At 68.4% G+C, this 47838-nt stretch carries 42 protein-coding genes and 1 pseudogene; 14 read left to right on the top strand and 29 right to left on the bottom strand.

Annotated elements, in window-relative coordinates:
* From G3I65_RS14895 to G3I65_RS14915, 5 genes are all read right to left on the bottom strand, one after another.
* On the bottom strand, positions 1-2158 hold a 2158-nt coding region (locus G3I65_RS14895; protein ID WP_160696636.1), incomplete at its 3' end, for a recombinase family protein.
* A 151-nt stretch (positions 2159-2309) separates the two neighbouring features.
* Positions 2310-2840 (bottom strand): XF1762 family protein, encoded by a 531-nt coding sequence (locus tag G3I65_RS14900; RefSeq protein ID WP_309235465.1) that lies wholly within the window; start codon positions 2838-2840, stop codon positions 2310-2312.
* Positions 2831-3412 (bottom strand): recombinase family protein, encoded by a 582-nt coding sequence (locus G3I65_RS14905; RefSeq protein WP_160696637.1) that lies wholly within the window; start codon positions 3410-3412, stop codon positions 2831-2833. The genes G3I65_RS14900 and G3I65_RS14905 overlap by 10 nt, the downstream gene beginning before the upstream one ends.
* A gap of 38 nt (positions 3413-3450) precedes the next feature.
* Positions 3451-4356 (bottom strand): DNA methyltransferase, encoded by a 906-nt coding sequence (locus G3I65_RS14910; RefSeq protein WP_160696638.1) that lies wholly within the window; start codon positions 4354-4356, stop codon positions 3451-3453.
* Positions 4349-5305, bottom strand: coding sequence for a hypothetical protein (locus G3I65_RS14915; RefSeq protein ID WP_160696639.1), 957 nt, complete (start codon positions 5303-5305; stop codon positions 4349-4351). The genes G3I65_RS14910 and G3I65_RS14915 overlap by 8 nt, the downstream gene beginning before the upstream one ends.
* A gap of 336 nt (positions 5306-5641) precedes the next feature.
* Between G3I65_RS14915 and G3I65_RS14920 the strand changes: the two genes are divergently transcribed.
* The 11 genes and pseudogenes from G3I65_RS14920 (at position 5642) to G3I65_RS14970 (ending at position 19888) form a co-directional block, all read left to right on the top strand.
* Positions 5642-6619 (top strand): hypothetical protein, encoded by a 978-nt coding sequence (locus G3I65_RS14920; protein ID WP_160696640.1) that lies wholly within the window; start codon positions 5642-5644, stop codon positions 6617-6619.
* 149 nt (positions 6620-6768) lie between these two features.
* Positions 6769-7086, top strand: a complete 318-nt coding sequence (locus G3I65_RS14925) for a pilin (RefSeq protein WP_309235467.1) — start codon at positions 6769-6771, stop codon at positions 7084-7086.
* Between the two features lie 87 nt (positions 7087-7173).
* Positions 7174-9033: a hypothetical protein gene (locus tag G3I65_RS14930; protein WP_203612390.1), complete on the top strand. Its 1860-nt coding sequence runs from the start codon at positions 7174-7176 to the stop codon at positions 9031-9033.
* Complete coding sequence (locus G3I65_RS14935) at positions 9030-10205, top strand: PrgI family protein (RefSeq protein ID WP_160696641.1); 1176 nt, start codon at positions 9030-9032, stop codon at positions 10203-10205. Before G3I65_RS14930 ends, G3I65_RS14935 begins: the two co-directional genes overlap by 4 nt.
* Complete coding sequence (locus tag G3I65_RS14940) at positions 10202-12028, top strand: VirB4 family type IV secretion system protein (RefSeq protein WP_160696642.1); 1827 nt, start codon at positions 10202-10204, stop codon at positions 12026-12028. The genes G3I65_RS14935 and G3I65_RS14940 overlap by 4 nt, the downstream gene beginning before the upstream one ends.
* 34 nt (positions 12029-12062) lie before the next feature.
* On the top strand, positions 12063-12866 hold the full coding sequence (locus tag G3I65_RS14945) for a hypothetical protein (RefSeq protein ID WP_160696643.1): 804 nt from the start codon (positions 12063-12065) through the stop codon (positions 12864-12866).
* A 32-nt stretch (positions 12867-12898) separates the two neighbouring features.
* A pseudogene (locus G3I65_RS14950) lies at positions 12899-15400 on the top strand (type IV secretory system conjugative DNA transfer family protein).
* A 15-nt stretch (positions 15401-15415) separates the two neighbouring features.
* On the top strand, positions 15416-16450 hold the full coding sequence (locus tag G3I65_RS14955) for a replication-relaxation family protein (RefSeq protein WP_160696644.1): 1035 nt from the start codon (positions 15416-15418) through the stop codon (positions 16448-16450).
* Positions 16447-17397: a bifunctional lytic transglycosylase/C40 family peptidase gene (locus G3I65_RS14960; protein WP_160696645.1), complete on the top strand. Its 951-nt coding sequence runs from the start codon at positions 16447-16449 to the stop codon at positions 17395-17397. The genes G3I65_RS14955 and G3I65_RS14960 overlap by 4 nt, the downstream gene beginning before the upstream one ends.
* Positions 17398-17474: 77 nt before the next feature.
* Positions 17475-18638, top strand: a complete 1164-nt coding sequence (locus tag G3I65_RS14965) for an ImmA/IrrE family metallo-endopeptidase (protein WP_203612391.1) — start codon at positions 17475-17477, stop codon at positions 18636-18638.
* Positions 18635-19888 carry a hypothetical protein gene (locus G3I65_RS14970; protein ID WP_160696646.1) on the top strand — a complete coding sequence of 418 codons (1254 nt, stop codon included), beginning with the start codon at positions 18635-18637 and terminating at the stop codon, positions 19886-19888. The genes G3I65_RS14965 and G3I65_RS14970 overlap by 4 nt, the downstream gene beginning before the upstream one ends.
* Here the strand turns inward: G3I65_RS14970 and G3I65_RS14975 are convergent.
* The 22 genes from G3I65_RS14975 to G3I65_RS15080 all read right to left on the bottom strand — a co-directional run bounded on the left by G3I65_RS14975 (position 19851) and on the right by G3I65_RS15080 (position 42812).
* Positions 19851-20285 carry a hypothetical protein gene (locus G3I65_RS14975; protein WP_160696647.1) on the bottom strand — a complete coding sequence of 145 codons (435 nt, stop codon included), beginning with the start codon at positions 20283-20285 and terminating at the stop codon, positions 19851-19853. The two genes, G3I65_RS14970 and G3I65_RS14975, sit on opposite strands and share 38 nt — an antisense overlap.
* Positions 20286-20848: 563 nt before the next feature.
* Entirely contained in the window at positions 20849-21565 is a 717-nt protein-coding gene (locus tag G3I65_RS58260) for an N-6 DNA methylase (RefSeq protein WP_160696648.1), read from the bottom strand.
* Positions 21566-21876: 311 nt separating this feature from the next.
* Positions 21877-22605: a hypothetical protein gene (locus G3I65_RS14985; protein ID WP_160696649.1), complete on the bottom strand. Its 729-nt coding sequence runs from the start codon at positions 22603-22605 to the stop codon at positions 21877-21879.
* 17 nt (positions 22606-22622) lie between these two features.
* Complete coding sequence (locus G3I65_RS14990; protein WP_203612392.1) at positions 22623-23480, bottom strand: hypothetical protein; 858 nt, start codon at positions 23478-23480, stop codon at positions 22623-22625.
* A gap of 223 nt (positions 23481-23703) precedes the next feature.
* Complete coding sequence (locus G3I65_RS14995) at positions 23704-24348, bottom strand: hypothetical protein (RefSeq protein WP_160696650.1); 645 nt, start codon at positions 24346-24348, stop codon at positions 23704-23706.
* A gap of 74 nt (positions 24349-24422) precedes the next feature.
* A complete protein-coding gene (locus G3I65_RS15000) occupies positions 24423-24932 on the bottom strand; it encodes a hypothetical protein (protein WP_203612393.1) in 510 nt (169 codons plus the stop codon).
* A 92-nt stretch (positions 24933-25024) separates the two neighbouring features.
* Entirely contained in the window at positions 25025-25816 is a 792-nt protein-coding gene (locus G3I65_RS15005) for a hypothetical protein (RefSeq protein WP_160696652.1), read from the bottom strand.
* A 725-nt stretch (positions 25817-26541) separates the two neighbouring features.
* On the bottom strand, positions 26542-28353 hold the full coding sequence (locus tag G3I65_RS15010; protein WP_160696653.1) for a hypothetical protein: 1812 nt from the start codon (positions 28351-28353) through the stop codon (positions 26542-26544).
* A 193-nt stretch (positions 28354-28546) separates the two neighbouring features.
* Complete coding sequence (locus G3I65_RS15015; RefSeq protein ID WP_160696654.1) at positions 28547-31705, bottom strand: hypothetical protein; 3159 nt, start codon at positions 31703-31705, stop codon at positions 28547-28549.
* A gap of 313 nt (positions 31706-32018) precedes the next feature.
* Positions 32019-34679, bottom strand: a complete 2661-nt coding sequence (locus G3I65_RS15020; protein WP_160696655.1) for a hypothetical protein — start codon at positions 34677-34679, stop codon at positions 32019-32021.
* On the bottom strand, positions 34676-35068 hold the full coding sequence (locus G3I65_RS15025; RefSeq protein ID WP_160696656.1) for a hypothetical protein: 393 nt from the start codon (positions 35066-35068) through the stop codon (positions 34676-34678). The genes G3I65_RS15020 and G3I65_RS15025 overlap by 4 nt, the downstream gene beginning before the upstream one ends.
* A gap of 12 nt (positions 35069-35080) precedes the next feature.
* Positions 35081-35521, bottom strand: a complete 441-nt coding sequence (locus tag G3I65_RS15030; RefSeq protein ID WP_160696657.1) for a pilus assembly protein TadG-related protein — start codon at positions 35519-35521, stop codon at positions 35081-35083.
* Complete coding sequence (locus G3I65_RS15035; protein ID WP_160696658.1) at positions 35518-35967, bottom strand: TadE/TadG family type IV pilus assembly protein; 450 nt, start codon at positions 35965-35967, stop codon at positions 35518-35520. The genes G3I65_RS15030 and G3I65_RS15035 overlap by 4 nt, the downstream gene beginning before the upstream one ends.
* Positions 35964-36386, bottom strand: coding sequence for a TadE/TadG family type IV pilus assembly protein (locus G3I65_RS15040; protein ID WP_160696674.1), 423 nt, complete (start codon positions 36384-36386; stop codon positions 35964-35966). The genes G3I65_RS15035 and G3I65_RS15040 overlap by 4 nt, the downstream gene beginning before the upstream one ends.
* Positions 36387-36399: 13 nt before the next feature.
* Positions 36400-36585: a hypothetical protein gene (locus G3I65_RS15045; protein WP_160696659.1), complete on the bottom strand. Its 186-nt coding sequence runs from the start codon at positions 36583-36585 to the stop codon at positions 36400-36402.
* A gap of 37 nt (positions 36586-36622) precedes the next feature.
* Positions 36623-37516 carry a type II secretion system F family protein gene (locus tag G3I65_RS15050; protein WP_160696660.1) on the bottom strand — a complete coding sequence of 298 codons (894 nt, stop codon included), beginning with the start codon at positions 37514-37516 and terminating at the stop codon, positions 36623-36625.
* Entirely contained in the window at positions 37513-38424 is a 912-nt protein-coding gene (locus tag G3I65_RS15055) for a type II secretion system F family protein (RefSeq protein WP_160696661.1), read from the bottom strand. The genes G3I65_RS15050 and G3I65_RS15055 overlap by 4 nt, the downstream gene beginning before the upstream one ends.
* The gene (locus tag G3I65_RS15060; RefSeq protein ID WP_160696662.1) at positions 38421-39836 is read right to left on the bottom strand and encodes a CpaF family protein; all 1416 of its coding nucleotides are present in this window, start codon (positions 39834-39836) and stop codon (positions 38421-38423) included. Before G3I65_RS15060 ends, G3I65_RS15055 begins: the two co-directional genes overlap by 4 nt.
* Positions 39833-40675, bottom strand: coding sequence for a ParA family protein (locus tag G3I65_RS15065; RefSeq protein WP_160696663.1), 843 nt, complete (start codon positions 40673-40675; stop codon positions 39833-39835). Before G3I65_RS15065 ends, G3I65_RS15060 begins: the two co-directional genes overlap by 4 nt.
* The gene (locus G3I65_RS15070; protein ID WP_309235470.1) at positions 40675-41373 is read right to left on the bottom strand and encodes a hypothetical protein; all 699 of its coding nucleotides are present in this window, start codon (positions 41371-41373) and stop codon (positions 40675-40677) included. Before G3I65_RS15070 ends, G3I65_RS15065 begins: the two co-directional genes overlap by 1 nt.
* A 96-nt stretch (positions 41374-41469) precedes the next feature.
* Positions 41470-42459 (bottom strand): hypothetical protein, encoded by a 990-nt coding sequence (locus G3I65_RS15075; RefSeq protein WP_160696665.1) that lies wholly within the window; start codon positions 42457-42459, stop codon positions 41470-41472.
* Positions 42453-42812: a hypothetical protein gene (locus tag G3I65_RS15080; RefSeq protein ID WP_239071185.1), complete on the bottom strand. Its 360-nt coding sequence runs from the start codon at positions 42810-42812 to the stop codon at positions 42453-42455. Before G3I65_RS15080 ends, G3I65_RS15075 begins: the two co-directional genes overlap by 7 nt.
* A gap of 142 nt (positions 42813-42954) precedes the next feature.
* Here G3I65_RS15080 and G3I65_RS15085 point away from each other — a divergent pair, with 142 nt between their 5' ends.
* Both G3I65_RS15085 and G3I65_RS15090 read left to right on the top strand, forming a co-directional pair.
* Positions 42955-43647: an A24 family peptidase gene (locus G3I65_RS15085; RefSeq protein ID WP_160696667.1), complete on the top strand. Its 693-nt coding sequence runs from the start codon at positions 42955-42957 to the stop codon at positions 43645-43647.
* A gap of 328 nt (positions 43648-43975) precedes the next feature.
* Complete coding sequence (locus G3I65_RS15090) at positions 43976-44347, top strand: helix-turn-helix domain-containing protein (protein ID WP_160696668.1); 372 nt, start codon at positions 43976-43978, stop codon at positions 44345-44347.
* Here G3I65_RS15090 and G3I65_RS15095 read toward each other — a convergent pair.
* Positions 44344-46965, bottom strand: a complete 2622-nt coding sequence (locus G3I65_RS15095; RefSeq protein ID WP_160696669.1) for an MFS transporter — start codon at positions 46963-46965, stop codon at positions 44344-44346. The genes G3I65_RS15090 and G3I65_RS15095 overlap by 4 nt on opposite strands.
* A gap of 116 nt (positions 46966-47081) precedes the next feature.
* Here G3I65_RS15095 and G3I65_RS15100 point away from each other — a divergent pair, with 116 nt between their 5' ends.
* Positions 47082-47312, top strand: coding sequence for a hypothetical protein (locus G3I65_RS15100; protein WP_160696670.1), 231 nt, complete (start codon positions 47082-47084; stop codon positions 47310-47312).
* Here G3I65_RS15100 and G3I65_RS15105 read toward each other — a convergent pair.
* On the bottom strand, positions 47288-47838 hold a 551-nt coding region (locus G3I65_RS15105; protein ID WP_160696671.1), incomplete at its 5' end, for an IS3 family transposase. The two genes, G3I65_RS15100 and G3I65_RS15105, sit on opposite strands and share 25 nt — an antisense overlap.

The raw sequence follows: 47838 nt of genomic DNA on the forward strand, positions 1-47838 counted from the left end.
GGCGCTGTGCGCCGGCCCCATCGCCGGAGCCGTGGCGACGAGCGCCTACCCGCTCCCGGAAGCCGCGAGCCCGCTGCTGGTAGCTGTCGCGGCAGGAGTTGTCGCGCGGGCCGCCCGGGTCAGTCTGCGCGTCGCGTTCCGGAGTCCGCGAGCACTGGTCTCCCCCGCGGCACCGGCGCTGGCCGCGGGCGCCGCGCTCACCGCGGCGGCGGTTCACCTGGCCGGCTGACCCCGGGACGCGTGGTGCCCCCGACGGGATGCCACGCAAACCATCATCGATGAAGACGTGCTTGGCGAGGTCCATCGTGTAGTTCTCCTCCATCGTGACGGAACTGCCGGTGGTCCGAGGGGCCAGCGGGACCACGTTCGAGCCGAGCACCTTCGAAGCCGCGGCCAGGCTCTCGCCGGCGAGCGTCACTCGGCAGGTCGCCTTCTGGACCGTGTGGTCGTAGCGGATCTCAAGCCGGAAGGCCTCGAATAGCTGACGCGTCAGCTCGTCGGGCAGGCCGTCCAGGCTCATAGAGCCGAGCGGCAAGGCCTGCAGGAGGTCGGCGTTCGGCGCATGACGAGCAACCTCCTCGGCCTCTTCGAGCTGAGCTTCGAGGTTCGACCGCTCGACCTTCAGCTCGGCGCGTCGCTCGTTGATATCGCGCACCATGTCCTTGCTGACGTCGTCGGCGACCTCGAGTGTCCGCAGGAGGTTCTTGCTCTTGGTCGCGTTGTCGGCGAGCGCCCGCTGTAGAGCACGGATGCGGTCCGCGCGACCGCGGCGGTCGGCGTCGTCCAAGTCCTTCAGGTTCCGGTCGAGGAGGTCTTGGCGGTACAGCCCGAACAACCGCGAGTTCAGGAACTCCTCCAGCGCTTCGAGCAGCGAGTCCTCCCGGACCCGGCAGATCGTCGGGTGCCCTTCCGGTCGCCACGCCTTCTTCGGGGCGCACGCGTAGTACCGAATGGCGGTCGGCTTGTTGCCGCACATCCGGCGGCCGCACAGCGTGCAGTAGACGTAGCTGCGCAGCGAGTACACCTGCTTGGCCTGAGGGTCCCGTTTCCGCCCCGGCGACGTCCGAGAACGCTCGCGCAGCTGCGCCACCTGCTGCGCTTGGACGAACGTCTCCAAGTCGACGAGTGCCTCGTGCTCCGGCTTCGGCGACCACACCCACTCGGACGGCGGATTCAGCCTGTTCCGGCCGTTCCCCTTCCGGGCGCGCCGGTTCCACACCATGTGCCCGGTGTGCTTCGGGTTGGACAGCACTTCACGCACGTTCGAGTACGTCCACACGCCGACGGCACGGGCCGGATCGACCGGGACCGGCGGCGGGTTCGTGGTCAGGTCCGCGTTGAGCAGGTCGGCAATCGCCTGGTAACCGAGTCGTTTCGACACCCGCCACCCGAACATCTTCTGCACGACCGGGCCCTCGACCTCGTGCACCTTCAGCTTGGTCTTCTTCAGCCCCTTGGCCCGCTTGGCGGGGACAGGGTGCTTGATGAACTCGGCTCGGTAGCCGTAGCACGGCTTGCCGACGTTGTAGCCCTGCTCGGTGTGGGTCGCGAAGCCGTCCCAGCTCTTCTCGAGCATCTCGGTGACGTACCACTCGGCGACGCCCTGCTTGACGCGCCGGGTGAGGACCTGCGTCGCGGTCTTCGTCTTCCGCCCGGGTTCGCCGAGCCGGACGCCTTCGTCGACCGCGACCAGCATGACGTCCTGCTGTTCGAGCTGGTGCTCGATTTGCGTGCCGATGTACGCCGTGCGTCCGACCCGGGAGATGTCTTCGCAGATGACGACGTCGAACCGCCGGTTCGGACGCGCGGCCTCGTCGAGGAGGTCTTGGATGCCGCCGTCCCGAGGGATGCCGATGTCGAACATTTCGTGGGCGCTGCCTTCGCTGCGCGCGTCGGCTTCCTTGCGGCCGGACTCGATGTCGTAGAAGTGCGCCGTGATGACGGCGTTCTCCGGAAGAGCGGAGACGCAGTTGCGGAACTGCCGCGGCAGCGAAAGCGTGGGGTCCTGCTGGTCGTAAGTCGACGTCCGGCCGATGAAGGCGACGCGGATGACCGTCGGCACGTTCCGGAACGCGGTCGCCTGGCCGGCGAGCGCGCCGACGCGATCTACACGGCGTGGCCCCGCCCATGCTCGGATTGCTTCCGGGCTGTGAGCCACGCCAACACCTCCTCGATCGCGCGCGTTTGCTCCCTCGCGATGCGCGTCCCTTCGGGACCGGTCACCACGTGGAGTTCGAAATGGACCTCAGTTCCGTCAGAACTCGCGAACGGCTGAACGTCGCCGGTGTGCACCTCGGCGTCGGTGCCGCTCACTGTCGAACCTGACCGTTTTGGCCAGCTGTATCAGCTGAAACAGCTGAGCCACAAGAGGAATCCCCAGACACGATCGTGCCCGAGCTGATTTCCCAGCGAGTCCGGCGGACGCCGTCGACCCCGCGAGGCTGACGTGGGCGGGACGTCGTCGTCCATCCCGACCGCGGCCGAAGGTCGGCCACGGGAACCAATCCGGCGGCGCGCAGGCTCGCGCCGCTTTCGCCTGCCTGCGTGTAGGTGACGAGACGCAGGTAACCCATGGCTCGCGCCGCGCGCCAGACCGCGCCGTAGAGCTTCGAGTTCGCGTTCGGCTCGCCGACAGTGCAGCTCCGCGTCACCTCCAGCGTGATGCCGTCGTCGAGACACCTGGCGACCGGACGACCGGCAGTCGCTACACCGACCAGTTCACCGCCGCGCGCGACGCCGATCGCGAATTTCATTCCGCGGGGTGGACGGTGGTGCCGGTGGTGGGCGTCGATGAACTCGCATGCCTGCCGGAAAGTCAGGGGAACGATCGTCAAGCGCACCGCTGCTCCTCCCGTGCCCCGTGCTGAGCACGCCGGAAGACGCGCTCGTCGACCAGCGGCTCGTGGACCATCGGCGCCGAGGTCACCCACTGCTCGACAGGAGCAGGACGGCCCGCTGCCGTACGAGCCCAGACCTGACGCCCCGTGTACTTGACGTTGGTGACGATCCGCCGGACGGCTTTTGCCGTCCACCGCTCGCTCGGCGCCGGGTGCTGGCGAAGGTCGGCGTTCAGGCGTGCCGCGACGGCGGCGAATGTCAGGCCGTCGTCGGCTCGCCACACGAAGATCTGCTTCACGACCGCGGCGGTCTGCCAGTCAGGGACCAGGACCGCCCGCAGCTTGCTGCATCCGCCGGGATCGGTGACGCGGATGCGCAGCGCGCGGTAGCCGTAGGGCGGAGGCCCGATCTGGTAACCGGCACGGACGATTTCGATCATCGCCTCGCGGGCGCGGCGGGTTGTTTCGGCGTGGTGCCGAGCGAGCGCGTCCCGGCCCTCCTCGGCGACGCCAGGTCGTTTTATCCACAGGTTTACCCACAGCCGGGACCACCGCTGTGGACGGGTCTCGGCCACCGGCGTGCCGGTGTGCTCGCAGCAGGAGAAGCGGATTGTCATGCCGCTCGCCCCCATCCCGCATGGACGGTGTCGTTGACTTCGGGCCGGGTCGGCAGGGGAACGCCGCTTGCCGCCGCGGCGGCAAGCTCGACGTCGTGGGCGAGTCCGAAGACGAGCACCTCGTGGTGCGCCGGGAGTGCGGTCGGCGCGCCGGCGGCACGGGCTCGGGCAGCAGCCCGACGGGCAGGGAGCGGGGCGCGGGTGACCAGCCGGCTGCCGCGCAGTCCGGCGGTCAGGGCCACGCACCGCTCGACCGGCGCCAGCCCGGCAGCGGTCGCGGCGGCGATGAGCGGGGTAGCCAGGTCGGTCAGCGTGCTGTCCGGACGCCGGCGCGGCCTTGCGACGATGACGAAGTGGCCGCCTGAACGCAGCAGCGATTCGCCGCAGAACATCGTCGCGGCGATGTCAGCGAGCGCGGACTCGACCGGGTCGCGGTCTGGACTGTTCGCTGACCCCGGCTCCGTTCGCAGAGCGGTCAGGACGAGCCCGACTCGCCCGATCAAGCCGGCGGCCCGGGCGGTTGCGAGGACCTTCGGACGGGCATCGAGGACCGAGCCGTCGCGCCACGCGCCCGCAGTCTTGGCGGCGGTGACGTTGGCGCGGGCAAGGGACCACCACCGGGTGCGGCCGGTCAAGCCGAACGCGTCCCGGCCGGCGCTCAGCGCCGCGGTCAGCACGGTCCCCGCGCCGCAGTCAGGATCGAGAACGAGGTCGCCGGGTTGGCTGTAGACGGCGATCGCGTGCGCGGCGACTGCAGGAGGAATCCGCTCGTCGTCGATCTCGGTGCCGGGCACACACCCGGCGTCGCGCAGCTGCTCGAGCGGGCTCCGCTGCCCGGTTGGCCAGACCGATAGAGGCAGCCCGTCGACCGACGATCCAAGTGATTTCAGCTGGTCATTCATCGGAGGTCTTCTCCCCTGTCACGGCGGCCTTGGAGACCCGCTTGCGGGCGAAGATCAAGAGGTCGTCGTGCACGCGGGCGTGCCGCGCAGGCGGCACAGCGGGTTGCACGGCCGGTGCCGCGGCAGCGAGCGCCCCGTTACGAACCGGCGCGCGCAGCAGGGCGATGCGATCGAGATAACGCAGGCCGGCGCCCTGCGCGGCGCGCACGAACGAGCCTGCGGGGTCGATGAGCCGACCCTCCACTCGATCACCGTGCGTGATCACGGAAAGCATGCCGGTCGGGTTGAGCACATCGGCCAAATCGGCCGGTCGGAACCAGTCGCCGGGCCGCGGTCCGGACGCGGTGATGATGAGGTCGTAGCGGTCCGGACCGACCACGGTCGCAGTCGTGTCCGGCTCGGACCGACCGCGCGCAGGCGGCGCACCGACCCCGACGTCGGTCGGACCGCCCAAGCGGAGTCGGGGTCCGGACCCGGACTCGGCCAACGCCTCGCCGTGGTGTTCGCCGATCGGGTCCTGGGGCGCGACGGCGGTCTGGGTTTGGACGCGACGGCCGAGTCGGACCACTGTCCAGCTGGCTTCGTGCAGCCCACCGTACGGACCGGGCCGGGATCGGTGTCGATCGCCGATTGGCGAGGACGAAGGGGAGGGCCCGAGGTAGGGCGCAGGCGCGAGCAGGAGCACCCGCTGGCCTGGCTGCGTGTAGCCGGTGACGATCTTCACGACCGCAGTCAGCAACCAGCTCGCGAGCAGCCCGGTGCCTCCGAGGAGCTCGTCTTGCGCGCACGTCCAGACGGTGCTCGGCGGGACCGTTCGCGAACGGCGCACGGTGCGCAGACGCCGCGCTCGCCGACGCTGCGGAAGCAGGATCGGGACGGTCGGCGGGTCGGCCGGAGCGTGCTGCGGCGAGCAATCCTCTGGACGTTCGTTGTCGTATGCCGGGGTCATCGTGGATCTCCTCCGACGGAAGGGTGCTGCGTGTTCTGACACCCCTTAACTCCGGCTGGAGGTCCGATTTTGGACACACTTTCGAGAAATCGCTGAACATCGCAACGAGGACACCGCACTGCCCACTAGAGAACTACTACAAACACAGGTCAGTCATCATTTTCAACTTCAACTAGTCGATCTTCAGTTCAGACGACCGCCGAGCCGAATAGTAGGCCTCTAGCAGCGCAAAGACAGCTACTAGTCGACATCAAGCAATAGCACGGTATTTCCGTGGTACCGGTCGTGGATTCATGGCGTCGTTGTTGTTCACATCGACGCCGCGGGAGTCACGACATGGCAACTCAATCCACTTTTCATCGCCGTCACGACGAGGCCACCCCGAACTCTCTGGACATCGCCCGGAGCACGTTCACCTGGCTGGTGACGGGACCGCATCCGGTGTCGCTGAACGGCCGGCTCTTCGCCGGTCTCCCGGACCGGCATGTCCCGCTCGACGAGGTCCGCGATCGCCTGCTGGCGCGCAGGTGCCCGCAAGCGACGCGCGACGCGGTGTGGGCGCATCTGGTGTTGCGCTCGCGAACTGAAGGAGCGACCTGGACGGTCGCCGCCGTGGGTGTGGCGCTGCCCGCGCTGACTTCGGCAGCGGCCACCTTGTCCCATCGGTTCGCCGGCGATCCGGCCGACGTTCACGCGGAGGTGCTGCGCGGCTTCCTGACCGCGTTGTCAACGATCGACCTCCGGCCGCCGCGGATCATGCTGCGGCTGCGGTGGGCCGCCTACCGGGCCGGCTACGACGCGCTGACCGAAGCGTTGGCCGGTCCGACTCCGGTCGCACCGGGCTTCCGATCCACCCCGCCGCACGCGCCGTGGGGACACCCGGATCTCGTCCTCGCTCGCGCCGTCGCGGACGGAGTCCTGACCCGGACCGAGGCCGCGCTCATCGGCGCGACCCGGCTGGAAAACATGCCGGTGACGGACTGGGCCGCGCAGCACCAGACCGGTGCGTGGGCCGCCTACAAGACGCGCAAACGCGCCGAACGCCGGCTTGCCGAATACCTGCGCGAGGGCGCTGCCACGGCCGATCCGGCCGACCCGCTGATCGACCAGGTGGCCGCCGCGGTGGCCCTGGCTCGCCCCGTCACACCCGCTCGCGAGACGCCACGGTTGTCACCTTCCGTGTCCGACACCAACGGCGAATCGGAGCGGAAAGTTCGGCGCCGCGTGTCCAAAACGGACGCGGATTCCGGAGTTCAGGGCTGCGGGACGAACCCGCGCTCAGCCCGAACTTCGGAGGTGACCCAATGCGCGTGATCGATGCCGAGAGCGGGCCGCGTAGTGCTCTTCTCGACGGCGACCTGCAGCCGCCAGACCAGAGCGCCGATGCGAGTTCGACGCCGTCCAGTGCTCCGACCATTAAGCCAGGCGACTCGACTCCGACTCGCCGCTGGCGGTGGTCGCACGTGGTGCTGGTGGTCGAGCTGGCGGCCATCGCGTTGCTGGCCTCGGCGTCGGCGGGACACGCCGACACGATGGTCGTCGCGCTGGCCAGCTCGGTGACCGACGTCCTGAACAACGTCCGCAACTGGATCATGGGCATCCTCGCCGGCCTCGCGACCGTGTTCCTGACCATCGGCGGCGTCCGCTACCTGATGGGCAGCGGCGACCCCGGCGAGATCGAGAAGGCGAAAACGGCCTTCAAGTCCGCGGGGTGGGGCTACGGCCTGGCGGCGCTCGCGCCGCTGGTCGTGGAGATCCTCAAAGGGATCGTGGGGGCCTGACCGATGGCCGTCAGCACCCTGCCCACGGTTCGCCCGTATCGCCGGTCCGGCAGCTCGCCCGAGACCGCTTCCGCGGTGGATCGACCGATGCTCGCCCCCATCCGCGACGCTGGCCAGCGGGTCTCCATCCAGCGGCGGCGGCGAGCGGGCTGGCTGTTGGTGCTGACCGTCGTGCTCCTGGCCGGCATCCTCGCCGTCAACGCGTGGGCCTCGCCGACCGCGCCACGGCGGCCGCCGGCGGACCCGCCGCTGCCTCCTCCGACCGCGCTGCCCACGCCCACGACGTGCAGCTTCCCCGGCCAGCTCGGCTGCACCTCGCCGACGCCGACCACAACGCCGAGCAAGCCGTGCACGGGCGAGGACTGCATTCCGCAGCCGACTCCGCCGGCGCCGAGCACGAACCCGCAGCAGCCGGGCACCGGCAACGGTGACAGCGACTCGGACTGCGGCATCACCGACGTCGGCGCGTGCATCACCGAGGCCATCAACTCGGCGTTCCGCAGTGTCGTCGACGACGCGCTGGATCCGATCCTCGAGCTGATCGGCCACACCGCGCTGTCCACCCCGACGATCAGCGACCTGCCCGGCATCGGCGAGCTCTGGAACAGCTCCTGGGAGATCGTGGTCGCCGCCTACGGGCTGCTCATCCTGCTCGGCGGCATCATGCTGATGGGCCACGAGACCCTCCAGACCCGGTACTCGATCAAGGAGATCGGGCCGCGCATCCCGATCGCGTTCATCGCCTCGGCGCTCTCGCTCTTCTTCGCTGACAAGCTCATCCGGCTGGCCAACGGCCTGACCCTGGCTGTCCTCGGAGACGGAGTCAACGCGCCCTCGCTGGGCAACACCTTGCAGGAGGCCGTCCAAGGCATCCAGACCGGCGGGCTGTTCATCGTCCTGGTCGCGCTCGTGCTGGTGGTCCTCGGCCTCGGCCTCCTGGTCGTCTACGTCGTCCGGATCGTCATCACCCTCGTCCTGATCATCAGCGCGCCGTTCTTCCTGATGTGCCACGGGCTGCCCCACACCGAGCCGCTGGCGCACTGGTGGTGGAAGGCGATCACCGTGACGACAGGCGTTCAGTTCGCCCAGGCGCTGGTGTTGATCACTGCGGTACGCACGTTCCTGTCCGGCGGCGTGCACCTGTTCGGCTCGACGCTGTCCGCGCTCGGGACGCTGATCGCCGCGATCGCCTTGTTCTTCGTCCTGTTCAAGATCCCGTTCTGGATGCTGAAGGCCGTCAAGGTCGGCTCCGGCCGTTCCTTCCTCGGCGGGTTGGCTCGCGCGTACATCGCGGCGAAAACCTTCGGCATGGTCGCCGGTAAGACCGGTGCGTTCGGCAAGGCCAGCGCCGGCGGTGCGACGAAGAACGCCGATCGCGGCGGCGGCGCGATGGCCGATCCACCGTGGCCGGCACAGCCGCGTTTTGCGCCCAACCCCGAAGCGGTCAACCGGCGGCTCAAGGCGGCCCACGACGCCGAGCGTGCCCGCGCAGCTCAGCGGCCGTCGCTGCCCTCGCAGGCGCCGCAGTTCCTGCAGTCCTCGCCCCAAGACAGCACCCACGACCCCGCCGTGATCCCGGCGAGCCAGGGACCGACCATGCCTGAATTCAGTTCCGCGCCGACGCCTGTCCCGCCCACGCCACAACGAAGGCCACGGTCGGCAACTCCGCATTTTCAAGCCGCCGGCGGCCCGCGTCGACGTGGCGCCACATCGCCATCGGCTCGCCCGATCCGCACGGCATCGGTGCCGCCGCAACTGCAGTTCCGACCGGCGACGCCGCCTGCACCACAACCACTCGTAGCCAAACCGACCTCCGCACCTGCCGCGCCGGCATTCCGGCAGGCGACGCCGGGGCCCCGCCTCGGTGATGCCTATCGCCGCACCCAGTCCGTTCCACCGCCGACGTTCCGCGCGCCGAAGCCAACTCCAGGAGGTGAAGGGAAATGAGCCAGCCCGTCCGGATTCCCGCCGATGTCGACCGCGAAGACCGGGTGATCGGTCCGCTCACCGCTCGGCAGCTGCTCATCCTGACCGTCACCGGAATCGTGCTGTACGGGACGTACACGGTCACTCGCGCGTTCGTCCCGCTGGCGGTGTTCGTCGTCGTCGCTATACCGATCGGCGTCACCGCCGCGTTCCTCGCTCTGGGTCACCGCGACGGCATCTCCCTCGACCGGCTCGTGCTGGCGGCGCTGCGCCAGCGGATGAGCCCGCAGCACCGGGTTGCCGCGCCGGAAGGCGTCCGGCCCACACCCGAGTGGATCGGGCAGGCCGCGAGCACAACCAGTTCTTCGGCGTCGGCAGTCTCACCGGCCGCGCTGCGGCTGCCCGCCGAAGGCATCACCGACACCGGCGTCATCGATCTCGGCAAGGACGGCGCCGCCGTGGTCGCGGTCTGCTCCACGATCAACTTCGGGCTGCGCACGCCTGCCGAGCAGGAGGCGCTCGTCACCTCCTTCGGCCGGTACCTGCACTCGCTGACCGCGCCGGTCCAGGTGCTCGTCCGGACGGAACGGCTGGACCTGTCGGGGCAGATCGCGGAACTTCGCGAGCAGGCGGGCGGGCTGCCGCACCCCGCGCTGGAACGCGCGGCACGCGAGCACGCCGAATACCTCGACCAGCTCGGCCGCGCCACCGACCTGCTGCGGCGCCAGGTCCTGCTGATCCTGCGAGAGCCGCTGCGAAACAGCGGCCCGACCGACGGGCTGGGTGGTGCCTCGCCGCTGGCCGCGTTGTCAGCGCGACGCAGGGCTGTGAGGCAGACCGCATCGATCGACGACGCCGCTCGACGCGCCGCCGAAGCGCGTTTGGTGCGTCGGCTGGGCGAGGCGCTGGAACTGCTCTCGCCGTCCGGGATCGTGGTCACCCCGCTGGATGCCAGTCAGGCCACCGCAGTCCTCACCGCGGCGTGCAACCCCGACAGCTTGATCCCGCCGAGCTCCGACCTCGCCGGCTCCGACGAGGTCATCACCACCGCCCCGGACGAGAGCTGGAACGACACCGCGTTCGGCCGCACCGCGTTCGCCACCGAAGACGCGTTCGGCGCGGCCGAGCCCGGGTGGGAGGACGACGAAGACCCCGACGACTACGACGACGTCGCAAGGAGGGACCGCCGATGAAGAGGACCAGGCACCGCGACGCCGCAAGCAGGCAGGCACCCGTCGGGCAGGCCGGCGCGTTCACCCCGGACGCCATCTCCGTGCGTCCCCGAGCGCTCGAAGTCGGAGGCGAATGGGTCGCTTCATTCGCCGTCACCGGCTACCCGCGCGAGGTTCATCCCGGCTGGCTGCAGCCCCTGCTGACCTACCCCGGGCGGGTCGACGTCTCGCTGCACATCGAGCCGATAGACCCCGTCACCGCGGCCAACCGGCTGAAGAAGCAACTGTCGAAGCTGGAGTCCGGTCGCCGGCACACCAGCGACAAGGGACGGCTGATCGACCCCCAGATCGAAGCAGCCACCGAGGACGCCTACGACCTGTCCGCGCGAGTCGCCCGCGGCGAGGGCAAGCTCTACCGGCTCGGGTTGTACCTCACCGTGCATGCCGCGACCGAGGAGGCGCTCGGCGACGAGGTCGCCGCAATCCGGTCGCTGGCGGCATCGCTCCTGCTGGACTGCAAGCCCACGACCTACCGGAGCTTGCAGGGCTGGATCACCAGCCTGCCGATGGGCTTGGACCTGGTCGGGATGCGCCGCACCTTCGACACCAGTGCGCTGTCGGCGGCGTTCCCGTTCACGTCACCCGATCTGCCGCCGCCGGACCCGACCTCGGTCGGTGCCCCGCGCGGCGTGCTCTACGGCTTCAACGTCGGCAGCCAGGGGCTCGTCCACCACGACCGGTTCGCACTCGACAACCACAACAGCGTGATCCTCGGCCGGTCCGGTGCCGGAAAGAGCTACCTGGTGAAGCTCGAGCTCATCCGCAGCCTGTATCGCGGCATCGAGATTCACGTCATCGACCCGGAGGACGAGTACGCTCGGCTGGCCGCCGCGGTCGGCGGCACCTACGTCCACCTCGGCGCCGAGCAGGTCCGGCTGAACCCGATGGACTTGCCGATCCACACCCGGCCGGACGGACGCCGGACAGCTCCCCGCGACGCGCTCATCCGGCGCAGCCTGTTCCTGCACACCGTCATCTCGGTGCTGCTGGGCAGCGAACTCGCCGCGACCGAGCGGGCCGCGCTGGACCGGGCGATCACCGCGACCTACCAGCGCGCCGGCATCACGTCGGATCCGCGAACCTGGACCCGGCCGGCGCCGCTGCTGGCCGACCTCGCGGAGGTCTTGGCTGGGGCAGGCGGGGCGGAGCTCGCGGCGCGGCTACAGCCGTTCACCACGGGCGCGTTCTCCGGGCTGTTCTCCGGTCCGACCACGACACGGCCTGAGGGCCACCTCGTCGTGTTCTCGCTGCGCGACCTCCCCGGCGAGCTCAAGGCAATCGGCACACTTCTCGCGCTCGATGCGGTGTGGCGCCAAGTGTCCAATCCCGCCATCCGCAAACCCCGGCAGGTCGTCGTCGACGAAGCCTGGTTGCTGATGAAGGATCCGGCCGGCAGCGAGTTCCTCCTCCGGATGTCCAAGGGCTCCCGCAAGTGGTGGGGCGGCGTCACGGTGGCGACCCAGGACGCCCCCGACGTGACGAGCACCGACCTGGGCAAGGCGATCATCGCGAACGCGGCGACGCAAATCCTGCTGCGCCAGGCACCGCAGGCAATCGACGAAATCTGCCGGATCTTCGACCTCTCGCAGGGCGAACGGCAGTTCCTCCTCACCGCCGACCGCGGCCAAGGACTGCTCAGCACCGGCACGCAACGAGTGGCGTTCCAGTCCATCGCGTCGCCGGTCGAACACCAGCTCGTCACGTCGAACCCCGCTGAGCTGGCCGAGTACTCCGACATCTCACCGGAGACCGAGACCTCCTTCGTCGACCTCGACGCTGCCTGATCTTCCGCACCTTCAAACTCACCTGGGGATAGCCATGTCTTCGTCACCCGCTGTTGATCGGCCTGCTCGACTGCTGACGCAGAACAGGGAAATGCGCCAGATCGGCGTCTGGAACTGGTCACTGCCGGCCTGGGCCGGACGGCTGGCCGACGGCCGCACGTACAACACGTGCCCGAGCGCCGGGGTCTGTGCACAAGCGTGCTACGCCCGGCACGGCACGTACACCTGGCCCGTCGTCCGTGCCAAGCACCAGGCAAACCTGATGTACGTCCTCGACGACCTGGCCGGCTGGCGAACAGCGATGGTCGACGAACTCGGCGCGGCCAAGTTCCGCGGTGCCTGGATCAGGATTCACGACAGCGGCGACTTCTTCTCCGACGACTACCTGCTGGTATGGCTGGACATCTGTAGGACTCGCCCGAACACGAACTTCTACGCGTACACCAAGGAGGTTTCACGGTTCCGGTCCCTCGTCGAGCCTGATCCGCCGCCGAACTTCCTGTGGGTCTACTCGTACGGAGGCAAACAGGACGCCGCACTGAACCCGGCCGTAGACCGCGTCGCCGACGTGTTCCCGGACGAAGCGGCGATCGTCGAGGCGGGGTGGGCGTCGCAGGAAGCCAGCGACCTCCTCGCGGTCCTCGGCCCGCAGCTGGTCGGCGTGCCGGCAAACCGGATTCCGAGCTACCTCAAACGCCTGGCTGGCCGCCGGTTCTCCGAATGGCAGGCCGAAGTTGACGCCGCACGTTCCGCTCGCCGCACGCGCCTGCGGCTGGTCGTCAACAACACCCGTTCCGAGGCGCGGCCTGAGCGAGGCGGCGAGCCGCGAGCTGCCTGATCCAGCGCTCCAACTTACGTTCGGAGGTCTCGATGTCCTGGCCGTTCGCCCTGTCCACCTCTCTCGCCTCACCTGCCGGCGACTACCTGCGCGACCCGCTCGGTGCGTTCCAGACCGTGCTGGCGCACCTTCGCGATCTCGTCTTCACCTGGGGTCCGATCGCCGGGCCGGCACTGGCGGTCGCGACGTCCGCCGCGGTGATCGCTCGACGCCGCTGGCGCCGCCGCTTCCACGAGAGCCTGGTCAGCGACGCCCGGTTGGTCACCGTGCTGGCGCCGCCGACCGTCGACCCATCCGGCGCGATCACCGTGTGGTCCAACCTGGTCGGCCTGCTGCGACCAGGCTGGCGGCGGCGCTTCGGCGGGCAACCTCACCTGGCTTTCGAGTTGACGTTCACCGACGACGGCGTGCAGATCCGCTTGTGGGTGCCTGGCCTGGTGCCGCCGGGGATGGTCGAGCGCGCCATCGAGGCGGCCTGGCCCGGCGCGCACACCCGCACGACGCCGGCCAAGCCCCCGATCCCCACGGCTGCTGCGGCGGGCCGGCGAATCGAAGCGGTCGGCGGCGAGCTGCGGCTGGCACGCTCGGAAGCACTTCCGATCCGCACCGAGCACCCCGCCGACCCGATCCGGGCCCTGCTCGGCGCCCCGGTCGGGCTCGGCCCCCACGAGCGGGCCTGCGTGCAGATCCTCGCCCGTCCCGTCGCCGGGCACCGCGTGACCAAGGCGCGGCGCGCGGCGAAGCGGGTGCACGCGGGCAGCTCGGTCAACCTGGCCGGCCGGCTGCTGGACCTCGTGACGCCAGGCAAGACCGCGAAGCCGTCGTCCAGTGCGCGGACGCCGGGGCTGGACCGGCAAACCACCCTGGAGTTCGCCGCGCAGGACCGCGCCGTCGTGGAAAAGCTGCGGCACAACCAGTTCGAGACCCGCATCCGATACGCAGTCGTCACCACGGTCCCCGAGCACGCGACGACCGCCGAGGTCCAAGCGGTCCGGGAGGTGCTGCGGGGACGCGGCCACGCGATCGCCTCGGCGTTCGCCGCCTTCTCCTAGCACAACTACTTCCGCCGGGTCCGGCTCCGCCGGGCCCCAGTCCAGGTGCTGGCCGAACGCCGGTTCGGCAAGGGCGACCTGCTCTCGATCCCGGAGCTGGCCGCGCTCGCGCACCTGCCGATCGACGAAGCCACGCCCGGCCTCCAGCGCGCCGGCGCGAAAGCCGTACCGCCGCCGCCCGGCATCGCCACGGCCGGTGACTTGATCAAGCCGCTCGGCTTGTCGGACTCGGGACACTCCCGGCCGGTCGGCCTGCACGTCGCCGACGCACGCCATCACCTGCACATCCTCGGCGCGACCGGCTCCGGCAAGTCGGAACTGATGGCCCGCCTGATCCTCGACGACGCCGAGGCCGGCCGCGGAGTGGTCGTCGTCGACCCGAAGGGCGACCTCGTGTCCGACCTGCTGATGCGCATCCCCGAGGAGCTCGGCGAGAAGGTAGTCCTCTTCGACGCCGACTCCCGCAGCCGGCCACCAGTGCTCAACCCCCTGGAGGGCGTGGACAAGGCCCGCGCGGTCGACAACCTCGTCAGCATCTTCTCCCGGATCTACGCCTCCTCGTGGGGCCCGCGCACCGACGACATCCTGCGCGCCGGCCTGCTCACCCTGACCGCGATGCCCGGAACGCCGACGCTGGTCGACCTGCCCAAGCTCCTCACGGTCCCGGCGTTCCGGCAACGGGCCTGCGACCAGATCGACGATGATGTGCTGCGCGGGTTCTGGTCCTGGTACGACGCTCTGTCCGAAGCGAGCCGGGCGCAGGTCATCGCGCCGTTGATGAACAAGGTCCGCGGCTTCCTGCTGCGCCCGTTCGTCCGCGCCGCGATCGCCGGCGGGAAGTCCACGGTGGACATGGACGAGGTGCTCAACACCGGCGGCGTCTGCCTGGTGCGCATCGCCCGCGACGCGCTGGGAATGGAAACGGCTCGGCTGGTCGGCTCGATCGTCGTCGCCCGAACCTGGCAAGCCGCCACCCGCCGGGCCCGCGTTCCCCAGCGTCAGCGGCGCGACTGCGGGCTCTACGTCGACGAGTGCCACAACTTCCTGAACCTGGCATACCCGCTGGAAGACATGCTCGCCGAGGCTCGCGGATATCGCCTGTCGATGACCTTGGCCCACCAGTACCTCGGCCAGCTCCCGAAGGAACTGGAAGAGGGCATCAGCACGAACGCCCGGTCGAAGATCTTCTTCAACGCGTCCCCTGAGGACGCGAAGCGGCTGGCTCGCCACACCATGCCGCGGCTGAGTGAGCACGACCTGTCCAACCTGGGCGCCTTCCACGTCGCCGCCCGCCTGGTCCTCGGCGGCGAGGAAGCACCGCCGTTCACCGCGGTGACCGAAAAGCTGCCGCCTGCGGTCCCCGGTCGTGCCAAAGCGATCCGCAAAGCAGCCCGGATCAATACCCGGCCACCAGTCACCGAGGTCGAGCCCATCACGCCCAGAGGCGCAGCGCACGCCGCCGATCCCCGCCGCGCCGCCTAAACCGGAGGTACTCCGATGATTTCGAACCCCACGCCTCAACGGGCGTTGCGCGGGCACATGCCCCAGCGCCCCACGCCGCGAGCGGCCACCACCGGTGAGCACCACGCGCAGCTCGCCGGGCGGCTGACCCACCGCGATCGGTGGCTGGCCCGGATGCTGTACGAGCACAAGGTCTTCACAACCCAGCAGATCGTCGAGCTCTGCTACCCGAGCATGCGCGCGGCCAACCACCGGCTGCTCGACCTGTTCAAGTGGCGGGTCGTCGACCGGTTCCAGCCGTTCGTCACGAACGGCACCGCCCCGATGCACTACGTCCTCGACATCGCCGGCGCGGTCGCCCTCGCCTACGAAGACGGGCTCGATCCGAAGTCGATCGGCTACCGGCACGAAGACGCGATCGGGATCGCGCACTCCCTGCGCCTGGCCCACACGGTCGGCGTCAACGGCTTCTTCACCGCGCTGGTCGCGCTCGGCCGACGCCCTGGTGTTCGAAGGTCGCTGACGGCGTGGTGGTCCGAGCTGCGGTGCGGACGCCTGTTCGGCGACATGGTGCGTCCCGACGCCTACGGCCGGTGGCGCGAAGACGACCATCAGCTCGAGTTCTTCCTCGAGTTCGACTTCGGCACCGAAGATCTCGGCAAGCTCAGCCGCAAGCTCTACGGCTACGAGAAGCTCGCGGCCGCGACCGGCATCACGACGCCGGTCCTCATCTGGCTGCCCACCCATCGGCGCGAGACGTCCGCCCGCCGAGCGCTCGCCGACTTCCTGTCCCAGCTCGACCGGCCCAGGCTCGTGCCGCTGGCCACCACCGCCGCGGACGCAGCCGGCAACCCCGCCGCCGCCCGATGGCTGCCGATCGCCGAGCCGGCAACGCGTCACCCCGGCCGGTTGCGGCTCGTCGAGCTCGCCGAGCTCTGGCCCCAACCTGATCTGCCCGGCGACGTGCCGGCGTCAGGACCGGTCCCGGCCCAGCAGGGTCCAGGGGCCCTGACCGCTCCGGATCCGTTTCCACCCGCCTCGCCAGCCAGCCGCTTCGGGAGGCGCCCATGAAGTTCGCCTACACGGCGGTCGTGGTCGTCATCATCCTCATTGGCGGCATCGGGCAAGGCGTCGTCAAGGCCGTGTTCGGCAGCAGCAGCACCGAGCCCAGCCAGGAGGCCATCGCCGACATTCCCGGCGACTACCTCGCCCTCTACCGAGCGGCAGCTGCCGCGTGTCCCGGGTCGGACTGGTCGATCCTCGCGGCGATCGGCAAGGTCGAGAGCGACCACGGCCGCAGCAAGCTGATCGGTATCGCGGCGGGAACCGAGAACTCGTTCGGCGCTCGCGGGCCGATGCAGTTCCTCCAGTCCACGTTCGACGGAGTCGTCGCCCGGCATCCACTACCGCCGGGCGGCAAGACCCCGCCGTCGCCATGGGACAAGCACGACGCGATCTACGCGGCGTCGTACTACCTCTGCGAGTCCGGCGCGCCCGGCGACATCCGCAAGGCGCTGTTCGCCTACAACCACGCGGACTGGTACGTCGACGAAGTCCTCGACCAAGCCGAGAGGTACAGCAAGGCCGCGGCCGGCACCGGCCGCTGCGACAACATCCAGGCACCGAACGCCGCCACCGCAACGGCGATCAACTTCGCCTGCGGCCAGCTCGGGCTGCCGTACCTCTGGGGTGGGAACGGACCGTTGAACGGCGACAGCGGCTTCGACTGCTCGGGCCTGACGAAGGCGGCCTACGCGGCTGCCGGCGTCGCCCTGCCGCGGACGGCCCGGACCCAGTACTCCGCCGGCCCGCTGGTGCCGGGCGGCCAGCCGCTACTCCCCGGCGACCTGGTCTTCTACGGCACCCGCGGCAACGTCCACCACGTCGGCATCTACATCGGGGCCGGGAGGATGGTGCACGCCCCGACGTTCGGCGAGCCGGTACAGGTCAGCTCGTACCGGTGGAACGGCGACGACTACCTGGCAGCGAGCCGGCCGGCCAGCAACGTCCGGTCCTGAGGTCGTTCGGCCAGCCCCGGACGCATGTTGCGCAGAATATTTTGAGGTGATAATTTGAGGCATCAGAGGAGGTGACCATGGAGTCAGCCGACACGGACGCGGCGCAGCCGCGGATGCTCGTCATCGCCCGCGAGTCGCGGGGTATGACGCAGGGACGGCTGGCCGAGGTCATGCAGGAGCTGGACGGCCCCGGAAGCAAGGTCAGCCAGGGGTACGTCAGCCGCGCTGAAGCCGGGCGCTTGGCCGTGACGGGTGATCGTCTGGCGCTCTACGCTCAGGCCCTCGGGTACCCCGTCCCGCTGCTCTGCGTAGGCACCCAGGAGGTCGGGGCGGGGGTCGGCCTGGTGCACCACCGGAAGAAACAAGCTGCCTCGGCCGGCGACCTGAAACGCATTCACGCCCTGCTCAACCTGACGCGCATCCAGCTACGGGCCTTACTGGCCAGCGCCCCCAAGCGCGAGGCAACGGGGATTCCGCAGGTCGCTGTCGACGAGCTGACTACCGCGGCGGACGCCGCCAAGCAAGTACGGACCAAGTGGGACGCCGCCGGGGGGCCGCTGGAGTCCGTCGTGACGATGGCGGAGGACCTCGGCGCCTGGGTGACCTGCCGTCGCCTGGTCGCGCCGGTCCCCTTGGACTCCGGAGCGGAGAGCGTGCCGGTGGACGCGGTCAGCTGCGCCCCGGCCGGCGAGGACCCGCTGGTCCTGCTCAACTCGGGCACGCCGGCCGAGCGGCAGCGGTTCACGCTGGCGCACGAACTGGGGCACATGGTCATGCACCAGGTGCCGCATCCCGAGCAGGAAAAGCAGGCGAACGCCTTCGCCGCCGAACTGCTGATGCCCCGCCGCCAGATCCGCGCCGAACTGTCGAGCGGCACGCTGAGCGTCCCGCGCCTCCTCGACTTGAAGGCTCGGTGGAAAGTATCGATGTGGGCGTTGCTCCGCCGCGCACACACGCTCGGCATCATCAGCGACTGGCAGTACCGCACCCTCGCGGTCGAGATGTCGAGCCTCGGCTACCGCACCAGCGAACCCGGCACGTTCGACACCGAGACCCCGACCGCGGTGACCTCGATGATCAGCCAGCAGTTGGACCAGGGACACGAAATTCCCGAGCTGGCGTCCGCGGCGTACTTGAGCCAGGACGAGTTCGTCAACCTGTACCTGAGCTGCCCCGTCCCGCCGACGGCTGGCGCAGCTCGACGTCCTATCTCCTCGACCGTGAGTGAGGCAGCGCGATGACCGACGATGCCACGCCGCCCGACTACCTGCCCGAGCCGCGCCCGACGAGCGACAAGGTGGCCGAGCGGGAAGCGGCCCTCCAGGAACTGGCCCGTCAGTCCGCGCCGGCCGTCCCGCCGGGAGCTGCCGGCATCTTGACCGACCGGGTTCTGCTGCACACCAGCTGGGACACCGGTAGCAAGCTGCTACCCGTCCTCCCGGAGCACGTCGGCGGCCTCGTGCTGAGGGGCGCCGGCGCCGCTACTGGGATCAAGCACCTGAGGAAAGCCGGATTTGATCGCCCCATCGCCTACGATCCCGAGGGCTACGCAGTCGCCGCGGCGACCGAAGACGATCCGTTCGTGCTCCGGCCGGCCGACGGCGGGCTGTTTGGGCTGACGCTGGAGCAGGAACTGCAACGACAGCGCGACTTCAAGGCGTGCGTCGCGCTCACGCCGACCGGATACCTGCACGCCGGGGACAGTGACGCGCTACGTGCCGCGGTTCGCGCCGCCGGTCGAATCGACGACGACGACGTGGTGTTCAGCGTCCCGTTGGACGTCGGCTGGTTCCAGCCTGAGCACATCGATCATCTCATCGCGGTTCTTGCCCTGCTCGAGCTGCCCAAGGCCGTCTTCATCGGCGGCCACTTCGACCCTCTGGAGCGCTATAAGGACGCGGTGGCCAACCTGCGTCGCCTGGTCGCCGAGGCTGGCCATGTCGCTGTGTTGCGTACCGACCTGACCGGCTTCGACGTGATGAGCCACGGCGCTTTCGCCACGTCGATCGGCTCGGGCGGCAGCCTGCGGCACATGAATCCCCTCGGGCAGATTCGCCGGTCGAAGAAGGATGACAAGTCGCCCAGCGTGCTGTTCGGCGACTTGATGTCCTTCTTCAAGGGCTCCACCCTGTACGAGAAGTTCGCCGACAGTCAGGCGCCGGTCTGCGACTGCGCGTCCTGCGACGGCCGGGAGCTGAACACGTTCCTCACCAAAGACGACAGCATTCCCGCACACAGGCACGGCCTGTGTACCTGGGCGGACTGGATTCCCGGCCTTCACGCCTGCCGCACCCTCGCCGACCGGGCGACCTGGTGGCGCACCCAGTGCGTGGACGCCGTGGCGAACGCCGAGATCATCAACACCCGGATCAACCAGCCCGAAGCCTTCAAGCCCCCGGAGACCTTGCGGGCTTGGGCGGAACTCCCGTCCTGGCTTTCGGCGATCCACCCGGTCACCCGCCGGCCGCGAGCTCCTCGCCAGTCGCCGTGAGCTGCTGGTAGATCTCCTCGGCAAACCACCACTGCGCCGAGGAGTGCCGACGGCGAGCGTACCGTTCCGGCTCGGCCAGCATCTGCAGCTTGCCGGAGGAGAACACGCAAATCCCGATACCGTAGAACCCCGCCTGCACTCGTGCATCGTCCAGGTCGGACGGTGCCGCAGGCAGCAACATGGCGCGTGCGCAGAACGGCGCGAACCGGCCCGCCTTCACGAGCCCTTCGCGCCACGTCCGAGCCGCCACCACGGCGAACCGCACTGACACCGGCGCCACCGCGAGGCGGACAACCTGACGTACGTCGCTTTCGACCGCTCCACGCGGCGCGCGCTGAAGCAGCTTCCGCTCTCGCTCGGTCAGCTCGGCGGTTGCGACCGGCAGACCGGTCGGCAAGCTCCACAGTGCGTCCAGGACGCCTCTATGCGTAATCGGACCGAGCCCAGCCGTCGTTCGCCGTGCGAGCTCCGTCTCATCCGGTCTATAAGCCACGCCTGCCGCAGCGCCGAACATCCGGACCGCAGCGCTCGGACATCGCACCAGCTCATCGGCCACCGGCGAAGCGGTCATCGCGGCACGGACCGCTTCAGCGACTCCTGCGCGGCTCACGACACCTCCACCAAGTCCCGGGCAAGAGGTCCAACATAGTCCCAAAAGCGGCTCTCGCGCCTCCGGTACCAACGGCGACGGTCCCCGGCTACCCGGCCCAGCCGGTCCACCAAACCCACGCTCATCAGGCTTCGGATCGGCCCGTAGTACACACTCGCAGGCGCGTTCCGGACCTCGGACAGCTCCGACAAGTTCACGCCTTCGTCGCCTGCCTCGGCCAACGCGACCAGCAACTCCAGGCGGTGCTTGTTTCCAAACACCGCAGCCGACACGCGACGGTCCGGAGCGCGCTCTGTCTCAACCACGAGCGAACTATAGTGATTCGCGAATCACGATTCAACGAGCATCGTTCAGAGCGACCTCAGGAAGGACAACACCATCCGGTCGCGCTCGAGGTCACGACCCAGTCGGCGGAGTTCCTCCCGCTGCGCCAGCGCCACCTCCGGCCAGCCCGGCTCGAGAGTGTTGCCCGTGCGGAACACGATGTCGGTTCCGAGGTTCCAGATCATGCTGTTCACGGTGGCGCAAGCCACGGCGAGCGAGTCGACGTCGCACCCGATCCAGCGGATCGTGCGCGGGTCTCGGTCCCGCTCGCGCATGACTTCCGCGGCCGCGCGGAACATGCCGCCCGTCCCCATCATCGGGTCGGTGACGTTGCCGTGCTCCTGGATGTCGGACATGCCGGCGAGGAGCTTCGCGACAGACCCGGGCGTGTAAAACTGACCACGAGCCTTAAGCACCGACTTCGGCCGGAGAACGGTCAGCACGGTGCCGAGCAGGTCGACGTCGAACCGCAGGTCCGTGCCGGTGAGGTGTGGTTGCCCCGCTCGCAGCGCGGCCTGCGCGACGGCCAGTGCGTGGCCGCGCACATCGCGGTCAGGATCATCGAAGATCCACGCGATCATCGGATGGAGGAGGTGCGTGATTTCGGCGCGGTGCCGGATGACCGACGACCACGTGTGCCGGGCGAAGTCATGGAAGGTGTCGGCGTCCCAGCTGAGCACCGATTCGCTGACGTTGTGTCCGCACGAATCTTTCTCTGGCAACGCGGCAAGCGTGGCAACCACTGAAACCGGGATATCGAGCCGACCGGTTCCATAGGTTCGGTGCCATGCGGACTCGACTGCAGTGGCGATCTTATGCGCGAATTGCCCAGAATCGACAGAAGTGGAAATTGCGCGACGGGATGAAGACACGGGAGTTCCCTCCAGCAATCAGAGGCACGGCACGGCGTCGCACCGCAGTTACGAGCCGTGCGCTAGACTGCAGGCTCGCGCACCCTTCTGGGGTGTGCGGTGTTGGAGCCCGGCGGGTGGTTGCCGCGCCTCTCCGGAGGTGTTCACCCGCCGGGCGCTACTAACAAATCCGGAATCGGATTTCAGTGGTCCCAATTGTGCCGCTCGAGATGCGTCACATCGGTCTTTGCCGCCGCGGCAATAGCGTCGGGCCAGCGAAGCCCTTTTGTTTCGTAATGCTGTACCGCGTCGGCCAATGCTTCGGCCCGCGGAGTGAGTCGCCAGCCGAGCGACCGGAACAGCGTGACCGCCCGGGTTTCCCGCGTGCAGGTCGCGGTGACGGCGTCCACGCGCAGATCTGCGGCCACGTGACCGAACAGCGTCGCCGGGTATCCGTCGAGGAACAGCGGTGTGCCGGGCGGCGACCACCCGGGCATCGGCGTCATCTCGGGTGGGTGCTGGCGCCCGACGTGGCGAGCCACTGCCAGCAAGGCCACGTCGCCGAGTGCCTGGTCGTCCTCGGCGTTGTCGATCTGGTGCGCCAGGATGACCGCGGCTCGGATGGCGTCACCCCACGTCCAGGACGCTTCGAACTCCTCCGAGAGCCGCGCCAGGCGAGCTGCCTTCTCGGTGAGCCGGAATCCGAACGCCGGATAGCCGACCGAGGCTCCGGTGAAGCCGTCGAGATATTCGGGAGTCGCCCCGAGGCCCTGCAGGACGTGGCCGTGCAAGCCGAGCAGGTCGTGGTCGTCGAAGGCGGATGCGGTTGACGTGCCGGCGGGCAGATGGGTTCGCCGTTGCGCACCGGCGTGGTTGGTGACGTAGCGAAGGCGGCCATAGAGCTCGGCGCAGCCCAGGATTGAAGGAATCATCGCGCGCCCCGGCCGATTCACGCGACCGCGGGAACGCCGTGCGAAGCAGCCAGATCCTCGAGAGTCGTCGCCACGGGTGAAGCTGCCGCGTGGCCAAGCCGGTCCAGGATCCGATCTGCGACGCGGAGCACGCACTCCGCCGAAGTGCGTGCCGTCTCGCGATCGGCCGCCCAACCGGCGACGTAGGGCACGGAGTACGCCAGCGTGTCCATGCCGCAGACCGCGGCGACGACGCACGCCACCGACTCGGCCTCGACCTCTAGCACATGCCGTGGCGTGGTGGCCAGACGGGTTTCGTGGTCGCACAGGATGTGCGCCAGCTCGTGCGTCAGCGTCTTCGCGGCCTGCGCGGGTTCGACGTCGTCGCGCACGGTCACGCGTCGCTCGGAGAAGACGGTTCGGCCGAAGGCGCCGCCGCAGTCTCCACGCTCGACCGTGAAGCCGCATGCGCCGATCTGGGCGGCGACTCCGTCCCACAGGCCGCGTGGCGCGTCACCGCACAGCGCGATCGGTTCCGGCGGGGACGGCTGCGCGGCCCGCGGATCCCCCTGCAGCTGGGAGACGTCGACGACCGGCACGAGCATGAATCCCGACAACGCGGGCGCCTTGTCCGGATCTGTCTCGGCGCCTTCGGTCGGTTTGGTGTTCTCGTCTTCGGTCGTCCTGCGGAAGCACGGCTTCCAGATTTTGATCTTGTGCGTGCCCTTGCGCATGAAGCCGTAGCCTTCGCGCTTCCACTCCGAGAGCGGCCGAACGTCGGTGGCTTCGGGGCACTGCTGCAGGATCATGATCAGGTTGTTGAGGCTGTAGCGGCGCAGCCAGGCGCGGGAGGTGATCAGCTGCTGCCAGCCGTCGGCGGTCATCAGCTTGTCCACGCCCTCCAGCAGCTGCTCGCGGGCAGCTTCGAGGCGCTCGGCGCGTTCTTCGGGCGAAACCGTGCGCCGGGCCTTCGTTGCGGCCCTGGACGGTCGACGGGGTGTGCGCGTCATGACGGATCCCTTCGGACGGGTGTGGTGCGGTGTTGGTGGTTCAGTGGTGTGCCGGGGTTGCCGTCCCGGAACACCACGGCTGTGCGTGGTTCTCGTTGTTCGCGAGCTGTCAGCTTTTGGCGCGTTCCCACTCGAAGTCGGCGCCGATCGCGTACCGGCCGTCTGCCTCTAGGACGACTTGCGTCGGCACGTATCCGTCCTGGATCGCGGCGAGCGGGTCAAGGAGCATGATCGTGTTGTCCTCCCAGTACGCCACCGTGGCGCCCGGGTACTGCCGCCCGCAGGCGTTGAGCCAGGCGGCTACGACGACCGCGACGTCGGGGCGGAAGCGCGGGGTCCCGGACCGGCTCCAGCCGGACACGGGGTCCACCTGGGCCGGGAAGCCGGGATCGCTGCCGGTGGCGTTGATCTTGACCAGGACTTCGCCCGCCTCGGGCGCGAGCCGGTAAGCACCGGCGAGCAATGCTTGCTCGGCGGCGACGTCGGCGGATGGTGTGGTCAGTTCCCATTCCCACGCACCGGCGCCGATCGGGTAGCGGCCATCGGCGCCCGGTTCGATGCGTTCCGCGCGACCGGCCGCGGTTTCGGTGATGGCGACTGCCTCGCCGTCGCATGCGGCGGCGATGGCACCGTGGCAGTCGGTCAGCCAGGCCACCACGGCTTCAGCCGCCGCACGGCTGAAGCGCGGCCGAGCGAACCCGTTCCAACGCTCGTCCTCGATCACGGCCGGGAAGACGGCGCCGGAGTCGGCCACGGTCACGTAGACCTCACCCGACTGGGCGCGGTCGCCTGCTGGTGCGGTGTTCATTCGTGAACCTCCGTAGGCGTTCAGGCGGTGGGAGGAACCGAGTGCAGACGTCGAGTCGGCGCGTAGGTGCCGACGACGTGGGTTCCTTCGTGCAGCACCGTCAATGCGGCGTGCGGCATCGGTTCTCCGGCGTACGGGGTGTGCATGACCAGCCGTCCGGCGAGGTCGCCTTCGGCGTCGTCCGGCACGCGCCGGATGGTGAAGGTGAAGGCGCCGCGCGGGTCCCCGACCGAAATGGACACCGTGACCGAGTCTTCGGATTCGTCGGTGTGGACGGCTGCACTGTTGCACCAGGACAGCGGGATCCGCTCGGGAACGTGCGGACCTTCGCCGTAGTCCGGGTCGGTGTCGGCCGTCGGCTCGAAGTCGGCACACGCGGTGTCGCCGGACGTCGATTCGTAGCCGTCCGGAGTCTCGGCCAGTTCCTCCCCGCACGCTCGACACCGATGCGTCGGAGCCGAGTCCGTGTCGAACTGCAGAGTGATCGATTCGGCGAGGTCGTCGGACAGCCCAATCGGGGTTCCGTCCACGGAGAGCACAGCAAACATTGCAGCCTCACAAGGAAGTAGAGGTGAGCGCACAGCTCACGAAGACGCGGGACCGCCCGCGCAACGGCGAAAGATCAGAAGATGGAGAAGCCGACGCGACCGGTAGCGCATGCCGGGCACGCGACGGTGCCGGATTCGTCGTCGATCTCGGCGGCGTCGTCGAAGTCCCAGGCGTCGGCGTCGCAGTCGTCGGGCCGGAAGTGCCACGATCCCGACTCCGCCGACCAGCGCATCCCGCACGATCCGCACCCGGCAAGACAGGTTGACGCGCCGAACCCTTCCATTTCGAACAGGGAGCACAGCAAGTCGTCGCTGTCCCCTGAGATGCCGGCGACGCCGACCAGGGCCGCCGTGAAGTCGCCCGTCTCGCCGACCAGGTACCACCCGGCCGGGACGGTGTAAGCGCGTTTGGTGATCTCCCACCGGTCGGCGTACGCGTGCCCGTACCGGATCACTCGGCTGTTAGCTTCCCGGGAAAAACGGTAGTCGACGCCGACCAGCGCGAACGGCCGGACGACGTGCACGGCCGTCACTGTGCGTCCCTCGGACAGGTAGGTCTGGCCCGCGTCTTCCTGCAGCACGTCGCGCGTGTCGACGTACCCGGCCGCCTGCAGCTCACCCAACACGCCGGACACGGACCGGTCGGCGACGTCGGGATACTTGGGCGCGTCCGGCCGGAAGTCCGCAACTTCGATACGCGCGTACGGCTCAACGGCGTACACGCATTCCGCGTACGTGGCGAACTTCAGCGCATCGTGGAGCCGTCGGCCCCAAGGGTGGTCGGAGCTGCCCACCAGGGCTTGAATGGTGTCCGCCGCGTCGACGGAAAGGGAAAATTGGGACACGCACGCCTCAAGCATGGTCATCACTGAGCCTTCGGTCAGGTGAGCGGTGTTGGGTTGGCGAACCGGAGAGTTTGGGGTTGCCGTCCCGTCTCTCCTATAATCCATTTTAGGTCCGAGCCACGGGAAATCAAGGCCCAGCGGGTTATTTTTCGACAATTATGCGCCCGCCACGGAACTGCAACAGCAGAGCAAGCGGCCCATAGTCGAACGTAAACGTGCAGATCAATGCGCCACCGAAACGAAGGCGAGCAGATGCGGGAACTAGAAGAACTGAAAAGAGTAGTTCCCAAGAGTAAAGAAACAAGTATGCAAGAGAGGGTATTCTATTCAATTAAACTCGGTCGCGTGGCCACAAAACCTGCCGGCCGGCCACCCTCCCGACTGTTCACATGCCTGCCGGCATCCGAGTCGGACGACACATCGGCAGGGACGGTAGACGTGCCGACCTGGGGCTTCGCATGCCGACGGGACTACCGCTCTAACAGGCACCTCGAGAAGACCGTCAGCAGGTAGACCACCAGGCCCCTGCGGCAGCATAGGCGTCAAACTAGAGACTATAATTCTGGGCCGCCTGGATGCTGGTCATCGACACATTAGGATAGGCGCGTTCCGATATTCTCACCCAGCGAGCGCTCCTCCTCATCGACGAGCTCCAGTCTTCGACGTCAATAGACGCCAGCATACTGATGTCGGCGACGGCCGTGACGAGCTGCTCAATCTCCAACTCCCTAGGAGCTATTAAGGGATCAATCTCCTGCAGGCAGCGCGTGTTGCAGGATGGCCACGTCCTGCGTGGGCCTGCGAGCACGTATCCATGCACCTAAGTGTGGGCCACCTTCGTTGATCATCTGGTTGAGCGCGGCAAGAATTCGCAAATCTTCGTCGTCAACCGTTAGGGTTTCGCCGCCAGCTTCAGTGAATGCTCGTATTGCCTCTTGCATTTTCGGCCCGCCACCCCATGGAACATTGCGAAGGATGAACAGTCGATGCCTGGCGTTCGGGACGGAAAGTCCGCACGCAACTGCTGCCATCCGAATGCGTTGGAGGGCCGCCCGGGGATCACGACTTGCGATGGCTCGGAAGGACCAGTCGATCTCGATATCGAGGTCGATATCGAGCATCCGCCGCAGTCTCGCGTGAATTATCGGTTTACCAGCCAATGGGGGATCCACCGAGTAAGTCGATGCTTCCGGACCTTGCTCGGCGACCCATGCGCGCAGGCCAGCGGCAAGGAGCTGCGGCATCGTCACGTCCTCGGTCGACGGGCTCATCGCCGAGAAGACATCGGCGTCGCGCCGGTAGGAACTGAACCGTCGGTCAAGCTTGACGAGGTCAGCCGACGCATCCGGTATGGCCGACTCGGTCCGCGTCGCCATTAGCGAATGCGTACCGAAATTGAATTGTTCGAGCTCCGCCACCTCGCCCGTGCGGATACATTCCCGAATGTGGTGGTCGACGGCGACAAGTAGGGCCCGGGCAGAGGCCCCGATCGACGTTGAAAAAGCCGTCGGCTTGACGGGCCATGTCGGGTACGGCGGCAGAAAACCGATCCGGTGGAACTGTTGGCCGAGCCGTCCCGCCACCAACTGTCGTGCCGCTGTTTCGGAGGTTACACCGTGCAGCGTTACGGACTCATCGACTCTTCCCGTCAGTTGGCCCGCCAATCGATCGCGAAGTGCCTCCCATGTTGCCGGAAGGGCAGCGACGAGGAGGAGGCCACGACGAATTTGGTCGTGCAGGACCGCAAGTCCATGGGCGACCTCGTCCAATGTGATACTTGCAGCCTGCGATACTCCGCGGTTCCACCCTGACATCACGGCGAGGTGAATACTGTCGACGCCGACCACGACGGCGCCGCACAGGCCGAGAAACTCCAGGATATTCAAGCTGATTGATTCGGCCGTCCGCTGTAGCGGCTGAATGGCCCACTCGGCGAATTGATCGGTATCCGACTCGACTTGGGAAAGAAAGTATGCATCAGCGAGATCTTGCAGATTGTCGTCGTCGGAGGCGAGCAACGCCAGGGCACGAACAATTTCCTGGCATTTCGTGGAAAGACGGGGAGCATAGTCGCGCACCGCGTCGACGAGCTGGTCCACGTCCGCGCGGCTAAGCGGTGCTTCGCCCACAAGCGCTGACCGCGTGGGCGCGGGGAGATCGACGTGCGAGGACAGGCGTCTTAGCATCGTACGGACTTGCGGGTGCCCGCCCGGTCCGGGCCGGAGAAATCCGTCGACCAGCGAGAGCGCAACGCTAGACCAGAAGTCGTCGGAACTGGTCAAGTCGATGAGGAAAAAGTAGCCGCCTTGCCGTTGAATCTGTTCACGTGCCCAGCCAAGCAGATGTGTCTTACCCATCCCGGCCGAGCCCTGCACAACCACGCCTGCCCGACGTATGTCGGGTGCCGTCGTTGTGTCGTGAAGCAGGTTTAATAGATGGTTCTCGGCGTCCGGGCTGAGGTTCTCGACATGATGGGAAGCGGGTCGCCACACATTGCCGGCTACATAGGCCGTATCCAGTCCCACCTGGGAGAGGACGTCTAGCTGCATCTGGGTCATGCATCCCCCCCTTGGCGGGCGTCGACACGCCGCACATATGACCCACTGGCCGTCCGATGGTGTGACTTCCGCCGGCGCCCGCACTGGGCGTTTCTCCGGTCGGGATCGACCGGGACTTCACCACCGGTCGAGGCGCGACGCGTGGCGGGCGCCAGCTTCCACGAGCTGCGCAACTGGCGGCGTTGCCTGCTTGTCATGCCGTGTCCTCCGGACCAGCGACTGAGCCGTCCGCGTTGAGGCCGTAGGTTTGCAGCCTGCGCAACAAGTGTACGGAGGACGTGCCTTTTGCCATGAGCACGCTGATCAGTCGCTCGGCGGCGAATGGTGTACCTGCCTCCACTTCTTCCCATAGCCAGGGAGCGAGGCGCAGTTCTAGCAGCAGTCGGGTGAGCCGATCCGAGGCCATCGCCCCACTCCCTGCTGCGACCTGTGTGCGCAGGTGCGCGATCGTGGTGGGCTGGTCGACGGTCGGCTCGTCAGTTGGGGCGGGCACTGACGCAGAGCCCGCGACTGCGGTGAGCCTGTTCAAGGCTAAGCGGTCACCCTTCTCCGCGCGTTGTGCCAGTTCATCCACCAAATGATGGCGGGCCAGCAGTCTGGCGAGTTGGAACGATCCGGCCTCGTCTCCGCCATCGGCGAGCGAGCGCAGCGCATCAAGCTCCTCACCTCTGGCGTACAGGGCGGCTCGCCGGTCAGCAGCGAACGTGTCGCCGCTAGAGGCTCGGGCGTCGAGTTCGCGGGTTTGGCCACGGTCAGCAAGAAGCTGTGCGAGTTCATCTTGCGCGGCGGGATCGCCCGCGTTGGCGTCAAGTCGCAGCGTCTCAGCTCGGCCACGGTCAGCAAGGATATCCGCCACTGTCTCCCGTGCCGTCGCGTCGCCAACCTGACGTAGTTCGTCGATCCGGCGCCGCAGGACACCGAGATGGGCAAGATGCCGGCGGACCTTCTGGTCGTGGGGGTGCCGTGCGTCATAGTCTTGCAGCAACGCGAGGGCGGCGTCGACTCTATCGTGGCTGAGGAAGATGTCGGCCAGTTCGACGGCTGCCGATCCCTCTCCGCCCGCGATCAGCTGACGCAGAAGAGGCTCGCTGTACCGGTAGCGCATCCGTTTCCGGGCGCTGGCGGCGACCCGACGAATGTCGGCGGGGTCCAGCAGATGGCTGATGAGGGAATTCCACAGGCTGTGCGGTGGGCAGATGACGCGACGGACTTGGAGGATGTGTTGGAGCAGGAAATCAGCCACAACAAGACCGACGGCCGACCCGGCGGACGGTCCACCGACGCGTCGCACCGGGGCGACCGTCCCGGTAAGGGGTGCTGCCGCCTCAGCCAAGGCACGATCCAACCAGGTTGTGGGATCGGCCATGCGGTCAAGCGGGTGAAGGTAGTCGTGCATCGCTTCGATAAGTAGCGCAGTTCCTAGCGGCAGCAGCACTCCGACTCGGCGGGCGTCAACGGCCGCCTCGATCATGGCGCGTGCGTAGGGATCAGAAAGGTCGGCCCACCAGCGCATTAATGCCGGACCGCCGACAAGCATCTGCACGAACGTGTAGTCGGTCGCCCGCAATGCCCCGGCGAGTCGCGCGTCACCAACAGCCAGTTGCGCCGCCCGCTCACGTTCACCGGTGGTCAGCGCTTGGTCAATCTTGACTACATCGGCCAGCAGCAGGACCTCCCGTGCTCCTCTGAGCTGGTCATCGCCGCCCGTCGCCGGCGTGAGCAAGGCGTTGTACTCGCTCGTCCAGATCGTTGCGAGGACCTTAATGCCGGCAGTGACCAGGCGACTGATGACGCCGCTGGACAGCTGCCGTTGCCCGCCGAGATAGCGCTGCAGTTCGTCGAGCCACACTACGGTGCGTTCTGGTTGCTCAGCAGCGAGCTGGAAGATGTCCTCGACGTCGTCGGGCCGCACGACTGTCCAGTCCGGCGCGACACGCCGAACGGCCTCATAGAGTGTCCGCGTCTTGCCGACCGACGAGGAACCGACCAGGACTAGGAAACAGCCGGTAGCCTTCAACGCCGCCTGCACTACCTCGTCCTTGTCGCGCGGCACGTACGGCACCAATGTGTCCGCACCGTCGTCTCCGTTCTCCGCAACCTGAACACCCAACGCCAGCGGCGACGCATCGCGGACAACGACGGCATCCGTTGGCTGGGCTCGCGCGCGTCGCCACGCCCCCAGCCACTCCAACTGGTCCGCTGCTGACACCCGGCAGCAGTCGAGGTACGCCCGGACAAACCCCTCCGATGGCAACCGATGCTGGTTCAGGGCTACGTTGAGGCTCGCCCTGGTCAACATGGGCGCCGCATTGCGCTCAGCCTGGGCAATGCGGTCGCGATCCTCCAAGTCCCGCAGACTCAGACCGCGCGCCTCCCGCAGTGCGTTGAGTCTCCGCGCTAGATCTGTAGGCGTGCTGGCTTCGGAGGGGTCGACTGCCACCGAACCTATGTCGGTCACACCGGTGCCGCCCGAGCGGGGCAGTGATGTCTGAATCACGCGCAGCACGTCGTCGGCCGCGATCGTTCGCGCGGCCACCACAGCCGAGTACTGGCCGGAAGCTGTAGCGCCGTGCCGGCTCCAAACCCACTCGCCGTAAGCCTCGGTCCACGGCGACGCCTTATTTTTCCGATGGACCAGTTCTATCAGTTGCGCGTAACTGATCGGAGCGTGTGCTGGATCAAAACCGAGCTTCTCCAGGCAGGGTCTCATGGCCTGATATGCATGGACGGGTTCGGCGAAGCGACGGTCAGGCAAATCTGAGCAAATCTTCAATGCTCGCATGAACATCTCTACCTGTGCGAGAAACTCTGGTGGGATCTGCGGTGCGGCGACCGCTCGTCCCGCCGACACCCCAGCAACGATGGGTATGCCGTCGAACGCCTTGCGGTTTCTCGCCACAATCAACGCCCAGGCTAGTGCATCCCTGCACGTCGTGACGTCACTGCCATCGTCGAACTGCACACCGTCGGCAGCCTTCGAGCAGGCGACAGCAACCGCTGCTGCGTCCGCTTTACCAGCCGCGAGCCCACCGTTGGTCATGAGTCGAAGCAGAGTCCCAGGAAACGCCGACCAGCGGCCGAAGAGATGCCCAACTCCGCCATCAACGCAAAGGTCTAGGAGCTTCCACGGTCCTCTGCTGGCCTCCCGATGCTTGCAGCTGACCAACTCACACAGACCGTCACCGTACTCGACGACGTAATCCTCGTGGATCTCACATATCACTCGTCGGGCCTGGTCGCCGACGATCAGGCCAACGCAGTCAACGGCGATGCAGTGATGCTGCCACGAGAAGCGATCTTGAGTGGCTGCTCCCGAATCATCCTCGGGTTGTGTGGATAGCGGACCGCCCATCGATGCGTCAGCACTCGTCTTCGATCACGGTGGTTCGTGCACCACGGTCCACGACGTTCCCACCCCTCGACGATCTCGCCAAAGCTCTCAGAGCAGTCTGCCACACGTCTGCGATGATGTCGTCGTCTATCCGTATCCGACACGCCCCCCGTGCGGTCTGCTCAGATCAGTCCCGCATTGCAGGTGAGAAAATAGCACGGATTTTAGAATGATCTTGTTTACGCTGGCAGGAGGAAGCCGGAGAGTCGCAGATAAATCAAGATCGACCTGCCATGCGCCATGAGATCCTACAGGTAGTAGCGACCTTCGGCGGTCAACCGGCTGCCGCACTGCTGGCGCCGTCCTTCCACCGCGCGCCGCCTCGACGCTGGAGGAAATCCGCGAGATTGAGGGTCTCGGCGCTCACCTGCTGGTCGATCTCGGCAAGCGTCATGGTCAGGAGCGCGACGGTCCGCGGAATAGCCGCGTACTGGCCCAACCGTGCCTGCATACGAATGATATCGCGGTAGACGCCTTCGTTGTACTGGTCGAACTTGCGAGCTCGTTCGAGCAGAACCAGCGCGGTCTCCGGGGCAATGTCGCCGTCGGCGCGGATGAGCGCGCCGACCGCGTCCAGGACGTCTCGGCGGACGGACTCCCGGAAGGGTTCGATCCATTGGGCGAGCAGATCCTCGGCGAGGTCGCCGCGGTACAGCTCGACCGCGTCGCGGAGGCCGGCACTGCCGTGCTCGTCCGGTGGGTGCTGCGCCTGCAGAACGCGCTGCAGCTGCCAGAAGTCGACGTCGAGGAGTTCGTCGCTGAGCCGGTAGCGACCGTCCTCGTTGAGGACGAGGTTGCCTGTCTGGCCGTCGGTGGCGTCGGCGAGCGCGCGGCGTAACGTCGAGAGGGTGTTGTGGAACGAGTTGTACGGCCGCGGCGGGCGGCTGTCGGGCCAGACGGCCTCGTTGAGTACCTCGCGCCGGACTCCTTGGGGATGCAGCGCGAGGAAGACGAGGACTTCGCGCTGCCGCGGCGTGAACGCACCGCTCAGCTCGCGCTCACCCGCTTGATCCCGTACGACGAGTTGGACTCGGCCCAGCACGCGCAGGAACAGCCGGGGCCGCTTGGCGTCGACTGGCGATTCCTCGCGGGCCGCCGGCTGGTTGTCGTCGGCGTGCTGCTCCTCCTGCTCGAGCGAACTGGTCGCCTCAACCTCCGTCGACCGCTGCTCAGGAACCGGTCCCCTAGCCGGTTCGGTGGCGCTCTCTGCAGCTCGGAGCACTTCGAGGAGAGAGGTGGCGTCAGCGGCCGGAATGTTGAACAGGCGCGTACCGGTGAGGACGTCGTCGATCCCAGGGCTGGTCGCGCTGACGGTGCCGTCCTGGCGAACGAGCAGCGTCGCGCCGGGACGCCACTGGCCGAGGAGCACGCCGGCCAGGCCGAGGATTGAGCCGTTGTCGAGGACGGCCTGCAAACGACGGTCGGCGTGGCGTCCCGGCCTGGCGAGCAGTACGAGCGAAGGTACAGCGGGCCGGGATCCGATCTCCTCGATCGCGTGGCGAGTGCGAGTCAGCAGGGCCGCCTCCATCTCATCGAGCGCGGCGTCGAGCGTCGCGACGACGTGGACACTGGTCGGCAGTTCCTCGACGGCGACGCCGTCGAAAACCAGACGCAAGTCATCAACGGGCACGATCACGCCGACACCGTTGCCAGGATGCTTCTCGGCGAGCAGATGCAGCAGCAGCGCGCGAGCGGCGGCAGTGGCTCCTGGGCCAGCAAGGCCGAGGCCGCGGGTGCCAGCAAGTTCCAGCGCGAGTTCGCGATGACCTCGAACGCCGATCTTCGCGGGTACGGGGGGCCGGTCGTCGCCGAGTGTCGATCCCCCCGGTGATGCCAGGTCGACGAGCTCGGCAACTTCACCAGGCCGCAGGTCGTCGTCGTGCGCGGCGCAGAGGGCGCGGACCACGGGGGCGATCCGGCGCTGGAGGTCAGCACGGTCGCCGCTTCCGATCCGATAGCGCCGCCGACGCCACATCCTGGTCGACACCACCGCCGCGGCGATCGCTCCGGCGAGGCCGAGGCTGATGAATACGCCCGTCACCAGGTCCACGGCAGGCTCGGGACGGTCTTCGCGGTGCTCCCCCGCCGCGGTTGGTTCCGGAGCGGGCTGGGTGGGCGTCGCCGGTGCCGTGGTCGCGGGAGGTGGTGGCTGTCGGGGCGGCACTGACGGATGCTCCTGGTTGGGCGCCGGGATGTACGCGGTGATCTTCCAGCCGGGCCGCACGAGGTTGGGCTTCGTCAGCGCGCGTCCGTCGGGCTGCTCCACGCCGCGGTTCAGCTGAAAGAGCTCAGGCCAACGGCTGCCGCCACCAGGACCGTAGAGGCGCTCGGCGACGCGCCACAGGCTGTCGTATACCCCGTCGCGTGGCAGCCGGACTTCCTCGGTGACCTGGACCGTGCCAGCCGGAGCAGGCGCAGCGGGATCGATCACCGCGCTGGTCGCCTGTGGTGCCGAACCTGGAGGTAGCGATGCGACGGCGGCGACCGGCCGGAGGCCGACGGTGGGCGCCGCGGTGGTCGACGGCAGCACCGAGTACGCGCTCCGGCTGCCGATCAGGGTCAGCACGATGGTCCCGACGAGGACCGCAGCGACCCCGCGCAGCGGGCCGGGCCGGCGACCAGGCCACGTCATTCCGCGCACCGCGTCGACGGAGCAGCGAAGGACGTCCAGGACGAAGAAGAACCAGACGACCCAGCACACCACCGCCAAGGTGTTCAGCAGGAAGCGGACGCTCATCGGGTTGAGCAGGGTCACCTGGATCTCGTCCCAGGTCGGCAGCTGGTCCGGCAGCGGCCAGCCCACGAAGCGCACCAGAGCCCAAGGCAGGCCCGCCACGAGGCCGAGCAGGGCGCCGGACGCGAGCAGTCCGCGGGCGTACCGGAGTGCCGCGGCGAACACCCGTGTCCGGCGAGAGAGCGGCGGGTGCGCGGTCACGGCACCGGTACGGGAGCCCGGGTGGATGCGTCCGCGGCCGATGGCCGCGAACCGGCGAGCGCCGGCGGCGCGCTCGGGCTGATCTTCGAGGCAGGAGCGCTCGCGGTCTGCCGCTTGCGCCTGGCCCGGGTCGTCTTGCGGCCGTCGCGCCAGCGCGCGAGGTCGGCAGCCGGGACATCGGTGAACTTGGCCAGCTCGTCAACGCCGATGACGTCGCTCGCTCCAACAAGAACGTCACCGAGCTTCCGGTCGATCTCGCTGAGCTTCTCGGCCACTTCAGTCCGCTGCTGCACGAGCTCGCCGACGCGACGCGCGGCCTCGGTCCTCTTGGCGCTGCGGGCCGCGTCAGCTTCCCCGACGCGGCGTTCGATCTCCTCAGTAGTCGCCATTCTCGTGTCCTCTCATGGAAGTACGCCGGAGATTCCACGCTGTGGTTCAGCTTGTCCGGCTCCGGTTACGGTGATCGAGGCGATGTTGACGAGCCCGAGCAGCTGGGTGGGCTGGTCGATGGTGACGGTTACGGCGACCTCGTTTCCGGTGACCGACACGCTGCCTGCGTGACCCGCGGCGGCGAGGTAACTCCGGGCCGCGGCGCCAGCCCGCTGCGGGACCAGGCGCAGCGAGCCGTCGGCGCGGTACGCAGCCAGGTCGATCTCCTGGGCGCCGGCCCGTGCGGCCTCCTGTGCCTCGCCGATGGCGCGGACCTTAGCGGCCAGTGCCAGCCCGCCATCGAGCACGAGGCCGGCGAAGAGAAGGGCCGCAAGCGCGATGGTGACGACGAAGGCGGTTACCCGGCCTTCTTCATCGTCGCGCAGCCGACGTAGCACTGCGATCGACCTCATGCCGTACCTCCCGAGGTGCCGCGCCAGACGTCGACCGGCGAGGAGAAGGTGGACTCGAACGTCCGACTGCCGGGCACGCCGAGCGAGGTCAGGTCGCCGAGTCCGACGTTGCACGTCACGGTGACGGTCACCGTGGCCCCAGGTTTGAGCCCCTGGGTTTCGGCGGACACCGACAGGGACTGGCATGCGATCCCGGCCGAGCGCAAGGCAGCGCTGGCGGTGGCCTGTGCGTTGGCGGTGGCTTGCGATGGACTGCGGGCCAGAGTGGCGGCGCGGGCGGCCTGGTGGGCGACGTCGTTGACCCGCAGCTTGGTATCGGCCAGCCGACCGCAGAAGACAACGAACAGCAAGAGCAGGATCAGCACCGGGGTCACGAGGGTGAGCTCGGCCGCGGCGGATCCCCGGTCGTCCCGCCGTAGTGCAATAAGGTTGCGGGTCGCGGTCATGGTGTCACCGCCCCGGCTCCGCTCGGCGGGGTGAATTTCTCCACTGGACCAACGGCTTCTGCGTGGACCGCGAGGGTTGTGAACGGGATCAGGCTGGTCACCGTTCCTGTGACCGTCACGGATACCTGGGCAGCTCCACGCTGGACGTTCACCGAGGTCTCCCGCAACGGCCCATTGCCCAGTTGCGTGAGGACTCGTTGTCCCTCGGTGTCACCTGTGGCTGAGCTGCCGCCGGAGATTCGGGCCGCGGACAACGCTTGGGACGCAGCGGCTTGAGCAATGTGGACGGCGTGCATGTACAGCGCGAATTGAGCGATGAGCAGAACCAGCAGCAACAGCAGCGGGGTGGCGATGACGAGCTCGGCCGTGCCCGCGCCGCTCTGATCCGTACGAAGTCGGCGAAGTACGCTTCGAAGCATCGTGGTCACCGACCTACAGGGTGATGCCGTTGGCCTTCTCGGTCACCTTGGCGACGATGACTGCGATCACGGCAATCGCCAGGAGGACCAAGGCAGCGGTCACCACGACGGCTTCGGTTGAGTAACCGCCTTCGTCATGACGGAGCTTTTCCAGCTCGGCACGGACGCGGGCGATCAGAATCTGAACTTCGTTCGACATGAGCTTCTCCTTGAAGGTACGACGGTCTGAAGTGGACTCATAGGCCAGCGAGCACGCTGGTAAGGGCGGGATATCCGATGAAGACGAGGAAGCCGATGAACAGCATCACCACGGGCAGGCTCATCCGTTCGGTCGCTGCCTGGGCATCGCCTTCGGCATCGGTGAGTTCGCGGGTACGCAGTGCCGCAGCCTTGGCCGCGAGACTTGCGCGGACGCGGGCGCCTTCGGTACCCGCGAGGCTGACCGACGCTGCGAGCTCGGAGAGCTGATGCACGTCGAGTTCGCCACCGAGCTGACCGAGGGTGGCCCATGGCGTGGTGCGGGTCAGCTTGGCGGTGACCAGCGCGCGACGAAGTTGCTGGAACGCCCAGCCTTTGCCGATCTCAACCGCATCCGACAGCGCGCCGTCGACACCGGCGCCACCGGCCAGCAGGACCCGGATGAGGTTGAGGTAGGCCGACAACGCGTGCCGGAAGGTCGAGCGGCGCCGCTCGGCTTCCTTTCGAACGCGGATGTCCGGGAGCAGGAATCCTCCGAGCCCGAAGAGGAGACCGGCGACCGCGGGAACTTCCCAGGCGAGGCCGACGTCGGCCGCGACGAGCAGCACCTGCATCACGGTCGGCAGCAGCAACCCGGCCAGCGCCAGCGCCGCCTTCTCGGCCAGGTGGTGCTCGATGCCCTTCCCGGTGACCGCGAGGTCGTTGCGTAGCTTGCTGTTGGGCAACCCGAGGGCAGCCAGCGGCTTGCCGAACGGGCGGCCCACCCGCAGCGTCCAACCGTCGGATTCCGCTGTGAGGATCGGCGGCGGCGCTGGCGCCGCGTGCAGCCGGTCGACCAGGGCCCGCAGCGACGGCCGCGGCGGGAACACGTAAACCACGAGCGCCCACAAGCCGACGCCAAGCCCGGCTCCCCACAGCAACGCCTCGATCATGATGACGCTCCCTTCCCGGCGAGCAAGACATCGACGTCGGCGTCGTGCTGGCGGATCGCGTTCAGTTCGGTCAGGAACCTCTCGGGGGCACGCTGGCGCACGATCCGGCCGAGCCAGGTGAAGGCGACCGTGAACAGCAGGCCGACAAGCAGCAGCATGATCTGCCCGAACGCCGAGTCGTAGGGGGCGAGGTAGCCACGGTTGAGCAGCACCAGCCCGGCCGCGAAGACCAACGTGGTGATCACGACGACCCGCACGCTGGTCCGGGTGCGAGCGCGTCCGGCTTCGACCCGCATGCGCATCGATGCCTGCTCGCGTGCCTCGCCGGCCAGTTCGCCGAGCAGGTCGGCCAGCTGCCGGGCCTGGTGCTCGGCGGCCAGCACGAGCGCGGAGATCACCAGATCGGCGGTCGGGTCGCGGAGCTGGTCGGCGAGGTGCCGCAGGGAGGGCGCGAGGCGGTCGCCGCGTTCCAGCCGGACGGCCAGCTCGGTGATCTCCTCGCGGATCGCCTCTGGGCAGGCCGGGGCGGTGGCAAGGATGGCCTGTTCCAGGCCGGCCGCGGCGACGAGGGTGTCGCGTAGCATCTCCGTCCACCCGGCGATCGCCTCGATGCGCTCGAGCTGGCGCCGGTGGTCGGCGTTCGAGCCGAGGATCCGCGGCAGGCCGAGCAGCGCGACCATGGCCAGGATGCCGCCGACCACCCAGCCGGTGACCACGCCGACCGCCAGGCCGGCGAGCACGGCCACGACGAGGAGGCCGACCTGCTTGCGGTCGTGCCGTGCGATCAGCCAGGTGTTCAGCCGCGACGACGTCACCACACGCGCGGGCCGACCGCGCAGACCGGCGACGATCAACAGGGCCCCGACGGCGACACCGCCTCCGAGCACGCCAAGCAAGACGACGGTCATGGCGTCCACCAGCCTTCGCGCCGCTCGAAGAGGTCCGGGTCGTAGCCCGCCTCGACGAGCAGGTCGACGGTGTCGGTCCGCAGCGGCGCGCCGGGCACCGCGCGCAGGTCAGGACCGGGCCGCCAGACCTCGTTGCTGATGATCTGGGCGCCGTCGGCACCGACGACTTCACGGATGGAGGAGACGACGCGCTTGCTGGGGTCGTCTCGGGGCTTTTCCAGGTGAACCACGAAATGCAGGGCGGCGGCGACTAGGAGGTTGGTTGCCTCCATCGGCAACCGCTCCGGGCCTTGCACCGCGTAGGCGGCGAGCTTGGTGAACGCGCCCTGGCTGCTGGAGGAGTGCAGCGTGCCCATGCTGCCGTCGTTGCCCATGGACATCGCGTTGGTCAGCGGGATGACCTCGGGGCCGCGGACTTCGCCGACGAGGACCCGGTCCGGGCTCATCCGCAGGGACTGCCACACGAGGTCCGACAGCGAGATCTCGCCCTGGCCCTCGATGTTCGCCTCGCGGGCCTGCAGCGCGACGACGTCCGGGTGGACGTCGGCGTCCTCGCCGAGGCCGAGCTCGAAGACGTCCTCGATCGTCACCAGGCGCTCCCACGGCGGGATCGCCGACGCCAAGCCGCGCAGCATGGTCGTCTTGCCGATCGCCGTGCCGCCGGTGACGAGAATGTTGCGCTTCGCCTTCACGAGGGCTTTCAGGAAGCTCTCCAGGGCGAGGTCGATCGTCCCGTTCTTGCGCAGGTCGGCCAAGGTGACCTTGGTGAACCGGTGCCGGCGGATCGACACCGACGGCCGCGCGGTCACCGCCATGACCGCGGAGACGCGCTCGCCTCCGGGCAGCTGGAAGTTCACGATCGGGCTGCCGCGGTCGAAGCGTCGCTCCTCTACGCCGGAGCGGGTAGCCAGGTCCCGGATGAGTTCGATCAGCTCGGTGTCGGAGCCGACCACCGGCGGCAAACGCTTGCGACCGCCGTCGGCGCACTTGACGAAGACGCGGTCGCCGTTGATGTTGATGTTCTCGATGTCGGTGTCGGCGAGCAGCGGTTCCAGGCCGGCCAGGCCGAAGACCTCGTCGAGGACCTGGCGGATCACGCGCTGCTCGACCTCGGGGGCCACGAGCATCCCTCCGGCCGCGGAGTTGCGCAGCTCGGCCTGCGCGTGCGCCTCGGCCGCATCGGTCAGGATGGCTTCGGCCAGCCGACGCCGCGTCGAGGCGTCCATTGGTGGCCGGCCGGCGGACTCGTCGGCTCGGACTCGTTGGCTGAGCTGGGTGGACAGTTCGTCCCGCAGGTGCTGCCGCAGCCGTTCCACCGCCGCGGTCTCACCGGCGGGCCGGTGCGGAAGGTCTGTCGGCCCAGGCACGTGCGGGCGGCCGTTGACCGGCACGGCCAGGTCGGGGCGCGTCATGGCGTCGCCCCGTTCCGGATGTGCGGGCCGACCCGCTGCGGGGGTACGCCTGGGACCGACTCGCCGACAACCGCCAGCCGCAGGTGCGGTGGCCGGCTTCCGTCGGTGGTGGTCGGCTGGTGCCCGTGCGCGTGGAGGTTGAGCGCGATCATTGCCGCGGCCCGGCCGAGCGCGGACTTGTCCGCCCCGCGCCGGCTCGTGCCCTGGCCGCTGAGCATCGCCGCGCCCTTGGTGTCGGCAGACACCCGGCCCATCACCGGGATCTGCAGCGTCTGCGAGACCTCCGCGGTCGGGTAGCCGTCGCCCACCAGGACGAGGCACGGTCGGCGTGACCACTGCTGGGCGGCCTGAAGCTTGAGCGCGACGTGCGCGAGCTCGTCGTCGTGCGGGCGCGCGAGCAGCAACATCGCATCCGCACCGCGGACGATCGGCAGCGCGAGAGAACCGGGATCGACCCGGCCGCAGTCGGCGATGACCACGATGTCCGGCTGGTCGGCCGCGCGACGCAGCGGCGACGAGCCTCCGGAGGCCAGCACCGCGAGCGCTGCACGAGCTTGTTCAGCGCCGACCGGGCCAGGCACGACCCGCAAGCCGCCCGGCAGAGGCTGGGAGTGCTGGACGAGCAGGTTCGGGTCGGCACCTCCACGGCCTCGGGCCGCTGCGGCCAAGCTGACCAGGCCCGGCGTGTCGGGCAGCCGGAAGCGGGCCATCAGGTCGCCGCCGGCCGGGTCGGCTTCGACGACGATCGGACTCTGCTGGGCCGGCCAGCAGGCGCCGAGCGCGGTCGCCAGGGTGGTAGCACCGGGCGAGCCCTTGAGAGAACAGACGGAGATCAGCATCAGCGTCCTCCCCCGGCAATCGCGACGAGGCTGAGCTGGCCCGCCGGGGCCGAAGCCAACGCGCGAGCGTCCGATTCGGCCAGCTGCAGGGACACCACGGTGATCTGCTCCGTCTCCCGGGCAGCGACGCCGGCCACCACCGCGGTCCATGACGACGTCTGACCGAGCGGCGTTCCGACAGCTGGGCTTTGCCCCGGCGTCGCGAGGACCGCGACCGTGGTGCCGGGCGCCAGGTCAGGCGGAAACTGTCCCGGCTTGAGCCCCACCGCCGCTACACCCTTGCCGGGCGCAGGAATCTGAGGAACGCCGAGGACCGAGCGGGTCACCAGCGAGCCGACGGGCAGGCTGAATGCCACCGGCCGGCCGACCACTGTGGATGCTGCCGACGCGGGCAGAACGTCCATTCCGGAGTCCACCGCCATACTGACCTGCTTGAGATCCTGAACCTCGAGAAGCTGGCCCACGGCGACGGCACGGGCCAGCGCGACGACGCTTTCGCGGTCGCCGAGCTGCGTCCCGGCGACCACGCCTCCGGCCGCGCAGACGGCGACCAGCAGGACGCCGAGCAGCAGGTGGGGCACGCTGCGGCGCCGGCCCCCGCCACTCAGGCGTGCGGGCGTCTTGCCATCACGGCCCGCCCACGAGTTCAGCGACGCGGGTTTCGCGTCCGGGCTGGTTGAACTTGCGGTAGTGGTCACCACCGACCTCCTCAAGGCATGACGCCATCGCGACGCGTCGACTCGGTGTTCGACGTGCCTTTTCTCAAACGAGGGTTGTGTTGTGCGTGCCGGACCTCAGCCGGTCGCGATTCCCTGGCTCTCCGCTACTCGGAACGCCGCCGAGGCGGAGGTCGTCATGTTCGGGAACGTGCCACCCGTGCCGGCGCCCGACCACGTCACGGTCCAGTTCACCGTGGCGGTCACCGGGAACGCGTCAGCGTGCTGGCCGGCCGAGGACGTCTTGTACGTGTAGCCGCAGTCCGGCGACGCGCTCTTCAGGTCACCGCCTCCGGGGAACGGCGAGCCGGGGCCGGTGCAGGTCACCGAGCCACCTTCGCCCATCGACCAGGTCACCGAGGTCGGCTTGGCGACCGCGGTCACCGAGACGCCCGGCACGGACGCGGTGGCCGAGACCTCGCCCCAGCTGCTCCGGTCCAGCCACAACCAGGTCGGCAGGGTGACCAGCTGGTCGCCGGCCGGATTCGCCTTGATCTTCGGCGCGGGCAGACGCAGCTGATTCCGCGCCTGCGCGGCGAGCTCAGCGGGCGATGGCAGCGGCGCCGGACCTGGTTCACCGTCCGCGATCCAGACAGGTGGCCGGTACAGCGTGTCCCGGAAGCCGGCCCCGGTGCACTTGTAGATGTACCAGGCACCGGATGGTGGCTGCGCGCCCGCCAGTCGCCGATAGACAGCAGGCACCGCCGTGGCCGGTCCAGTCCTCGGTGGGACATGGAACGCTGCCGGCTGAGCGCTTCCAGGTGGCGGTCCCTGGTATCCGCTGCGCTCGTAGCCACACTGGGCCAGATTGCCGCCGCCGATGATCGTGTCGCCGCCGGGATCCGAAGGTCCGCCGCCGGAGTTGTGGTGCCCTGGGCCTCCGGGCTTGTTCGGCTGGTTGCCGTGGTCGCCGCCCTGCTGCCCGCCCTTGCCCACGCCGAGTTCGCAGCCGGGATTCGGGTACTGGCTGCAGTCGGTGTAGCCGTAGCCGTCGGCGAGCGCGGGCGCGGCCCCGATCACGACGATGGCCGCCGCCAGCACGGCCGCGGGCGCTGCTCGATTCAGCATGTCCCCACCCCCTCCACCGCGAACCTGGTGACCTTCCACGAGCCGTCCGCCTGCTTCTTGACCTCCGCGGTGATCGCGCGATGCCCGCCCGGCGAGTCGGTGAAAGGGGAACCGTCCTTCTTGTACTTCAGCCAGTTCGTGCTGTCCCCGCAGTCGGAGATCATGATCGTCGTGGGCTTGCTCGGCGGCTTCTCCTCGGTGACCTTCGGGCTCGTCGCCGGCGCTCCCTTCGACACCACGCCGTTGAGGTGGTCGGTGTAGAGGCTGCGGTTGATCACGCCGAGCGCGTCACCGGTCGCGTACTTCGCCACTTCGGGTGATTGCCAGTCCGCCGTCTCACCGGCCTTTGCCATCGCTCGCCACATGCCGACGTAGGCATCGGTCGCCAGCTGGGGCGCAGGAGTCGGCTGCGGAACCGAGGTCGAGCTGGTCGCCGGTGGGTTCGAGGCAGAGGCTGACGGTGCGGAAGAACCGCCGCCGGAGCACGCGCTGAGCGTGAGCGCGGCGGAGCCCAACAAGATCGCGTGGGTTGACACCTTCGTCCATGATGGACGAACCGCACCTGACGGAGTCGACATCATTCCGCTACCCCTGTTCATCCTGACCGGCATCACGGCCGCCGTCGCGGTCGTGATGGGTGGCGCGCTCGTGGTCCGTTCTCCCCGCCGGCAGGTAGCGGCGCAGCTGGTGATCGCGACCGCACTCGTCGGCGCGCTCGCCTGGCGCGTTCACGACGTGGCGCCGTTCGCGATTTCCGCGAGCGTGGCGGCGTTCGGCGTGCCACTCGCCTTCGCCGACGCGCGACACCGTCGCCTGCCGAACCTGCTTGTTCTCGGACTCGCCGGTTCGGTCGGCGCCGCCGTCATCGCGACCGCTGTCGTCGACCCCGACGCCGGTTCGCTGGCTCGCGCGCTCGCCGGTGCGGCCGTGACCGCCACGTTCTTCCTCGCCGTGTACTTCATGGCGCCCGGCCAGCTCGGCGGCGGGGACGTGAAGCTGGCCCTTCCACTCGGCGCGGCACTTGCGTGGTTCGGCTGGCAAACGCTCGTTCTCGGCAGCCTGCTGCCCTGGCTGGCCGCCGCGATCGCGGCGGCGATCATGCGTCTCGGTCGTCGCCGGACCCCGATCCCGATGGGACCGTTCCTGATCGTCGGCGCGCTGGCCGCCATGCTCCTCGCGAACGGGTAGCCGATAGATCAGCTCAAGCGAGCAAGTCGTCATCGCGGCTTCCCTCCCCCTGTAGATCTCGGTGACCGGCCGGCCTTCTCGCCAGACACGGCCGGCCACCGTCCCCTTCGATTCCTCTTCCGTTCCCGGGCGCCGGAGCCCGAGTGACTTCCGGTTTAGCGGCCTGACCTCGGCTGAGTGCAAGGTAAGTCGACGGGTGAGTCTGGACTCAGTCGACGGATCTTCACTCGTTCGGAGGAAGGTGTCCTGTCCAAAGGACGTCACGATCCCGACCGGGGCAAGCCGGGCGGCAGTTCGTGATAGGTCTGCTGGTGTGGATGACTGGGACGTGCCGTACCGGCAGAGCGTGTACGAGGTACTTGCCCTGCTGCGAGGTGACTGGACCGTCGCCGTCCTCGCGACCCTCGCGCTCGGCGAACTGGAATTCACCAAGCTGCGGAACGAGGTGAACGAAGCCGAGGAGCGCTCCGGCTGGACGGCGCACTCGAAGCCGCTGACGGCTCGCACGCTGACCGACACCCTCCGGCGGCTCGAGCAAGACGGGCTCGTCGAACGACGCGCGGAAGGCAGCGCCTTCTCCAATGTCTGGTACAAGCTGTCACCCGACGGGCGTGCGCTTCTGCGCGCGCTGCGTCCGTTGGCCACCTGGTCGCAGCAGCGCCGCGACCAGACACGAGCGGACAGCCGCGGTCATCGCTAGGCGGTCGACTTGACGACTCGGACCTGATTGCGCCCGGCGTCCTTCGCCGCGAACAGCGCGTTGTCGGCGGAGATCAGGACCTCCTCCAGCGAACTGCCCGCCGCGGGAAACGCAGCTGCGCCGATCGACACGCTGACGTGGAAGCCTGGCCCGGAATCCGGCTCGATGACGGTGCGTTCGACGTGGTTCCGGATGCGGTCCGCGATGGCGTGAATCGCGTCCGGCGAGCTGCCCGGCAGCAGGACGACGAACTCCTCGCCACCGAATCGCCCGCAGAGGTCGTCGCTCCGGACTTCGCTGCGGATGGCGTTGCCGACGAGGACGAGCGCCCTGTCGCCGGTCAGGTGTCCGTGAACGTTGTTCACGTCTCGGAAGTGGTCGATGTCGATCATCAGGACGCCGACGCTGAAGCCGTGCTGGCGAGCGCGGTCGATCTCCTTCGCCGCGATGGCGTGCCAGCTCGCCGCGTTGAGCAGGCCGGTCTTCGAATCGGTGGTCGAAGCGTGCTCGAACTGGCGGATCAAGACGCTCCGGTGCAGCGCGTAGAGCGGCAGGAACAAGACGATCACCAGCCAAGGACGCAAGGTCAGGAGGACCGCGGTCAGTGCGCCCATGCACAACGTCGCCAGCTCGAGGATGTTCTCGTTGAGCGCGCCGAGCATCCGCTTGAACGAAAGGCTCCGCCCGGCGAGAGCGATCGCCACGCCGACGATCGTCGAGTTCGCGGCGAAGTAGATCGCGATCACCGATGCCAAGCCCACCGCGGTCCAGATGCCGGCTTCCTGGCCGGGCGGCACGACGTGCAGCTGCTTGGCAGCCCACCCGGCGATCTGGCAGGACAGGATGACGTTCGCTGTGCTGAAGATGACGCGGTGCGCGTGGATCCCGGCGACGCCTCGCCAGCTGCGCAGCCACAGGTGCAGGTACAGCAGCACGGCGACGAGGGCGGCCAAGGCGGTCGGGAGGGTGAGCGCGGCGGCCAGGGTCCACACGGACGAGAAGTTGACGTGCGGGGTGTCCGAAAACCGCCGTCGCCGGCGCTCGACCCCGCGGGTCATCTCCGCGGCCAGGATCCCGAGCCCGACGATCAACCCGCAGGACGCGACATCCCGCCAGGCCATCGGCGCGCCCGCGTCGACGATGACGGCAGCTACCGCGATGGCGTCGATGACCAGCAGAAACACCGCCGCAGGCCGCGGCAGCAACCCGATAGCCCATCGTGACCAACCAGAGCGCTCAGCGACCTCCTCCTTCGGCATACTGATCTCGCTTCCGTTCCCAGGGGAGGACCCGAGGTCCTCGAGCTCCGGCTGCCGCGCCTCGGCACCTCCCGCCGCCGGACGCTCCGGGAGGGGGTCACTATGCGTAACAAGGACTTCTGAGTGCGCTGAATCCGCCGGTGCGGGCTCGTCCTCGACAGTTCTCGCCTGCCGAGGTCGAGCCGCCCACCAGACGAACCCGGCCGCGACCGCGGAGAGTGACGCCAGCGCGCCCGACGCGGCGACGACAACGACGGGATCGACCCGCTCGGCGACCACGCCGGCGCCGAGGATGGCGATGCCCTGCGAGCTGTAGAGGCAGGTGCTCAGCCGTCCCATCGTGGTGCCGCGACGCGCGTCCGGCACCAGCTCGACGACGACCGCCTGGAGCCGGATCAAGTAGATGGTCGACAGCGCACCCGAGACCGCCCAGAGGCCTGCGGCCCACCAGGCGCCTGGCAGCGCGAGGCAAGCGATCAAGGGCAAGCCGGACGCAGCCGCTGGCACGACGACCAGCTTCGCCGTGATCGCGGTATCGGGCCGGAGCCGGCTGGCCAACCAGCCGCCGAGCACGCTGCCGACGGGATCGGCAGCCATCAGGACGCCGACCCCGATCGACGTCAGGCCCACCGCGTTCGCGTACGGCGCTGCCAAGCCTTCAGGTACGACAAGAAATCCGACTATCGCGGCCAGCATGTAGACAGCGACCATGCGCGGATCAAGGCCCGCCGCCGCTGACCGCGGCGTCGACTTGGACTCGACCCGACTGACGGGACGAGCGCGGACCACCGCGGCGACCACAACGGCGCTGACCAGGAACGTCGCGGCGTTCACCAGCAGCGCGCCGCTGGTGCTCAAGCTCGTGACCAGCAGGCCGCCGAGTCCGAAGCCGGCCACCTGGGCCGTTTGTGTGCTGATCTGCCGGAGGCCGAGACCGGCCTGGTACAGCCCGTTCGGAAGCACGTCCGGCAGGAGCGCGAGCTGAGCGGCCTTGAATGGCGCCGCGGCTATGGTCAGGCAGCCGATCAACGCCCAGAGGACCCCGAGCGGCATCCCCGGCACAGCCATCGCCGCCGCCAGCACGGCGCGCGCGACATCGGTCACGACGATCACCGTCCGGCGCGGATACCGGTCCGCCAAGCCCGAGAGCAGGAAACCGCCCAGGACCGCCGGCACGAAGGTCAGGGCGTAGGTCAACGCGGTCAGCGCCGCGGAGTCCGTGCGGGCGTAGACGAGCAGCGCGAGCGCGACCCGTGCGACCTGATCGCCGAAGACCGACAAGGCTTCAGCGAGCCACAGCGCGCGAAACTCGCGACCTCGCAGCGCCGCCGCAACACCGCGGTGTCCGGTTTCGGTCATCGGCCCTCCCCGCCGCCGTCGAAACTCGCCCGGCAGGCCCCCTACCTGGAAGAACCAAGGTATGCCCGCTCCGTGTCCATGTGGACACAAGAAGCGACAGATCACCCAATCGCAGCATGATCGTCACAGTCCGCAACTGGTTTGATCGACTCCCGCCGTCAAAGCAGGCGGCTGTTGAAACCTGCCGCGACCAGGCGATCGAACGCGGCCGCCACAGCCGGCGGTACCGGCTGCTCGATAGCGAAGCCGCGGTCGGGGTAGACCATCACCCGCTGCAGATGGGTCTGCCCAGACTTCGGTTGACACCGGAGCTGACTGTTTCTCAGGCCGCTGACGTGGCCGTGTAGATGGTCTCAAACTCGACCGGGGTGAGCTTGCCCAGGGCGCGTTGGCGGCGTTTGCGGTGATACTTCGTCTCGATCCAGGACACGATCGCCAACCGGAGCTCCTCCCGCGTGCGCCACCGGCGGGTATCGAGAACGTTCTTCTGCAGCAACGAAAAGAACGACTCCATCGCAGCATTGTCACCACACGCACCGACCCGACCCATCGACCCGGTCAGCCCATGACCGCGCAGCAGGCGCTGGTAGGCCGCCGATCGGAACTGGGCGCCGCGGTCGGAGTGGACCACGACGTCGTGCGGGTCGCGCAGCGCGATCGCGTTGCGCAGCGCGCTGACGGCGAGTGAGGCCCGCATGTGCGAGGCGATGGAGTATCCGACGATCTTGTTGGAGTAGCAGTCCTTGACCGCACACAAGTACAGCTTGCCCTCACCGGTGGGATGCTCGGTGATATCGGTCAGCCACTTGGTATTCGGTGCGGTGGCGGTGAAGTCCCGGCGCACGAGGTCGTCGTGCACCGGCGGCCCCGCCT

The sequence above is a fragment of the Amycolatopsis sp. SID8362 genome (assembly GCF_010550475.1).
Taxonomy (GTDB): domain Bacteria; phylum Actinomycetota; class Actinomycetes; order Mycobacteriales; family Pseudonocardiaceae; genus Amycolatopsis; species Amycolatopsis eburnea.

What these genes read in the sequence shown, in the direction of transcription:
- G3I65_RS15065 (WP_160696663.1), bottom strand. Translation starts at nt 40,675, where the DNA reads ATGCTGATCTCCGTCTGTTCTCTCAAGGGCTCGCCCGGTGCTACCACC.
- G3I65_RS15045 (WP_160696659.1), bottom strand. Translation starts at nt 36,585, where the DNA reads ATGTCGAACGAAGTTCAGATTCTGATCGCCCGCGTCCGTGCCGAGCTG.
- G3I65_RS15030 (WP_160696657.1), bottom strand. Translation starts at nt 35,521, where the DNA reads ATGAGGTCGATCGCAGTGCTACGTCGGCTGCGCGACGATGAAGAAGGC.
- G3I65_RS14955 (WP_160696644.1), top strand. Translation starts at nt 15,416, where the DNA reads ATGATTTCGAACCCCACGCCTCAACGGGCGTTGCGCGGGCACATGCCC.
- G3I65_RS15055 (WP_160696661.1), bottom strand. Translation starts at nt 38,424, where the DNA reads ATGACCGTCGTCTTGCTTGGCGTGCTCGGAGGCGGTGTCGCCGTCGGG.
- G3I65_RS15050 (WP_160696660.1), bottom strand. Translation starts at nt 37,516, where the DNA reads ATGATCGAGGCGTTGCTGTGGGGAGCCGGGCTTGGCGTCGGCTTGTGG.
- G3I65_RS14965 (WP_203612391.1), top strand. Translation starts at nt 17,475, where the DNA reads ATGGAGTCAGCCGACACGGACGCGGCGCAGCCGCGGATGCTCGTCATC.
- G3I65_RS14985 (WP_160696649.1), bottom strand. Translation starts at nt 22,605, where the DNA reads ATGATTCCTTCAATCCTGGGCTGCGCCGAGCTCTATGGCCGCCTTCGC.
- G3I65_RS14960 (WP_160696645.1), top strand. Translation starts at nt 16,447, where the DNA reads ATGAAGTTCGCCTACACGGCGGTCGTGGTCGTCATCATCCTCATTGGC.
- G3I65_RS15100 (WP_160696670.1), top strand. Translation starts at nt 47,082, where the DNA reads ATGATCGTCACAGTCCGCAACTGGTTTGATCGACTCCCGCCGTCAAAG.
- G3I65_RS15005 (WP_160696652.1), bottom strand. Translation starts at nt 25,816, where the DNA reads ATGACCATGCTTGAGGCGTGCGTGTCCCAATTTTCCCTTTCCGTCGAC.
- G3I65_RS14970 (WP_160696646.1), top strand. Translation starts at nt 18,635, where the DNA reads ATGACCGACGATGCCACGCCGCCCGACTACCTGCCCGAGCCGCGCCCG.
- G3I65_RS14910 (WP_160696638.1), bottom strand. Translation starts at nt 4,356, where the DNA reads ATGAATGACCAGCTGAAATCACTTGGATCGTCGGTCGACGGGCTGCCT.
- G3I65_RS15040 (WP_160696674.1), bottom strand. Translation starts at nt 36,386, where the DNA reads ATGCTTCGAAGCGTACTTCGCCGACTTCGTACGGATCAGAGCGGCGCG.
- G3I65_RS14940 (WP_160696642.1), top strand. Translation starts at nt 10,202, where the DNA reads ATGAAGAGGACCAGGCACCGCGACGCCGCAAGCAGGCAGGCACCCGTC.
- G3I65_RS14935 (WP_160696641.1), top strand. Translation starts at nt 9,030, where the DNA reads ATGAGCCAGCCCGTCCGGATTCCCGCCGATGTCGACCGCGAAGACCGG.
- G3I65_RS15035 (WP_160696658.1), bottom strand. Translation starts at nt 35,967, where the DNA reads ATGACCGCGACCCGCAACCTTATTGCACTACGGCGGGACGACCGGGGA.
- G3I65_RS14920 (WP_160696640.1), top strand. Translation starts at nt 5,642, where the DNA reads ATGGCAACTCAATCCACTTTTCATCGCCGTCACGACGAGGCCACCCCG.
- G3I65_RS14915 (WP_160696639.1), bottom strand. Translation starts at nt 5,305, where the DNA reads ATGACCCCGGCATACGACAACGAACGTCCAGAGGATTGCTCGCCGCAG.
- G3I65_RS14930 (WP_203612390.1), top strand. Translation starts at nt 7,174, where the DNA reads ATGCTCGCCCCCATCCGCGACGCTGGCCAGCGGGTCTCCATCCAGCGG.
- G3I65_RS15060 (WP_160696662.1), bottom strand. Translation starts at nt 39,836, where the DNA reads ATGACGCGCCCCGACCTGGCCGTGCCGGTCAACGGCCGCCCGCACGTG.
- G3I65_RS15025 (WP_160696656.1), bottom strand. Translation starts at nt 35,068, where the DNA reads ATGGCGACTACTGAGGAGATCGAACGCCGCGTCGGGGAAGCTGACGCG.
- G3I65_RS15095 (WP_160696669.1), bottom strand. Translation starts at nt 46,965, where the DNA reads ATGACCGAAACCGGACACCGCGGTGTTGCGGCGGCGCTGCGAGGTCGC.
- G3I65_RS15015 (WP_160696654.1), bottom strand. Translation starts at nt 31,705, where the DNA reads ATGGGCGGTCCGCTATCCACACAACCCGAGGATGATTCGGGAGCAGCC.
- G3I65_RS15010 (WP_160696653.1), bottom strand. Translation starts at nt 28,353, where the DNA reads ATGACCCAGATGCAGCTAGACGTCCTCTCCCAGGTGGGACTGGATACG.
- G3I65_RS15075 (WP_160696665.1), bottom strand. Translation starts at nt 42,459, where the DNA reads ATGCTGAATCGAGCAGCGCCCGCGGCCGTGCTGGCGGCGGCCATCGTC.
- G3I65_RS14945 (WP_160696643.1), top strand. Translation starts at nt 12,063, where the DNA reads ATGTCTTCGTCACCCGCTGTTGATCGGCCTGCTCGACTGCTGACGCAG.
- G3I65_RS15080 (WP_239071185.1), bottom strand. Translation starts at nt 42,812, where the DNA reads ATGGCAAAGGCCGGTGAGACGGCGGACTGGCAATCACCCGAAGTGGCG.